Raw genomic sequence first — 56681 nt, 5'->3', positions numbered from 1 at the left:
GTCGGAGATCTCGGAGACGTCGTAGCGGTCGACGAGCGGGGGGCGTCCGCTCGGTCCGCTGACGACGAGGAAGCCGAGGTTGACGCCGTTGCTCAGCAGCACGAGCCCGACGAGGACGCGGGTCAGCGAGCGCTCGAGCATGAGGTAGACGCCGCAGCCGACGAGGATCATCGTCGCGAGGACGAGCGTGAGGTTGACGGTCATGCTGCGGCCTCCTCCTCTCGTTGGCGCTGCTCTCGTCGGATGTGCCGGTCGATGCCGGAGCCGAGCGAGCGCAGCAGGTCGAGCACGAGCCCGATGATGACGAGGAAGACCCCGATGTCGAAGAAGAGCGAGCTGACGAGCTTGACGTGGCCGAGGAGCGGGACGTCGGTCTCGAGCACGAAGGACTGGAGCACCTGGCCGCCGAAGGCGAGCGGCGACAGCGCCGAGATCGCGGCGACGAAGAGCCCGGCACCGAGGACGACACCGGCGTCGACCGGCATCGCCTCGTCGAGCTCGTAGCGGCCGCCGGCGAGGTAGCGCACGACGAGCGCGAGCCCGACGACGATGCCCCCGGCGAAGCCGCCGCCGGGGTTGTTGTGCCCGGCGAAGAGCAGGTAGACCCCGATGAGGAGCATCGGGTGGAAGATCAGCCGGGTGACGACCTCGAAGAGGATCGAGCGGTTCTCCGGCGCGAGGGTGCGCGGGGCCGGCAGCCACGCGCGGCGGCCGGGCTGGCTCGGCAGCTTCTTCACCCCCTTCGGGTAGGGGATGTCGGCGACCCGTCGGATGCCCGCGCTGCGGGTGTCGATGAAGAGCAGCGAGGCGACGCCGGTAGCGGCGACGAGGAGCACCGAGATCTCGCCGAAGGTGTCCCACGCGCGCACGTCGACGAGGGTGACGTTGACGACGTTGTAGCCCGCGCCGAAGTCGATGGCGCCCGCGACGAGCTCGGGGGTGAGCGGGGCCTGGGTGCGGTACATCGTCGCGGCGGTGAGGATCGCGCCGACGACGACGGCGACCGCGGTGGCCAGCGCCATCCGCCAGTAGCGCGTGCGCGTCAGCGGGCGGTCGGTGAAGTGCTGCGGCAGACGGCGCAGGACGAGGACGAAGACGACGAGGCTGATCGTCTCGACGAGCACCTGGGTCAGGGCGAGGTCGACCGCGCCGTGCAGGAGGAAGAGCAGGGCGCAGCCGTACCCGGTGACGCTCACGAGGATGACGGCGCGCAGACGACGACGAGAGCGGGTCGTCACGAGCGCCGCGAGGACGATGACGAGGGCGACGAGCAGCTGCGCCGGGGTGTCGTAGGCGATGACCCCGCCGCCCTGCTCGACGGTCCACACGACGGTGCCGGGCACCGCGACGACGACGACGAGGGCGACGGCGAGGTAGATCGCCACCGAGCCCCGCTGGGCCAGACCGGTCGTCTCGACCGCGGCCCGCTCGAGACCGCGGATCGACCAGCCGTACGCGCGCTCGGCGCTCCAGCCGAAGGACAGCGCGCCCTGCAGCTGGCCGAAGGTCTTGCGCCCGAGGAAGAGCAGGACGCCCCCGAGGGTCGCGAGGACCGACAGCAGGAGCGGTCCCCCGACGCCGTGCCACAGGGCCAGCTCCTCGGGGTGCAGGGCCGGCTCGAGCTGCTCGGCGTAGGGCCAGATGTGCTCGCTGAGCACCGCGCCGCTGAAGCCGAGACCGAGGCTGAGCAGGGCGAGGACGCCCGGGACGGCCCAGTAGCGCGGCGAGACGTGGGTGCAGGGCGTGTCCTCGTCGGCCGGGCCACGGCCCCAGAAGGCGCCGTGCAGGAAGCGCAGGGTGTACGCGACGGTGAGCACCGTGCCAAGGACGAGGGCGACGACGACGGCCCACCCGGCCCACCCGCGAAGGGGGGTCCCGTCCCCTTCGGTCGCGACGGCGAGCAGCGCCGCCCAGATGCTCTCCTTGCCGATGAAGCCGATGAGCGGGGGCAGCCCGGCCATCGACATGCTCGCGAGCACCGCGAAGGCGAAGACGAGCGGCATGCGGTGCCGCAGCCCGTGCAGCTTGCGGATGTCGCGGGTGCCGGCGTGCTTGTCGATGATGCCGACGACGAGGAAGAGCGTGGCCTTGAAGAGCGCGTGCGCGAGCACCATCGCCATGCCGGCGAAGGCGGTCATCTGCGAGCCGACCCCGAGGACGGTGAGCAGGAAGCCGAGCTGGGAGACCGTGCCGTAGGCGAGGAGCAGCTTGATGTCGTACTGGCGAAGGGAGCGCCACCCGCCGATGAGCATCGTCAGGGCGCCCAGGGGCAGGAGCAGCTCGCGCCAGCCCGGGACGTCGGCGAAGGCGGGGACGAGCAGCGCGACGAGGAAGACGCCGGCCTTGACCATCGCGGCGGCGTGGAGGTAGGCGCTCACCGGGGTCGGCGCGGCCATCGCCCCGGGCAGCCAGAAGTGGAAGGGGAAGAGCGCCGACTTGCTCAGCGCGCCGAGGAGGAGCAGCACGACCGCCGCGGACAGGGCGCCGGAGCTGGCCGGTGGCGAGGCGAGGATCCCGCTGATCGAGTAGGTGCCCGCCAGGCCGCCGAGGACGAGGATGCCGACGAGCATCGCGAGCCCGCCGAGGGTCGTGACGACGAGGGCGGTCGTCGCGGCGGCGCGCGCCGAGCGCTTGGCCGGGTCGAAGCCGATGAGCAAGAAGCTGAAGACCGTCGTCAGCTCCCAGAAGACGTAGGTGATGAGCAGGTTGTCGGCCCACACCAGACCGAGCATCGCGCCGGCGAAGGCGACGAGCGTGCCGGCGAGCAGACCGCGCCCGGCCTCCCCCTCGCCGAAGTAGGCGGCGCAGTACGCGAGGACCAGGGCCCCCACCCCGGCGACGACAAGGGTCATCAACCACTGGAGCGGCCCCATGACGAGGGTGACGCTCATGTCGAGGGCCGGGACCCACGTCAGCTGCTGGGTGACCTCCCCGCGCATCGCGGCGTCGGTCTGGGCCAGGGCCCACACCGTCGTGGCGGCCGGTCCGAGGGCCAGCACGTAGAACGCGCGACTCCCCATCCGGCCGATGAGCACGGGCGCCAGCACGGCGAGGACGACGTGCGCGGCGAGAAGGGGGAGCAGAAGGGGCCTCCGGCTGTCGTGCAGATGCAAGCATCGGCGGTCGGTGGGTCAGCCCAAGTTTACGTCAGGGACGACGGCGCCCCGTCGGCCGTGGGAGCCGACGGGGCGTCGAGGTCTCCTGGGGGCCGCGCGGCGGCGCCTCAGAGGTTGCCGCGCTTGTCCTGCTCGCGCTCGATGGACTCGAAGAGCGCCTTGAAGTTGCCCTTGCCGAAGCCGAGCGAGCCGTGGCGCTCGATGATCTCGAAGAAGACCGTCGGGCGGTCGCCGAGCGGCTTGGTGAAGATCTGCAGCAGGTAGCCGTCCTCGTCGCGGTCGACGAGGATGCCGCGCGCCTTGAGCTCTTCGATGGGGACGCGGACCTCGCCGATGCGTGCCCGCATCTGCGGGTCGTCGTAGTACGCGTCCGGGGTGTCGAGGAACTCCACGCCCTCGGTGCGCAGCTCGTCGACCGTGCGCAGGATGTCGTTCGTCGCCAGGGCGAGGTGCTGGGCACCGGGACCGGCGTAGAAGTCGAGGTACTCGTCGATCTGGCTGCGCTTCTTGGCGATGGCCGGCTCGTTGAGGGGGAACTTCACGCGGTGGTTGCCGTTGGCGACGACCTTGCTCATGAGCGCCGAGTACTCGGTGGCGATGTCGTCGCCGATGAACTCGGCCATGTTCACGAAGCCCATGACCCGGTTGTAGAAGCCGACCCACTCGTCCATCCGGCCGAGCTCGACGTTGCCGACGATGTGGTCGAGGGCCTGGAAGAGGCGCTTCGGGGCGCCGTCGCGCTTGACGAAGCCGGAGGTCCTCGCGACGTACCCGGGCAGGTACGGGCCGGCGTAGGTCTGGCCGTCGACGACGCGCTGCACGAGGGTGTGGCGGGTCTCGCCGTACGTGGCGATGGCGGCGACGCGGATCGCGCCGTGCTCGTCGGTGACGGTCTCCGGCTCCTGGAGCACGGTCGCCCCGGCGGCCTTGGCCTGGGCGATGCACCGGTCGACGTCGGGCACCTCGAGCGAGATGTCGACGACGCCGTCGCCGTGCGTCGCGTGGTGGGCGATGAGCGGGCTGTCGGGGCTCACGGCGCCCTTGACGACGAAGCGGATCGAGCCGGACTTCAGGACGAAGGCCTTGTGGTCGCGGTTGCCGTTCTCCGGGCCGGAGTAGGCGACGAGCTCCATGCCCCACGCGGACTGGTAGTAGTGCGCCGTCTGGGTCGCGTTGCCGACGACGAAGACGATGGCGTCCCACCCGGTCACCGGGAAGGGGTCGGTGCTCTCGTCGTACTCGACGAGACCGACGAGCTGCTTGAGCTGGTCGAGGTCCAGGTCGGCCTGGCGCTCCTGCTCGGTGAGGTCGAGGGGCGGGGTCGACGTCGCTGTCGTGTCAGTCATGAGCCGAGGGTCCAACCGACATGCAGTCTGCGCAAGGGAAGCATCCGACACTGGACAGGCTGTCCAGGACCTTGCGGCATACATCGGCACGCGAGCACAATGTGACCATGGCCAGACCCGACGGCATCGACGAGCTCGACGCACGCCTGCTCGACCTGCTGACGCAGCAGCCGCAGATCGGCGTGCTCGGCGCCTCGCGCGAGCTCGGGGTCGCCCGCGGCACCGTGCAGGCACGTCTGGACCGGTTGCAGACGACCGGGGTCATCGCCTCGCTCGCGCCTCAGGTCGACCCGGAGGCGCTCGGCTTCCCCGTCACCGCCTTCTGCACCCTCGAGATCAACCAGCGCCAGGGTCACGGGCCCGTCGTCGCGCACCTCAGCGGGCTGCCGCAGGTCCTCGAGATCCACTCGACGACCGGTGACGGCGACCTCATCGTGCGGGTCGTGGCGCGCGACAACGCCGATCTCGGCCGCGTCATCGACGAGATGATCGACGACGTCCACGTCATCCGGGCGAGCACCGCGATCGCGCTCGTCACCCACCTGCCGATGCGCACCGGCCCCCTCGTCCACCGGGCCGCCGGTCTCGTGTGAGCCTGGCCCGCACGAGCCGCTAGGACGCGAGCAGGTCGCCCAGCACGAAGGCAGCCCAGATCGACCCGACGACGAGCAGCCCGCCGAGCACGGAGACCGCCATCCCCCGCGCCCCGTCGGTGCGGCGGCGGCGCTGGCCGCCGACGACGACGAGCGCCGCTCCCACCAGGTCCATCGGCACGGCGACGAGCCACGCCCAGGTCCCCGTCGCCACGGCACCGGCGGTGAAGGCCGTCGCCAGCAGGACCGCGATGACGACGAGGGCGACCTGGGTGACGGCGATCTTCGCCTCGAGCACGCTCACCGACGGCCGACGAACCAGCGCCGGATGGTCTCGATCCGCTCGGTGACCTGCTCGCTCGTCGCCGTGGCCAGCTCCGGCCCGCCGCACGCCCGGCGCAGGTCCATGTGGACGTTCGCGTGGGCGACGGACTTCTTGGTCGCGTAGGCCGAGACGAGCGAGTTGAGCTCCTTGCGCTGGCTGGCCAGCGCCCGGTGCGCCGAGACCGTCTGCGGCTCGGCCGGGCGCTTCCGACCGGTCTTCGCGGACTGCTTGCTCTGCCGCTCCGAGAGCAGTGCGTGCACCTGGTCGGGCTCGAGCAGACCGGGCAGGCCGAGGTAGTCCTGCTCGTCGTCGGAGCCGACGTCGGCGTGCAGGCCCCACTGCTTGCTGTCGTAGAGCACGTGGTCGAAGTGGGCGTCGGACTCGAGCGCCTCGAAGCTGCCGAGCAGGTCGTCGCTCGCGCCCTCGTCGCGGTTGGCCTCCTCGAGCAGGCCCTCCTCCTCGGACCAGATCTGCTCCTCGCCGGCCTCGGGCTCGGGGCGGTCGAGGGCGTGGTCGCGCTCGACCTCCATCGTCCCGGCGTGGGCGAGGATCACCGGCACGCTCGGCAGGAAGACCGAGGCGGTCTCGCCGCGCTTGCGCGCCCGCACGAAGCGCCCGACGGCCTGGGCGAAGTACAGCGGCGTCGAGGTCGACGTCGCGTAGACCCCGACGCACAGGCGCGGGACGTCCACCCCTTCGGACACCATGCGCACGGCGACCATCCACCGCGAGCTGCTCGCGGCGAAGGTCTCGATGCGTGCCGAGCTGCCCGGGTCGTCGGAGAGCACGACGGTGGGCTTCTCGCCGGTGATCGACTCGAGGATGCGCGCGTAGGCGCGGGCCTGGGTCTGGTTGCTCGCGATGACGAGCCCCCCGGCGTCCTCGACGTGCCGACGCACCTCGGTGAGCCGCTTGTCGGCGGCCGAGAGGACCGAGGGGACCCACTCCCCCTTCGGGTCGAGCGCGGTGCGCCAGGCCTGCGCCGCGAGGTCCTTGGTCATCGGCTCGCCGAGACGGGCCGCGACCTCGTCGCCCGCGCGGGTGCGCCAGCGCATGCCGCCGCCGTAGGCCATGAAGAGCACGGGGCGCACGACGTGGTCGGCGAGCGCCTGGGCGTAGCCGTAGGTGTAGTCGGCCGAGGAGCGCAGGATCCCGTCGTCGCCGTACTCGTAGGTGACGAAGGGGATGGAGTTGGTGTCGGAGCGGAAGGGCGTGCCGGTGAGGGCGAGGCGGCGGGTGGCCGGCTCGAAGGCCTCGCGGATCGCGCTGCCCCACGACTTGTTGTCGCCGCCGTGGTGGATCTCGTCGAGGATGACGAAGGTGCGCCGCGACCTCGTGCGGGCCTCGTGGACCGAGGCGCGCGAGGCGACCTGGGCGTAGGTGACGGCGACGCCGTCGTAGTCGCTGCTCGTCGAGCCGACGGAGTTCGAGAACTTCGGGTCGAGGTGGATGCCCACGCGGGCCGCGGCGTCGGCCCACTGCGTCTTGAGGTGCTCGGTGGGCGCGACGACCGTCACCGCCTCGATCTCGCCGCGGGTCAGCAGCTCGGCGGCGACCCGCAGGGCGAAGGTCGTCTTGCCCGCTCCCGGGGTCGCGACGGCGAGGAAGTCGCGCGCGCCGCTGCCGAGGTACTTCTCCAGCGCCTCGGCCTGCCAGGCCCGCAGCGCGCCGGCGGTCCCCCATGCTGCCCGCTCCGGGAAGGCGGGGGGCAGGTTCGACGCGGCGTGCTGGCTCATGACGCCGACCAGGGTAAGCCGCCGCACCGACTGCGACGAAAGCGTGCCCGGCGAGACCGCCGACGGCACGGCGGGACGGCACGACGAAGGGGGCGCCGCGCGACCTCGTGCGACGCCCCCTTCGTCGGGGTCGGGTCAGCTCGCCCGGTAGGTCACCCACTGGTTCTGCATGCGGGTCACCTGGTTGGCGGTGAAGTGGTCCATGCACGCGTCGTCGGAGTAGTCCATGAAGTTGCGGATCGGGTCGAGACCGGGCTTGGCCGGGCAGGTGTCGGCGCCGGTCGGGCAGCCGGAGGCCGGCTGGGCCTCGGCGGGGGTATCGGCGACGTAGTCGCCGTCCTGGCAGCCGCCCTGGAAGGTGTGGTAGAGCCCGAGCCAGTGGCCGACCTCGTGGGTGCCGGTGTCACCGAGGTTGTACGGCGCGGCGTTGCCGCCGGGGACCGAGCCGTCGAGGATGACGACGCCGTCGTTGCTGCCGATGTTGCGGGTGGGGAAGGTCGCCCAGCCGAGCAGACCGCCGGCGAGGTCGGCGCTGTAGACGTTGAGGGCGTTCTTGCCGCCCTTGCGCAGGGCGCTCTTCATCTGCGACTCGGCGGTCGAGCCGTGGTCGAGGCCGTTGTACCAGGTGGAGTTCACCGTGGTGTCCGTGCCGGCCAGGGTGAAGGAGAAGCCCGAGCCCGCGTAGGCGTCGTTGAGGACCTTGACCTGCGAGCTGATCTGGGTCGAGGTGAGCTTGCCGTTCGTCCCGTCGGTGATGACGTGGAAGTACACGGGGATGTTCGTCGAGGCGAACTGCGCCGTACCGGGCTTGCCCTTCGCGGCGACCTTGCCGGTCGGGCTGAGCCGCAGGCCCTTGTCGACGAGGGCGTCCTGGAAGGCGTCCTCGCGGATGTCGACCTGCGCCTGGCTCAGGGTGTGCGGGTCCTTGACCTTGCCGCCCTTGCCGGTGCTGCGGGCGGTCGCGGAGACCTCCTCGTCGCAGTGCTCGTCGGCGTGCGAGGCCGAGACGCGGGAGGCGCCCGCGTCGGCGGCGTCAGCGCCGGCGAGGGCGGGCAGAGCGGGGGCGGACCCGGTGAGGGCCAGGGCGAGCAGGGCGGGGGCGACAAGGGCGCGCGTGGACTTCACAGGCTCTCCATCAGGGGTGACGGGCCGGGTGTGTCCCGGCCGTTACCTCGGACGCTAGGAGCCCGATGGTCAGGGCGGCACCCCGTCTGCACCCAGGAGTTGGCAAAGGTTCGGCCAAGCGCTCCCGGGTGCGAGAGGGGTCAGTCCTCGCCGTCCTGGGGGTCGCGCAGGCCCTGGTAGATCTCCTTGCAGATCGGGCACACCGGGAACTTGTCGGGGTTGCGACCGGGGATCCACTTCTTGCCGCACAGGGCCGTCACGGGCTCGCCGGACAGCGCCGACTCGAGGATCTTCTCCTTGCGCACGTAGTGCGAGAATCGCTCGTGGTCGCCCGGCTCCTGCAGCTGCGGGGTGACCTCCGTGCGCTCGAGCAACCCGGTGGAGGTCCCCGGAGAGGTGGGGTCGGCGTCGGGCCCGCTCGGGGGCAGTGGCTCGCTCATGGGGGCGAGTCTAGGACGCGGCGCGAAGGGGGTCAGCCCCGCGTCAGTTCTGGGTCGGGTCCTCGGGGTAGGTCGAGACCCAGGCCATGACGCCGCGCTGACGACGCAGGACCCGACGCCACAGCGTCGCCGGGTCCGCGTCGAAGATGTCGCCGATCTCGGCGTCGCAGACGAACCAGCCGCCCCGCTCGATCTCACCGGCGAGCTGCGGGGCGGTCCACCCCGAGTACCCGGCGAAGATCCGCAGCGCGCTGATCGCGGGCCACACGCTCTCCTGCGGGGCGTCGAGGTCGACCAGGCCGATCCCGCCGAAGAGGCGCTTGACCCCCGCAGGGGGCTCCCCGTCGCCGGGGACCCCGACGAGCCCAACCGCCGAGTCCGTCTGGACGGGCCCGCCCTGGAAGACCTTCTGCGGCTCGCTCGCGCCGTCCTGCCACCCTGGCAGGACGGCGTCGATCGGCGCCTGGACGGGCTTGTTGATGACGACGCCCTCGGCGGACTGCTCGTCATGGGCCAGCACGAGCACGATGCTGCGGTCGAAGACCCCGTCGGTGATCTCAGGGGTGCTCACGAGCAGACGTCCGGCCAGGCTGTCCATGCCTACATCATCACCCGTGACGCGGCCCGCGGCGCTGGCCGCCGCCCCGGTACTGCCCACCGGTGCGCGCACCGCGCGGGCCGCCGGTGCCACCGTGGCGCCGTGCGGGCCGGGGGTCCAGCAGCTTGCGGAAGTCGGCCTCGTCGATCGGCACACCGCTGACGGGCGCCGCGCCGGCGGCCTCGAGGACCTCGTCACCGGGGGCCGCCTTGACCGGACGGGCCTCGAGACCGGCGTCGGTCGCCATGCGCTCCATCATCTTGCGCTGGTGCGGCAGGGCGAGGGTGACGACGGTGCCGCGCTCACCGGCGCGGGCGGTGCGGCCCGCGCGGTGGAGGTAGTCCTTGTGGTCCGCGGGCGGGTCCGCCTGCAGGACGACCGAGACGTCGTCGACGTGGATGCCGCGGGCAGCGACGTCGGTGGCGACGAGCACGGGGATCCGACCGGTGCGGAAGGCCCCGAGCACCTTGTTGCGGGCGCCCTGGGTCAGACCGCCGTGGAGGGCCGCGGCGCGGACACCGGACTCGCGCAGCTGGAGGGCGACGCGGTCGGCACCGAGCTTGGTGCGGCAGAAGACGACGGTGCGGCCCTCGCGGTTGGCCACCTCCGCGGTGATGACCTTCTTGTGCTGCGGGTCGATGACGAGGATGTGGTGCTCCATCGTGTCGACCGACGCGGTGGCGTCGTTCGTCGAGTGGGTCACCGGGTCGACGAGGTAGCGCTGGACCAGGGTGTCGACGCCCTTGTCGAGCGTCGCCGAGAAGAGCAGGCGCTGCCCGCCCTCGGGGACCTCGTCGAGGACGCGGGTCACGGCCGGGACGAAGCCCATGTCAGCCATGTGGTCGGCCTCGTCGAGGATCGTCACCTCGATGGAGTCGAGGATGACGGCCTCGCGGTCGAGCAGGTCGACGAGACGGCCCGGGGTCGCGATGAGCAGGTCGACGCCCTTGTCGAGCGCGGCGATCTGACCCGTGTAGGACAGGCCACCGGCGACGAGCTTGTGACGCAGCCCGGCGACGTGCACGAGCGGCTCGAGCGAGTCGCTCACCTGCATCGCGAGCTCACGCGTCGGCACGAGGACGAGGGCACGGGGGCGGCGGGGCTTCGAGCGCTCGCCGGAGAGGCGGGCGATCGTCGGCAGGCCGAAGGCGAGCGTCTTGCCCGACCCGGTCTGGCCACGGCCGAGGACGTCCTTGCCGGCCAGGGCGTCGGGGATCGTCGCCTCCTGGATCGGGAAGGGGCTCGAGATGCCCTCGCGGGCGAGTCGCTCGACGAGGCGCTCGGGCAGGCCGAGCGCGGCGAAGCCGTTGTCCTCGGCGACCGTCACGGGCTCGGTGGTCGTCGTGCGAGCCGCCGAGACCCAGCTGTCGGCCTCCATCCGCTCCGCCTCGGCGTCCTGGTGGTGGTCCTGCGAGGTCTGCTCGCGGTCGAAGCGGGGACGGTAGCCCTGGCGCTCGTCGCGGGGACCGCGACGGAAGCCCTCGCGGGACCCACCCCGGCGGTCGTCGGAGCGGAAGCCGCCGTCACGGCGGTCGTCGCCGCGGAAGCCACCACGGCGGTCGTCACTACGACGGTCGTCGGAGCGGAAGCCACCACGACGGTCATCAGTACGACGGTCATCCGAGCGGAAACCGCCAGCACGACGGTCGTCACTACGACGGTCATCGCTGCGGAAGCCACCGCGACGGTCATCGATACGACGGTCGTCGCTGCGGAAGCCACCGCGACGGTCATCGGTACGACGGTCGTCGCTGCGGAAGCCACCACGGCGGTCATCGCTGCGACGGTCGTCCGAGCGAAAACCACCACCACGGCGGTCATCGCCGCGGAAGCCGCCGTCACGACGGTCGTCGCTGCGGAAGCCACCACGGCGGTCATCAGTGCGACGGTCGTCGGAGCGGAAGCCACCACGACGGTCGTCGCTGCGACGGTCGTCGCTGCGGAAGCCACCACGACGGTCGTCGCTACGACGGTCGTCGCCGCGGAAACCGCCACCACGACGGTCGTCGGAGCGGAAGCCACCGGGGCGGGTGTCCTCGCGGCGCTCCCAGCGACGCTGGCCCTGGTCCTCGGCGCCGTCCTTGCGGACGCGACGCGGGCGGTCCTCGGCGGCGCGCACCGGACGCTTGGCGCCGCGAGGGGCGTCGTCGGCCGGCTTCTGGCCGCGGTGGTAGGGCTTCTTCGGCCCCTTCGTGCTGGCAGCAGCCTTCTCGGCAGCGCTCCAGCGGGCCTTCTTGTTCGGGTTCTTCGCGGGCATGTCAACATCACCTTCTGGCTCGAGCAGACACGTCTCGAGCCACCGCGAAGGGGTGACCGCACCAGACGAGTCTCAGGCGCTCTACGGCGCCCATGGACCGGGCGGCATCCGTGCGGCCCGGCGGTCGTCACGGGTGAGGGATCATCAGCGACCGGGAGCGATCGCGGGGCGCATCAGTGCGCAGTCCGTGGACGACGAAGGTACGAGTCTACCAGCGCGAGGACGGTGCTCCTGACACGCGGCTGAGCCTGCAGGCGACGAGCGCGCCGAGCGCCACGCCGACGAGGTCGGCGACGACGTCGAAGGGGTCGCCGCTACGGGTGGGCAGCGCCAGGCCCTGGACGATCTCGCTCACCGGGGCGTGCACGGCGATGACCGCGGCCACCCACCCCCACCGCACCCGGGCCCAGCCGGCGAGCGCGACGGGCATGCCGAAGACGAGCGCGTGGACCACCTTGTCGGCGAAGGGGATGTCCCCTCCCCCGGCGGGGCTCGGGTCGTAGAGCACGACCAGCTGGACGAGGACGGCGACCACGGTGAGGACGACGGCCAGACACCGCCGGCCGGTCTGGACGGGGCGTCCCGTCGTCGAGGTGCTCACGGGCCTCATCCCAGCACACCGGGCCACGCCCCCTTCGCCCTCCCCGGGCATGCCGACGGCCGCCCGCTCGAGAGATCTCGTACGGGCGGCCGTCGGCTGCTGACGTGGGTCACGGTGGTGGAGGTGGCGGGAATCGAACCCGCGTCCACTGGTAGACGAGCAGGACTTCTCCGGGTGCAGTGCGCTATGGATTTTCTCGGCCTCAGGGCTCGCACGCACACGTCCCCTGACAGGCCCAGTCGAGAAGGAGTCCCGCGCAGCGTCCCGACACCGCTGCGCAGCAAGATCTCTAGCTGACGCTGGTTACTGAGCCGAGATCGAGCTCAGACCAACGGACTTCGGGCTCGCTCAGGCGGCGAGGGCGAAGTCGGTGCGCTTGGAATCGGCACCTATTGATGTGCACGGGGCGTTGACGAGATGACCGTGCATCCTCGACCCGCTTCTCCTGCAGGACCGACCAATGTCGAAACCGATCACCCCCGTGAGGGTGTCCACGTCACGCTGTTGAGTTGTGGGGTGAGACTACCGTCCTCAACCGCGGGGCCGCCAACCGCATTCCCCTCCCCCGCTGCCACCAACTGCCCAGGCAGGCCGCCTAGTGTCGAGGAGCACGGACCACCACACCCCAGGAGGCACATATGGGTATCGGCGACAAGATCGAGAACGCGAAGGACCAGCTGGCCGGCAAGGCCAAGCAGGCTGCGGGCGACGCCAAGGACGACCCGGAGATGCAGGCCGAGGGCCAGGCTCAGGAGAGCAAGGGCAACCTCAAGGCCGCTGGCGAGAACGTCAAGGACACCTTCAAGTGACCCTTTGACCCTGATCAGCGCGAAGGGGTGGCCCGCCGACTCGGCGGGCCACCCCTTCGTCGTGCTCGGCCTGGTGCGACCGGGCGCGGGTCACTCCTCGCGGTGCCGCCCGAAGACCGCGCGCTCGGTCTCACGGCGGTCCTGCCGCTCGCGCAGGGCGTGGCGCTTGTCGTAGTGCTTCTTGCCGGTGGCGACGGCGATCTCGACCTTGACGACGCTGCCGGAGAAGTACAGCGAGAGCGGCACGATGGTCCGCCCGCTCGCGTGGACGGCGGCGTGCAGCTTGTCGAGCTCGCGGCGGTGCAGGAGGAGCTTGCGACGGCGACGCGGGGTGTGGTTGGTCCAGGAGCCGTTGAGGTACTCGGGGATGTGCACGCCCTCGAGGTAGAGCTCGTCGCGGTAGAAGGTCGCGTAGCCGTCGACGAGGTTGGCCCGGCCCATGCGCAGCGCCTTGACCTCGGTGCCCATGAGCGCCAGCCCGGCCTCGTAGGTGTCCTCGATGAGGTAGTCGTGCCGCGCCTTGCGGTTGCTGGCGATGACCTTGCGGCCCGCCTGGCCCTTGTCGGCCACCGATCTCACCCGTCCTCGCTCGCTGTACGTCGTGCCCCTGCCGGGGAGCATCACGCTACCTGGCGGCGCGGGCGGGACCTACTCGGTTGTCCGGGGCTCAGAGCCAGCGGCGCGGGTCGACCGGGGTGCCGTTCTCGTAGGTCTCGAAGTGCAGGTGGCAGCCGGTCGAGGTCCCGGTCGTGCCGACGTAGCCGATGAGCTCGCCGCGCTTGACCGTGCCGGAGGTGCGGGCGAAGGCCTGCAGGTGGTTGTACGTCGTCGAGAGCAGCACGCCGCGCTTGACCCCGTGGTCGACGGCGATCTGGTTGCCGTACCCGCCGGCGACGCCCGCCGAGACGATCGTGCCGTCGGCCGCCGCGCGCACCGGGGCGCCGCACGCGCCGCCGTAGTCGCGACCGGCGTGCAGGCGCCAGTAGCTGAGGATCGGGTGGAAGCGCAGCCCGAACTCCGAGGTGATCGGCGCGTTGACCGGGGCCGCGAGGACCCCCGAGCTCGTCGCGGGAGGCGTCGGGTTGGGGTCGGCGGCCTCGGGCTCCGGGGCTGCGGCGGCCCGACGACGGGCCTCGGCCTGCCGGGCCTGCTCGGCCTCGCGGGCGGCCTTGATCTTCGCGGCCTTGACCCGGGCCTTGCGGGCGCGCTCCTCGAGGATCTTGCCGAGGCGGTCGGACTCGGCGCGCAGACCGGTGAGCCGGCCCTGCTCCTTGGCCCGCTCGGTGCGCAGCGTCTTGGCCTGGCTCGTCTGGTCGGCCTCGAGCGACTCGAGGTCGGCCTCGGCCTCGTCGGCCTCGGTCTTGGCGACCTTCGCGTCCGACAGCGCGGTGCTCGCGTCGTCGCGGGCCTGCTGGGTCTTGTCCTTGAGCGCCTCGAGCCGGTCCTGCTGGGTGACGAGGTCGGCGCGCGAGGTGGTCAGCGAGTCCAGCGAGTCGGACTGGGCGCCGCCGGCGGAGTCGGCGATGACCATGCGGTCGATGACCTCGCCGGGCGACTCGGCCCCGAGCGCGACGGAGAGGTCGCCCAGACCCTGCTGCTGGTAGACCTCGCCGGCGAAGCCCGCGACGTCGGAGCGGGCGCGGGTGATCTTCGTGCTCGTCGTGCGGATGTCCTTGCGCGCCTTGGCCTCGTCGGCCTTGGCCACGCGCAGGTCGGCGGCCGCGTCGTCGTACTTGCTCTGGGCGGCGGTCTCGGCCTCCTCGGCCTGCTTCGCCTTCGAGCGCGCGGCGGGCAGCTTGGCCCGGGTGCTCTTCAGCGAGTCGTAGGCCTCGACGAGCTCGGCGGAGGTGTCGCTGAGGTCGGCCTTCGTCGCACTGATGCTGTCGTCGACCTTGCGCTTCTTGTCGGCGGGGTCGGGGTCACCGGCGGCCCACGAGGCCGTCGCGAGACCCGCGGCGAGGCAGACCGCCAGGGCCGAGCTGGTCGCGGCCCGGCTCGTACGGCCGGCCCGGGGTGCGAAGCGCTTCATCGCGACGAACGATAGCGGCGCCGCCTGGGAGGCCAAGGGAGGTCAGCGCACCCCGCGTGTCACACGGGTCCCAGACGTCCAACGCCGACCTAGACGCGCAGGTATCTCCACAGCGTGATCGTCGAGGTGCCGATGGCGAGCACGCCGACGAGACCGAAGAGGGCGGGGGCGATGACGAGGACCTCGGAGCTGCTGATGAGCGCGGTGCCCGTCGTCTCCTGGATGAGGTACTCGTCGAAGAGGCTCCACGCCGAGAACCACAGCATGCCGACGGCCAGACCCGTGCCGACGAGCCCGGCGACGAGGGTCTCGATGATGAAGGGCGTGCGGATCGTGCTGTTGCTCGCGCCGACGAGCCTCATGATCGCGATCTCTCGTCGCCTCGTGAAGGCGGCCTGGCGGATCGTCGTCGCCATGAGCAGCACGGCGCTGACGAGCGTAAGCAAGGACAGCGCGACCATGACGGCCGAGGCGATGTTGATCGCCTGGAAGAGCTTGCTGAAGACCTGCCGCAGGTCGGGCACGCTCGCCACCCCGGGCGCGTTCTCGAAGGCCGAGGCGACGGTCTCGTACTGCTCGGGGTCGCTCAGCTGCACGCGATAGCTCGGCGGGATGTCGCCCACGCGGATGTTCTTGCTGAGCGGCGAGTTCTTGTAGTCCTCGCGGAAGCGGTCGTAGGCCTCCTGCTCGCTCTCGAAGTAGACCTCCTTGACGAGCGGGCGGGACTCCTCGAGCTGGGCCTCGATCGTCTCGCGCTGCTCGTCGGTCACCGCGCCCTCGGCGCAGTTGGGCTGGCTCGAGCTGTCGGTGCACAGGTAGATCGAGACCTGGACCCGGTCGTACCAGTAGCCCTTCATCGTCGTGACCTGGCGCTGGGCGAGGACCCCGACGCCGAGGAGGTACATCGAGATCATCGTCACGAGGACGACGGAGATGGCGATCGACTTGTTGCGACGCAGGCCCTGCCATGCGTCGACGAGGACGTTGGTCGGCCTCATCGCGCCTCCTCCTCGTCCCTGTCGTCCCACTCGGTGCTCTGCACCGCCACGGGCTCGGCGTCCTGCTCGGCCCGGCGCTCGGCCTCGGCCTGCTCCTCGTCCGGGTCGCGTCGCTCCTCGAGCAGGTCGTCGTCGTCGCGCTCGGCCACCCGCTCCTCGCGGTCGACCGAGTCGACGACCTTGGGCACGTAGCCGCCGGTGGCCTCGTCGCGGATGATGACGCCGTCCTCGATCTCGACGACGCGCTGCTGCATGCTGTCGACGATCGTGTTGTCGTGGGTGGCCATGAGGATCGTCGTGCCCGAGTCGTGGATGCGCTTGAGCAGGTGGACGATGTCGAGCGAGGTCGCCGGGTCGAGGTTGCCGGTCGGCTCGTCGGCGAGGAGCACCGGCGGGCGGTTGACGACAGCCCGGGCGATCGCGACGCGCTGCTGCTCTCCGCCGGAGAGCTCGTGGGGGAATCTCTTGGCCATGCCGTTGAGCCCGACGAGGTCGAGGGTCTCGGGCACGAGCGAGCGGATCGCGCGGCGCGGGCGGCCGATGACCTGCAGCGCGAAGGCGATGTTCTGCTCGACCGTCTTGTTCGGCAGCAGGCGGAAGTCCTGGAAGACCGAGCCGATCTGGCGACGCAGCTGGGGCACCTTGCGGCCCGGCAGCCGGCTGAGGTCGTGGCCGCCGACGAGGAGGCGGCCCTTGGTCACCTGCTCCTCGCGGATGGCCAGGCGCAGCATCGTCGACTTGCCCGAGCCGGACGCGCCGACGAGGAAGACGAACTCCCCGCGAGCGATGTCGAGGCTCACCCCGTCCAGCGCGGGGTGCTGCTGGCGGGGGTAGAGCTTGGTGACGTCTTCGAAGCGGATCATCGCGTGGTACGAGCCTCAGGGGTCGAGCGGGCAGGCCGTCATCGAGGATAGGTGGGGGTCCTGGGGACCCCGCCGCACCTCGGGGACCTCGGCGCGTTCACCCGCGCCGGGGTCCCCCTTCGCTCAGTCCTGAGCCCGGGACTGCTCGATGCGCCAGCGCACGCCGGCCTCGATGAACTCGTCGATCTCGCCGTCGAAGACGGCGGTGGGGTTGCCGGTCTCGTGCTCGGTGCGCAGGTCCTTGACCATCTGGTACGGGTTGAGGACGTAGGAGCGCATCTGGTCGCCCCAGCTGGCCTTGATGTCGCCGGCGAGCTCCTTGCGCTCGGCGGCCTCCTCGGCCTTCTTGAGCAGCAGCAGGCGCGACTGCATGACGCGCAGCGCGGCGGCGCGGTTCTGGATCTGGCTCTTCTCGTTCTGCATCGACACGACGGTGCCGGTGGGGATGTGCGTCATGCGCACGGCCGAGTCGGTCGTGTTGACCGACTGACCACCGGGGCCCGAGGAGCGGAAGACGTCGATCTTGAGGTCGTTCTCCGGGATGTCGATGGAGTCGGTGCCCTCGATGAGGGGGATGACCTCGACGGCGGCGAAGGAGGTCTGGCGGCGCCCCTGGTTGTCGAAGGGGGAGATCCGCACGAGGCGGTGGGTGCCGCCCTCGACGGAGAGGTTGCCGTAGGCGTAGGGCACGTTGACCTCGAAGGTCACCGACTTCAGGCCGGCCTCCTCCGCGTACGAGGTGTCCATGACCTTCGTCGGGTAGCCGTGGCGCTCGGCCCAGCGCAGGTACATCCGCATGAGCATCTCGGCGAAGTCGGCGGCGTCGACACCACCGGCGCCGGCGCGGATCGTCACGACCGCGGAGCGCTCGTCGTACTCGCCGGAGAGCAGGGTGCGGACCTCGAGCTCGCCGACGGCCTTGCGCACGGCCTTGAGCTCGCGCTCGGCCTCGGCGAGGGTCTCGGCGTCGTTCTCCTCCTGCCCCATCTCGACGAGCGCCTCGACGTCGTCGATGCGGCTGTCCATGCCGGTGATCCGGTCGATCTCGGCGCGGGCGCGCTGCATGGCCGAGGTGACCTTCTGCGCGTTGTCCGGGTCGTCCCAGATCGAGGGGTCCGAGGACTGCCGCTCCAGCTCCTCGACCTGCGCCTGGAGCTTGGGGACGTCGCTCACCTCGCGCACCGAGCTCATCGTCGTGCGTAGGTCTTGGATCTCCTGGGTGAAGTCGACAGCCACGATCAGCAAGAGTACGGCAGCCCCGCCGGGCCGCTCGCCGCTACACCGGTTGGGCCGACGAGGACTGGTCGGGGTTGGAGGCGATGAACTGGTTGAGCCAGCGCGCGTCGGGGTCGCGGTCGATGAGCAGGCTCTTGACGAGCAGGGTGAAGGGGATGGCGAGCAGGGCCCCGAGCGCGCCGAAGACGTAGCTCCAGAAGATGAGGGAGAGGAAGGCGGTCGTCGCGTTGATGCCCACGGCGTCGCCGGTGAACTTCGGCTGGAGCACGGTCTGGATGACGAAGTTGACGACGCTGTAGACGACGACCACCCAGATGAGCTTCTCCACTCCCCCGTCGAGCAGGGCGAGCAGCGCCGGCGGCACGAGGCCGATGACGAAGCCGATGTTGGGGATGTAGTTCGTCACGAAGGCGAGCAGACCGAAGGTCAGCGGCAGCGGCACGTCGAGGGCCATGAGCGCGAGCGCGTCGATGACGGCGACGACGATGCCGAAGGTCGTCGAGACGACCCAGTACTTGCGCACCCGCTCGGCGAAGTCGGCCAGGGCGTCGGCGATGTCGGGCTTGACGACGTGCACCCGGGTGAGCCGCTTGGGGAAGCCGCCGGCGTCCATGGTGAGGAAGAGCATCACCGTGAGCAGGAAGAGCATCGAGGAGGTCAGCCCGGTGAGGGCGTTGGCCAGGCCGCGGGCGATGCCGGAGAGGTCGCGGATGTCGAAGTTCGTCATCGCGTTGTCGATCTGGTCCTGCCCGACGCCCCACCCGATGAGCGTGCTGCGGCCGGACTCGACGAGGTCGTCGAAGGTGTCGCCGTACTTCGGCAGCTCGGTCGCGAGCTTGCCCGCCGCGAGCCCGATCGAGCCGACGAGGAGGAAGAGCAGCCCGTAGAGGAGCAGGAGCATGACGACGGCGCCGAGGGCCCGGGGCAGCACGGCGGAGATCGCCCGGTAGATCGGGTAGACGGCGATGATGAGGGTGATCGCGAGGAAGGTCGGCGCGATGATCGACGCCACGGACTTGAGCCCGCCGATGGCGATGACCGCCCCGGCGATGCCGATGAGCAGGGTGAGCGTCGGCGGCAGGACGGTGCGGATCTCGCGGCGCGGCGGGGTGGGGTGCTCGTGCTCCCGGTCGACGGTGGCGACCTCAGCGACCGGGACCGTGTCCTCCCCCTTCGCCGGCTCGGTCTCGACGCTCCCGTCCGTCCGGTGGGCGACCTCGTCCGCCGGCTCGGCGGTCTTGTCGGGGTCGGGCGTGGTCGTCACGGGGCGCCTCACAGGTCGGGTCAGGGCGAAGGGGTGTCCGCCACGGCGATTGTGACCGACAGCCCCGACTGCGTGCACCCGGGTCCCGGAGGGACGCTGGTTCGGAGAAGATCTGTCACCTCGACGTGACTCTTCTTCTTCGAGCCAGAGTTCTTCGAGTCAGAGGTCCCGGACGAAGGTCCACTCCCCGGGCAGGTCGCCGAGATCCCGCTCGAGCTCGAGCGTCGAGTACACCCGCTGCATGACGAAGCTCATCCCGTCAGCACCGCGGTGGCCGAAGGCCGCCCTGGCTCCGGGGCCGGCGCGGCGCACCGCCTCGCGCAGATCGTCCTCGCTCACCACCCACCACGCGTACGGGACCCCGTCGCGCTCGAAGACGACCCGCCGCCCGACGTAGCGGGCCTCTCGCTCGCCGTCCTCCTCGAGGCCCTCGAGCAGGCGGTCGATCGTCGGCCTCACGGCGCAGCCACCGGGACGCGCGCCTGCGCTCTCGACTCGACGGTCAGGGTGACGGAGCCGCCGAGCCCGCGGATGAGCCCGCCGACGAGCGGGAGGTCGGCTTCGCCGGTGAGTCGCACGACGGCAGTCTGCCCGTCCGCGGTGCCGGTGCCCGGCGCGACCTGCCACGACCTCAGCCCAGGCGGCATCTCTCGGCCCTCAAGCGTCTCGGCCGCGGTGCGCTGCACCGCCTCGTCGCTCACCGGGACGACCTCGTCGATGCCCTCGGCGTAGATGCTCGCCTCGTCCTCGTCGGCCGCGTCGAGAGCGGCGGTGTCCGCCGCGTCGAGCAGGCGCATGCGGGTGACCTGCACCGAGGTGACGGCCATGGCACCGAGGATCAGCGTCAGGGCGATGACGGTGAGGCCGAGGACGAGGAGCGAGAGCTGGCCGTCCTCCCCCTTCGCCCGCCGTACCGAGACGCGCCACAGCCCGCTCATCCGGTCCGTACCTCGTAGCGCGGCACGACGGAGACCTGGGTGGCGCTGACCGGCACCTCGAGCGGGATGACGTCGCGGGCGAAGGTGGGGACGAGCGGGAGGGGGACGCTCACCGTCGCCGTCGACCGGATCTCGCCTTCGGGGGTCAGGCACGGAGTCTGCGTGCACGTGACCTGCAGCTGCCCCTCGCCGGCGAAGCCCTGGTCCTCGAAGGCGATGTCCGCGGCGGCCGCGGCCCGCGCAGGTGCAGCGTCCTCGGAGGTCGAGGTGACGAAGCCGCGGCCCGACTCGCGCGCTGCCTGGGTCACGGCGTACGTCCCGGCCTGCAGCCGCGCGAGCATGAGGACGAGGTAGATGAGCGGGACGAGCAGCACGACGGCGAGGGTGACGAACTCGACGACCGCCGACCCCCTGTCGTCCGTGGCCCGGTCGCGCAGGACACGTCCGACCGCGCGGAGCCGGCGTCCCGGTCTCACTGGTCCTCCACGAACGCACGACCGGTGACGTCGAGGGCGCCGTCGGGTCCGAGCGGTCCGATGACGGGCAGGGGTGCACTCACCCGCACGACGACCACCTGCACCCCGGCGGCGGTCTGCTCGGTCGTCACGCTGACGTCGTCGGCGTAGCCGTCGGAGATCGAGCGCCGGATGAGGTCCCGGGTCCGGTCGGCGCCTGCGTCAGGGCTTGAGCCGATCTTGGCCCCATGACGTGCGCCCTCGGACGCGCACGAGATGAGGGTGTTGCGGATGTGCAGCGCCGCACCCAGCTGAAGGACGGCGACGAAGACGAGCGCGAGCAGGCCCGATGTCAGCGCGAAGTCGACGACGGCCGCACCGGTCTCGTCCCGCAGCCGTCTCATCGGGGGTCGTCGGGACCCGTGACGCCGCTGAGCGCGTCCTCGAAGATCGTCTGCAGCTGGTCGCCCGCGATGGCCCACAGCCCGACGACGAGGGCCGCTGTCATGAGCGTGATGAGGACCCAGCCGGGTACGTCGCCGCGCTCGCTGCGGGTCGCGGCGGCAGCGCGGGCCGCCGATGCGCGCAGGGCCTGGTGCCCGCGGATGAGGTGTGCGGTCATGATCTGTGCCTCCCTGTCGGTGCCCGATCGGGCGGTGGTGCTGTCGTGCATGCCTGGGTCACATCTCGAAGCGGAAGAACTCGATGCCGGGGAAGATCGCGAAGAGGATGGTGATGGGCAGGACGAGGAAGACGACCGGCACCATCATCGCGATCTCCTTCTTGCCACCCTCCTCCATGAGCTGGCGCCGCCCCTCTTCGCGCACGTCCTGCGCCTGGGCCCGCAGCACGTCGGCCAGCGGCGTGCCGCGCTCGACGGCGATGACGATCCCGTCGACGAAGCGGGCCAGGCTGGTCAGGCCGGTGCGGTCGGCCAGCCCCTGGAGCGCCTGCGGCAGGTTGGCCCCCGCGCGTGCGTCGGCGAGGCAGGTCCGCAGCTCGTCGGCCAGCTCGCCGTGCGACATCCGGCCGACGCGCTCGAGCGCCCCGACCGCGCCCTCCCCGGCACCGACCGCGAGCGCCAGGAGCTCGGCCACGGTGGGGAACTCGGTGAGCATGCGCTGCTCCCGACGGGTGGCGGCGCGGGTGAGCATCGTGTCCCGGGCGAGGACACCGACGCAGAAGCCGAGACCGACGAGGGCGACGAGCACGACCCACGACGAGCCGCGAGCCGCCACCGACAGGACGCCGAGGGCTCCCCCGCCGACGGCGAAGACGACCCCGGTGAGCACCTGCTCGGCCCGGAACTGGTCGGTGTCGGGCTCTCGCCCGGCCCGCAGCAGCCGCCGGCGCACCGACGCGTTGCCCCCGACAACCCGCTCGACCCGCCCTGCCGCGGAGATCACGAGAGGACGCAGCAGCGCCGGGACGGCCCCGGTGACGCCCACCCCCTTCGGCATGAGCAGGCGCGACGGGCGCGGCGTGTCCCTCAGGTAGGGGGCGATCCGGTCGTCGAGGGTCGCGCGCCGGTGACGCGGCAGCCCCTGGTGCACGAGGAGCACCCCGAGGGCGAAGACCAGGCCGAGCAGGGCGCCGCTGCGCCCCAGCCCGACGTCGTGGAGCAGCTCGCTCATCGCAGCACCCGGGCTTCCTCGGGCAGCCGTCCGAGCCGCATCATCAGCCGGTACGCGAGCACCGACGAGATCGCGCCGAAGGCGAGCACGACGGCACCGGCACGGCTGTCGTACGCGGCGACCGACTCGGGCCTCGTGCACAGCAGCGCGAGGACGACCCACGGGGCGGCCACCGCGAGGCGGGCCGCGTTGACCGTCCACGACTGCCGCGCCTCGAGCTCGGCCCGGGTGCGTGCGTCCTCGCGCAGGAAGGTGCTCAGGGTCCGCAGCAGCGACCCGAGATCGGTGCCGCCGACCTCGCGCGCGATGCGCAGCGACTCGACGATCCGGTCGCCGACGGGGTCGGCGAGACGGTCCTTGAGACGGTCGAGGGCCTCGGCGAAGCGCCCGCTCGTGCGGTAGTCGCTCGCGAAGTCGGCGAAGGCGGGGCGCAGCTCCTCGGGACCGCGGTGTGCGAGCTGGGCGAGGGCCTCCGGCAGCGCCATCCCCGCGCGCACGGCTGACGTGATGTTGTCGACGACGTCGGGCCACAGGTCGCGCAGCTGGGCGCGTCGTGCCCGGGCCCGCATCCGCACCGTGGCGAAGGGGACCCACGCGGCCATCGCGGCGAAGCACAGGGAGACCGTGAGCACGGTGGTGAGCACGAGGACGAGCAGCAGGGCGGCGCCGCCGAGGAGGAGGCAGGACGCGACGAGCACCTGCGGGGACACCGTGTGGTACCCCGCCTGGGCGAGCTCGTCGCGCAGCCGGTCCATGACGACCGACTCACGACGTCGCCGCGGCGTGCGCGGCCAGGTCGACCACCAGATGCAGAAGAGCCCGCACCCGAGGAGCAGGCCGACGAGGACCCCGGTCATGTCTCGCTCCTGGCGAGGATGCCGGCGATGTCGTACCCGGCACGCTCGAAGCGGTCGCGGTGCGGCGGGAAGCCGTCGGCGCGCACGAGCCGCCCGTCACGCTGGGTGAAGATGTCGGCGGTCTCGACGACGTCGGCCTCGACTCGGCCGGGCAGGGCGACGATCTCGCGGACGCGCCGGACCCCGTCGCCCTCCAGCGCGGCGTGGACGACGACGTCGATCGAGGAGGCCACGGTCGGCACGACGAACTTCGCACCGACGTTCTCCCCGGCGAGGAGCGGCAGGGTGCACATCTTCGTCACCGCCTCGCGCGCGCTGTTCGCGTGGATCGTGCACATCCCGGGCAGCCCGGAGTTGAGGGCGATGAGCAGGTCGAGGCTCTCGGACTGGCGGACCTCGCCGACGATGATCCGGCTGGGCCGCATCCGCAGGGCCTCCTTGACGAGGCGGCGCAGGGGTACCTCGCCGGTGCCCTCGAGGCTGGGCTGGCGGCACTGCATCGCGGCGACGTCGCGCAGCGGCAGCTTGAGCTCGAAGACCTCCTCGCAGGTCACGACCCGCTCGCGGGCGGGGATCGCCGCGGCGAGGCAGTTGAGCAGGGTCGTCTTGCCCGCCTGCGTACCGCCGGCGACGAGGACGTTGAGCCCCGACGCGACGGCGGCCTGCAGGAAGGTCGACGCGTGCTGCGTCAGCGTGCCGAGACGGACGAGGTCGTCGAGGTGGTCGGCCTTGACGACGAACTTGCGCACGTTCACGAGCCAGTGCTCGCGGCTGATGTCGGGGATCGTCACGTGGAGGCGGCTGCCGTCGGGCAGCACCGCGTCGACGAAGGGGGACGACAGGTCCACCCGTCGGCCGGAGGACTTCAGCATCTTCTCGACGAGGTCTCGCACCCCGTCGGCGGTGAGGATCGTGCTCGTCAGCTCCGCGATCCCCTGACGCGCGACGAAGACCTGGCTCGGCGCGTTGATCCAGATCTCCTCGACCTCCGGGTCGTCGAAGTACTGCTGCAGCGGGCCGAAGCCGGCCACCGCGTCCATGACCTGCTTGACCGCCGCCTCGAAGTTGCCGAGCAGCGGCAGGCCCCCGTGCATCGAGCGCTCGTCGTAGTCGGTCACCGCCTCGCGCACGAGCTCGCTCACGGACCGGTGGTCGCGCACGGGGTCCACCCCGCTGCGCCGGATCAGCTCCCTGACCTCCGCCTCGACGACCGCGTGCGCCTCCACGCCATCCCCTTCCGCTGCGTCCCCGTCTCCCCATCGCCCCCCGGCCGATCACAAGAAGGTAGTGCTTCGAGCCTCACCTGGCGCGGCGAGATCCACAGGTCACCCTCGCGGACGGTGCGCCAGGGCACCTGTGGACAGCGCAGGTCGCCGGTCGACCGACCTCGTCTACCGTCCCCGCACATGCACCTCGGCCTCACCCTCTCGACGACCGACGGCCGCACCCACGAGGTGACGGTCGACGTGGCCGGGGCTCACGACGGCCGCTGCCTGGCCGACGCGCTCCTCGAGGCGCTCCACCTCGACCCCGCGAGCGAGGTCTGGGTCGGCGAGGAGGTCGTCGACGAGCAGATGGCGGCGGGCTCTCCCCCGCTCCTCCACGGCGCGCACCTCCTCGTCCGGCCGGCCGGCCACGTCCCGCACGGCGGGGCGCGCGGCTCCCCCCTTCGCCTCGCGGTCGTCGGGGGGCCGGACGCCGGTCACGACATCGCCCTGACCCACGGCAGCTGGACCGTGGGCCGCTCCCCCTCGTGCGACCTGACCCTCGACGACCCCTCGCTCTCCCGGACCCATCTCGTCGTCGAGGTCGGCTCCTCGGGGGTGCACGTGCGACCCGCGTCGACGACCAACCCCACGCGGCTCGACGACCACGACCTCGACGACGCGGGCGAGACCCTCACGGCAGGCTCCGTCCTGACCGCCGGGGCTCACCGGCTCGCCGTCCGGGGGACGCACGGACGACGTCTGGCCGTCGTCCCGACCGGGGACGGGACGCTGCGGGTGAGCACCCAGCCGCTCCCGGCTCCCCCGGAGCCGGCCCGGGCCGTCGCCTTCCCCGCCGAGCCACGAGCACCGCGAGCCCGACGTCTGCCGTGGGTCATGCTCGTGGCACCGCTGCCGCTGGCCGGCGCGATGGCCTACCTCTTCGGTCCCCGCATGCTGCTGCTCGCGCTGCTGTCGCCGGTGATGATGCTCGGCACCCACCTCTCGGACCGGATCGGCTCCCGCGCCGACGCCCGCCGCGAGCGCGCCGACTGGGTGGACGCCAGCCGTCGCGCCCGCGCGCGGCTCGAGGCGGCGCTGCAGGACGAGGCATCTCGGCTCGAGCGGTCCTCGCCCGACCCCTACGAGCTGCGGCTCGTGGCCGCCGGGCCGGGCGCACGGCTCTGGGAGCGACGACGCGACCACGCCGGTGCGTGCCTGGTGCGCGTGGGCGTCGGGGAGACCGCGGCGCACCTCCAGGTCACAGCTCCCGGCGCCGACGCGACGCACCCCCGTCTCACCGGTGTGCCTGTCGCGCTCGACCTCGACGCGCACCCTCTCCTCGGCGTCGAGGGCGACCCGGCCGAGGTGGCCGGGGTCGCCCGCTGGGTGGTCGGGCAGCTGCTCGTCCTGCACCCTCCCTCTGAGGTCGAGGTGCTCGTGCTCGGCCGGGTGATGTGGATGGGCGGGCTCGTCCGCGCCCCGCACGTCTCGTCCGCGGGCGGGGACGGCCTGCGCTCCCTGGCGGAGGAGGTACGTCGCCGTGACCCACGATCCACCCACGACCTGACCCTCGTCGTCGTCGACGACCCCAGGCCGTGGCGCCGCTCCGAGGCGTGGCGCACCGTGGTCGACGACGGCCCTGCGGTCGGGGTCCGGGTCCTGCTCGCCCCCACCGGCGGGGGCGAGCTGCCCCACGAGTGCCGCACCGTGCTCGCCCTGCGCGACGGGCGGGGGGTCGTGCGCGGCCCCGGTCGGCACGACGCGGTCGTCACGGACGGGGTCGACCTGTCGTGGGCGGAGCAGGTCGGCCGCGCGCTGGCGCCCCTGCGCGACGCGGCACCCGGTCGTCGTCGGTCACGGCTGCCCGCCGTCGTCGCCCTGGCCGACGTCGCCGACGTCCCGACGGGCCCCGGCGCCCTCCTCGAGCGGTGGCGGGCCCCGTCGTCGGGCCTCGCGGCCGTCCTCGGCGCGGGCGAAGGGGGACCCCTCACCGTCGACCTCGTGACGGACGGCCCCCACGTCCTCGTCGGCGGCACCACCGGCTCCGGCAAGTCCGAGCTCCTCCAGTCCTGGATCTGCTCCCTCGCCCTCGCGCACGGACCGGACCGGCTCAGCTTCGTCCTCGTCGACTACAAGGGCGGTGCCGCCCTCGCCGCCTGCGCCGAGCTGCCCCACACCGTCGGGGTGCTCACCGATCTCGACCCCGACGGCGCGCAGCGGGCCCTCGTCAGCCTCGGCGCCGAGCTCCGCCGGCGTGAGGCCCTGCTCGCCGAGCTCGGCGCAGCCGACATCATCGCCTACCGCGAGGCCGGGGGCGCCCTGCCCCGGCTCGTCGTGGTGGTCGACGAGTTCCGGGTGCTCGCCCAGGAGCAGCCCGACGTCCTCAGCGGCATGGTGCGTCTCGCCGCGGTCGGGCGCTCGCTCGGCATCCACCTCGTCCTGGCGACGCAGCGGCCGGGCGGCATCATCACCCCCGAGATCAAGGCCAACGTCAACCTGCGCATCTCGCTGCGGGTCCGCGACCGCGTCGACAGCGACGACGTCATCGGGTGCGCCGACGCCGCGAGCATCCCGGAGGGGATGCCCGGTCGCGGGCTGCTGCGGACCGGGGACGGCCCGCCGACCGCCGTCCAGGCCGCGTACGTCGGCGGGCGGAGCGGTGGCGGTGACCATCTCACCGTCCGCGGCGAAGGGGGCGAGCTCCTGTGGTCTCGAGCAGACCAGGTCCCGGCGGGAGCAGGCAGCGACCTGCGCGAGGCGGTCGACCTCGCGCGCGAGGCGTGGGAGTGCACCGGCGCACCCCCGCCGCACCGGCCGTGGCTCCCCCAGCTGCCCGCGGTCGTCGACACGGTGCCGTCGGCACCGCCGGACGTCGTCGTCTGGGGGCTGACCGACCACCCTGACGAGCAGCGGCAGGACCCGCTCACCTGGGCGCTCGGCGACGGTCATCTGCTCGTCGTCGGCGGCCCGAGGACAGGTCGCACGACCGCGCTGCACTCCCTCGTGAGCCGGATGGGCTCTGCCCTGCGCTCTCACGTCGTCGTGCACCTCGTCGCGCCGCCGTCCCCGGCGACCGACCGCGCCCGGGGGCAGCCGCACGTGGCGTCCCTCGTCGACCCCGGCGACCGGTCCACGACTCGCCGGCTGGTCGCCCGCCTGCGCGAGGACATCGGCTCACGGCGCGAGGCACTGCGGGCGAGCGGCCGTCCCGGGTACGAGCAGTGGTGGGCTGACTGGCGGCGGGGCGAGGCGGACCCGCCCCCGCCCGTCCTCGTGGTCGCCGTCGACGGCTGGTCGCTCGTCTCCCGGGCGCCCGACCAGCCCGACCTCGAGAGCGCCGACGCGCTCGAGTCCGTGGCCCGCGACGGCACGTCCCTGGGCATCCGTCTCGTCGTGACCGGCGGACGGGAGCTATCCTCGGGACGGCTCGGGTCGCTGGCTCGTCGGCGTCTCGTGCTCCACCTGCCCGATCGAGGCGACGTCCTGGCCGCCGGTGCGCCGCCGTCGCTGGTGCCCGCCGGTGCGGTGCCCGGCCGTGGTGCCCTCCTGCCCGACGGCGTCCTCGCCCAGGTGGCACTGCCCGTGCCGGCAGGACGACCGTCCACCGACTCCTGCGACCCGTGGCGGTGGCGTGTCGTCGACCTGCCGGCGAGCGTCGCGCTCGACGACCTGCCGCACGCGGAAGGGCTCGTGCTCGGCCACTCCGGCGACCCGGACCGTCCCGTCGTGGTCGAGGTCGACGGCGGGCCCTGGGTGGTCGTCGGGCCCGGCCGGTCGGGACGCACCACGGCTCTGCGGCTCCTCGGCGAGCAGCTGGCGAAGGGGGGTCGGCCCGTCCTCGAGGTCTCCTCACGGGCGACCCGGCTCGTCTCGTCGTCGCTCGCCGTCATCGGTCCCGAGGAGGTCGACCCCTTCGTGCGCGCCGTGCAGTCGCACGAGGACCTCGTCGTCCTCGTCGACGACCTCGACACGCTGGACGAGACGCCCCTCGACCCGGTCCTGCGCAGCTACGCCAGCCACTGCACGCGCTCGGGCGACGTCCTCCTCGCCGCGAGCAGCTCGACGGCTGCGACGTCCTTCAGGGGGCTCACCGCGACGATGTGCCGGTCGCGTCGGGGCTTGCTGCTGCAGCCCCAGGCCCGCTCCGACGGTGACGTCCTGGGCGTCCGGGTGCCGGCCTCGCCGCGGGTCCCGGGCCGGGGTCACCTCGTCGACCACGGGGTCGCCACCGAGGTGCAGGTCGCGCTCCCGGCTCCAGCAGAGAGCCTGTCGCGCCCTGACCGACTGCGCTGACCCCGGCACGCACCCGGGTCGGATCTCACCCCCGCGCTCCCCGTGTCGTTAGAAGAAGATCTGTCACCTCGACGTGACGATCCTTCTTCGAACCACCAGGGCGGGTGCACCCATCGACCGCCGCCGTGGCTGGCACCGCCTCAGTGGACGGTGTCCTCCGGTAGGTCGGCGGCGGGCGAGGACATCGCGGCGAGCAGACCGGCGATCGACAGCACCGCGAGCGGGGCGGCGACGAGCAGGCCGTTGGAGGTGTTGAGGGTCCAGATCGCCGGCAGGGTGAGCAGGCACCACACGACCGTCGCGGTCCGGGGCCAGCGGCGGCCGGTGAGCCACCCGCGGGCCATGGCGGCGAGCAGCACGGTGAAGATCGCGGTGACGACGAGCGAGAGCGCCGCGGCGGAGGCGACGTCGGTCGTACCGGTGACGAGCTCGCGCAGGTACAGGCCGGCCGCGACGAGCAGGGCGAGCGCGTACACCGCGCACACCGCCCCCGCGACGAGGGCAGCGGGGGCCAGGCCCGTCCGGGCGCCGTCGGGTCGTGGTGCGGTGCTCACAGGCCGCACCCTACGACTCCGCCCCGGCATCAGCCCCGGGTGCGCGTCGGTCGCCCTTCGCGGGCGACCCGGTGAGCGCGTCGTCGGACCCCCGTGATGGGGTGGGACGGCCACGGGGCCGAGACCCGCCGGCAACTCACCGGCCGCTTCCCCTAGCGGGACATGCCCGTCCCCGGCTAACATCGAGGGTCGCCCCCGATACAGGCTCCTGCCTGCCCTCACGCGCCCCGGCCCGGAACATCGAGCCTGCGTGGATCGTTGGCACAGGGTGTCCCCGACCGGGACTCCCGAGCGAGCACCGTCCGTCAACGCCGATCGACTGGTGATCCACCCCTGACCCCTGCCCGGGCCAGGATCCCAGGCCACCACCGCTAGGCCCCACAGACAGACAAGGAGCACGACTACATGGATTGGCGCGACCGGTCAGCCTGCCTCGACGAGGACCCCGAGCTGTTCTTCCCCATCGGCAACACCGGCCCTGCGATCGCCCAGATCGAGGAGGCCAAGAAGGTGTGCCGCCGCTGCGAGGTCATCGACACCTGCCTCAAGTGGGCCATCGAGTCCGGCCAGGACGCCGGTGTCTGGGGCGGTCTGTCCGAGGACGAGCGCCGCGCGCTCAAGCGTCGTAACGCCCGCGCCCGCCGCGCCGGCTGAGACGCTCATACACCTGCACGACCCGAGCCGGCGGCCAGCTCCTCACGGAGCGGCCACCGGCTCTCCCTTCGCCCGGGGTCAGCTGCGCTGACGCAGCCGGGCGCTGAAGCGCACGGTCGTCCCGCCCTGGGGGTTGTCCTCCCAGCGGATCGTGCCGCGCAGGTCCTGCACCATCGAGGTGACGATCCGGGTGCCGAGCCCGGCCCGGCTGGGCCGGAAGCCCGCCGGCAAACCCGCCCCGTCGTCGGTGATGCTCACCCGCAGGATGTCCTCGCCGTCCGCCGCGGTGCGCTCGGCCCGCACGACGATCGCTCCCCCGTCGGGCACGCCGTGCTCGACGGCGTTCTGGATGAGCTCGGAGAGGATGAGGGCGACCGAGGTCGCCTCGTTCGGGCCCATCCAGCCGAAGCTGCCCTCGACCCGTGAGTCGAGCGAGCCCTGGGTGCGCGCGACCTCGATGATGCCGCGCAACCCGCGCACGGCGATCTCGTCGAAGTCGGCCTCCTCGGAGAAGCCGGTGCTCAACGTCTCGTAGACCATCGCGATGACCCCGACGCGGCGCTCCGCCTCGCGCAGCGCCTGACGACCCTCGCCGTCCTCGACCCGACGCCCCTGCATCCGCAGCAGCGCCGCCACAGTCTGCAGGTTGTTCTTCACCCGGTGGTGGATCTCGCGGATCGTCTGGTCCTTGCTGAGCACCTGCTCGTCGCGGTGCCGCAGGTCGGAGATGTCGCGGATGAACACGATCGCGCCCTGCCGGACGCCGCCCCGGGTCAGCGGGAGGGCCCGCAGGGTCGCCGCCTGACCGCCCGCCGTCACCTCGGCCCGCCACGCGGCGCGGCCCATGACGACGATGGCCAGGCCCTCGTCGAGCGGGCCGTCGAGACGGGGCAGGCCGCCGATCGCCTGCGCGAGCACCGCGCCGAGGATCTGGCCGTCGTGCCCGAGGCGGCGCATCGCGCTCACGGCGTTCGGGCTGGCGAAGAGGACCTCGCCCCGCTCGTCGAGCTGGATGACCCCGTCGGCGACCCGGGGCGCCCCGCGGCGCTGGCCCGTCGGGGCCGACGCCGAGGGCCACTCCCCCCGCACGAGCATCTCGCTCAGCGTGTCGGTGAGCTCGCCGTAGGTGCGCTCGAGCGGGCTGGTCGAGCGGTCACGACCACCCGGCTGGTGCCGGGTGACGACGCCGACCGTGCGCCCGCCGAGCCGCACGGGCACGGCGGCGACCTTCGTCGTGCCCTCGAGGCCGTCGGCGTCGATGCACTGCCCCGCGTCCGCGGCGGCGTCGATGACCTCGCGCAGGTCGTCGAAGGCGGGCCGCCCGATCATGTCGTCGACGAAGGCCATCGGCCCCGTCATCGGGCGGGCGTGGGCCACGGCGACCCAGCCCTCGTCGAGGCACACCCACATGACGAGGTCGCAGAAGCCGAGGTCGGCGAGCAGCTGCCAGTCCTCGAGGACCAGCCGCAGCCGCTCGACCTCGGCCTGCGTCAGACCGCTGGCCGCGAAGACCTCGGTCGTCGTGCGGACTGGGGTCACCGCGTCACCGAGCGCAGCATCCTCAGCGCGACGGACAGGGCGGCGACGGTCGGCGCCGACAGCGCGCGGATGCCGGCGAGCGAGGTGCGCACGCGCTCCCACGACTCGTCGTGCCCGTCGAGCCAGCTCTGCCACCGCTCCTCGGGCGTCGGGTCGCTGAGCTCGGAGCTCGACTCGAGCACCGAGCGGGTGAGCGCCTGCAGCGTCGCGTAGAGATCGTCGCGCAGCGCACCGCGGGCCAGGCTGTCCCACCGCTCGACGCGCGGCAGCGCGGTGACGCGCAGCAGCAGGTCGTCGATGCCGAAGCGCTCCGAGACGAGGTAGTACAGCTCGGCGACCTGCTCCGGCGTCTGCCCCGAGTCGGCGGCGATGTCGGTGATGTCGAGCAGCGAGTAGCCGTCGAGCAGCGACGCGGCCCGGGCCGCGAGCTGCTCGGGGACGCCCCGCTCGACGAGGTCGGCCGTGTTGTCCTCGAGCCGCTTCGCCTCCGAGCCCTGGAGCATGCCGCCGACGCTCGAGCCGAGCTCGGCGACAACCGGCGCGAAGCGCTCGATCTCCTCGCGGATCGCCAGCCGACCCGGGCGCGCGGCGAGCAGCCAACGCACCCCGCGGTCGAGCAGCCGACGGAACTCGAGGTAGAGCCGCGTCTGCACCTCGGTCGGCACGACCGCGTCGAGCGCCTCGACCTCGGCGACGTAGTCGTCGAGTCCGAAGACCTCGCGGATGACGACGTAGGCCCGGGCGACCTGCTCGGGCGTCGCACCGGTCTCGGTGACCGCGCGGTGCACGAAGGTGATGCCGCCGCGGTTAACGACGTCGTTGGCCAGGACGGTTGTGACGATCTGTCGGCGAAGGGGGTGCGCGAGCACCTGGTCGCCGTACTCGTCACGGATGCGCTGCGGGAAGTACGAGAGCAGCATGTCCTCGGTCGCCGGGTCGTCCGGGGTCGCGGACTCGAGCAGGTCGGCCTTGAGGGCGAGCTTGCTGTAGGCGAGGAGCACCGACAGCTCGGGCGAGGTGAGCCCCTGCCCGGCCTCCTGACGGCGGGCGACCTCGCTCTTGCTCGGCAGGAACTCGAGCTCGCGGTCGAGCTCGCCGCGCTCCTCGAGGTCGGTCATGAAGGTCTCGTGCACCGAGAGCATCGAGCCGCCCTGGGCACGCGCGTTGCCGAGCAGGACGTTCTGCTCGTAGTTGTCGCGCAGGACCATCTCGCCGACCTCGTCGGTCATCGAGGCGAGCAGGTCGACGCGGGCCGGCTCGTCGAGACCGCCCTCGCGCACGACGTCGCCGAGGAGGACCTTGATGTTGACCTCGTGGTCGCTCGTGTCGACGCCGGCCGAGTTGTCGACGGCGTCGGTGTTGATCCGCACGCCGCTCTGCGCGGCCTCGATGCGACCGCGCTGGGTGGCGCCGAGGTTGCCGCCCTCGCCGACGACCTTCGCCTGCAGCTGGGCGCCGTCGACGCGGTAGGCGTCGCCGGAGCGGTCGCCGACCTCGTCGTGGCTCTCGCTCTGCGCCTTGACGTAGGTGCCGATGCCGCCGTTCCACAGCAGGTCGGCTGGCGCGAGGAGGATCGCGCGGATGAGGTCGTTCGGCGCGAGCGAGGTCGCCCCGTCGAGACCGAGCGCGGCCGCGGCCTGCTCGCTCACGGGGATCGACTTCGCCGAGCGCGGCCACACGCCGCCGCCCTCGCTGATGAGGGAGGTGTCGTAGTCGGCCCACGAGCTGCGCGGCAGGTCGAAGAGGCGCCGGCGCTCGGCGAAGGAGCTCGCCGCGTCGGGGTCCGGGTCGAGGAAGACGTGACGGTGGTCGAAGGCCGCGAGCAGGCGGATGTGCTCGGACAGGAGCATCCCGTTGCCGAAGACGTCACCGGACATGTCGCCGATGCCGACGACGGTGAAGTCCTCGCTCTGGGTGTCGACGCCCATCTCGCGGAAGTGCCGCTTGACCGACTCCCACGCGCCACGGGCCGTGATGCCCATGCCCTTGTGGTCGTAGCCGATCGAGCCGCCGGAGGCGAAGGCGTCGTCGAGCCAGAAGCCGTACTCCTGCGCGACGGAGTTCGCCAGGTCGGAGAAGGTCGCCGTGCCCTTGTCGGCCGCGACGACGAGGTAGGGGTCGTCGCCGTCGACGCGGACGACGCGCTCGGGCGGGACGACCTCGGAGCCGACGCGGTTGTCGGTGATGTCGAGCAGACCGGAGATGAACTGCCGGTACGCGGCCCGGCCGGCCTCCATCCACGCCTCGCGGTCGGCGGAGGCGTCGGGCAGCTGCTTGCCGTAGAAGCCGCCCTTGCTGCCGGTCGGCACGATGACGGCGTTCTTGACCATCTGCGCCTTGACGAGGCCGAGCACCTCGGTGCGGAAGTCGTCGCGCCGGTCGCTCCAGCGCAGACCGCCACGGGCGACCGCGCCGAAGCGCAGGTGCACGCCCTCGACCATCGGCGAGCACACCCAGATCTCGTAGGCGGGCCACGGCTTGGGCATGTCGGGCACCTTGCGCGGCTCGAGCTTGAGGCTGATCCGCGGCAGCGGCTCGCCCTGCTCGTCGTGCTGGTAGTAGCTCGTGCGCAGCGTCGCGGCGATCACGCCGACGAAGGAGCGGATGACCCGGTCGTGCGCCAGCGAGGCGACGTCGTCGAGCAGCTCGTCGATCCGGCCGCGGATCTCGGCCTGGGCCGCCTCGCGCGCCTGCGCGTCACCCTCGACGTCGGGGTCGAAGCGGGCGTCGAAGAGCGCGACGAGCTCGCGGGCGATCTGGGTGTGCTCGGTGAGCGCCTCGGCGAGCGAGCGCAGGCTCCACGTCGTGCGGGTCTGGCGCAGGTAGCGCGCGACGGTCCGCAGCAGGGCGACCTGGCGCCAGGTGAGACCGGCGGAGACGACGAGCGAGTTGAGCGCGTCGGACTCGGCGCGACCCGACCAGACCGCGGTGACCGCGCTCTCGACGAGCTCGCGGAGCTCCTCGTGGGTGTGCTGATCCCACAGCCCCGCGTCGTCGACCCGCAGGCCGAAGTCGTAGACGCCGATGCGCTCGCCGTCGGAGCGGGTGACGATGTACGGCTCCTCGTCGACGACCTCGAGACCGAGGTCGTGGAAGAGCGGCATGACGCGGGCCAGGGAGACCCGGTCGATGCTGAAGAGCTTGAAGCGGCGCACCGTCGCCCCGTCGTCACGCCCGTGGCCGCGGCGGGGGTCGTACAGGACGCACTCGAAGCGGTGGTCCTCGTCGATGGAGACGAGGTTCTTGAGATCGGCGACGGTCTGCGCGGCGTCGAAGTCGTCCTGGTAGTCGACGGGGAAGCCGTGGACGAAGGGGGCGAGCATCGCCTCTGCGCGATCGCCCAGGCGCTCCTCGGCGGCGGCGGCGAGGTGCTCGGTCCACGTGCGCGAGGCGGCGGCGACCCGGTCGCCGAGCGACCCGGCCTCGTCCGAGGACGGGGTGTAGACCGGCTTGCCGTCGGTGCGGCGCAGGACGTAGTACAGCCGCGCGAGGGAGTCCTCGCTCACGTGGGCGGTAAAGGTCGCCTCGTCGGCCCCGATCGCGGTGAGCAGGACCTCCTCGATGCGGTGGCGCACCGTCGTCGTGTAGCGGTCGCGCGAGAGGTAGACGAGGGCGGTGACGTACTGGCGCTGCGCGTCGCCGCGCAGGTAGAGCGAGGTCTGGCGCAGGGTCTCGATGCGCAGGATCGAGTGCACGACCTGGTCGAGGTGCTCGACGTCGTCCTGGAAGAGCTCGTCGCGGGGGAAGGTCTCGAGCAGGCGCAGGACCCGGTTGCCGGAGTGCGAGTCCTCGCTCCACCCGGCGGTGTGCAGGATCGAGGTGACCTTCGCCGAGACGACGGGGATCGTGATGACCGGCTCGGTGTAGGCGCTCGAGGTGAAGAGCCCGACGACGCGGGTCTCGCGCAGCGAGCCGTCGCTGCCCTGCCAGCGCACGGCGACGTGGTCGGGGTAGGCGGTGCGGTGCACGGTCGAGCGTGCGCTGCCCTTGCCGATGCGCACGCCCACGCGGTCCTGCGCCAGGCGCTGCTCGGCCTCGCTGAGGGTGTACGCGTCGTCGGCGAGCAGACCGAGACCGGACCCGGCGACGGGCTCCATGCCGGCGTCGGTCACGGTGTAGTCGCGGATGCCGAGGAAGGTGAGGTGGTCGCGGGTCAGCCAGCGCAGCAGCTCGGCGGCCTCGTCGAGCTCGTCGTCGTCACCGGACGCGGCGATCTCGTCGGCGCGCTCCAGCGCGCGCTGCTGCATCGCCTCCCAGTCCTGGACGGCGCAGCGCACGTCGTCGAGGACGTCGCGCACCGTCGTCGTCAGCACCTCGTCGTCGGCGGCGGACGCGGAGGTCTCGACGTGCATCCACGACTCGGCGAGCTCGCCGGCGGCGACGCCCTGGCCGCCCGTGGGGGCGTCGCGCAGGTCGACGATGCGGCCGTCGTCGTCGCGGCGCACGGCGAACTGCGGGTGGATGACGAGCGTGACCCGGTGGCCCAGGCGCTCGAGCGCCCCGACGACGGAGTCGACGAGGAAGGGACGGTCGTCGGTGACGACGTCGACCGAGCCGTTGCTCACGTGCAGGTGGGACTGCCCGGCCGAGCGCTGCTCGGCGGCGGAGCGGTGCCGGCTCGCGAGCGCGAGCAGGTCCTCGGGTGGTCGGCCGGAGACCTCGGCCGGGTCCACGTGCCGCAGGTAGCGGCGGACGAAGGTGGGGTCCTCACCAGCCGCGGCGGCCGCCGTGGCGGCCCCCTCGGCGACGGTGGAGGACGAGTCGGCGGAGAGCGGAACCATGTGCTCGGGCATCCTTGATCTGCGGTCTCGACGGCGGGTGGCCGACGTCCTCGTCGGCTCGCAGCACCCAGCCTAGCGCCGCGCCGTCACGCGCCGAGACGCCGCCTGACCGCGCGTGCCTCGCTGTCGACGAAGCCCCCGATGACCTCGGCGATCTGCCCCTCGAGCGAGCGTCCGACGAGCGGGATGGAGCACTTGAGGTCGCCCTCGACGACGAGGCTGCAGCCCTCTCCCTCGGGCGTGAGGGAGAGGGTGCCGTCCATCGTCACGGGGGCGCCCTTGACCCGCACGACGACCGTGCCCCGCCGGGCGCCGTCGGACGCGGCGTCGCTCTCCCAACGACGGTCGTCGGTGACGGTGAGGGAGTCGCCGAGGAACTTCTTCGCCGGGCCGGGCGCACCGTCGGTGGGCAGGTTGAGCACGATGCTCACGACGTCGGCGTCGGAGCCGCGGGTGACCTCGGCGCGGGGGTCGGTCCCGGTCCGGGCGACCCGCTCGCGCTGGAAGCCCTCGTCCATCAGCAGGTCGTAGACCTGCTCGCAAGGGGCGTCGAAGCTGTAGGCACGGTGGAAGCGCATGGCCTCACGGTAGCCATCTCGAGACCTCCTCGGCGCGGTGGGCCAGGGCTGCTCGGCGGCGCTCGAGCAGGACCGCGCTGCGCTGCAGCCGTCGGCCCAGCCGCTCGGCCGTCTCGGCACGCTCGGCGTCCGCGCTGCCGTCGGCCTCGCCGGAGATGCCCCACCCGGGCAGCACCTGCCCGTCCTGCACGACGAGCCCGTGCGAGCGGGCCTCGTCGCTCGCGCGGCGCAGGTCGTGCTGCGCCTCGCCGAGCGCTGCGGCGAAGTCGTCGAGCGCGTCGGCGAGCTCTCTCATCCGCGCGGCCGCACCGCGGCTGGTCGCTGTCACGGCGTCGACCCGGCGACGGTGCCCGACGGCCACGCGACCGATCCACCCCGCAGCAGCAGCCGCGTGGGCTGCGTCGGTCTCGTCGGCGCGGACCTCGAGGTCGCCGGCCCGCCGTCGCAGCGACGCGACGAGGGCCGAGACCGACGCGGCGTCACCCAGCAGCGCGGCGCTCATCGGGCCTCGCGGGCGTGGTCCTCGGCGGGTCGCGGCGCGCTGGAGGGAGCGCGGCGCGCCTCGCCCCGGGTGCCGGTGCTGCCGAGGACGTAGGCCAGCTCGGCGCACTCGGCGTCGACCCCGCGCAGCGCGCTCACGAGGGCGTCGACCGCGTCGTCGACGACCCGCTGGGTGCCGTGGTCACCCACCATGACGAGGCTGTCGAGGAGCTCGTCGCCGGCGGCCCGCGCGAGCCGCCCGAGGCCGCCGACCTCGGTGGCGAGCTCGGTCAGACGCTGCGGCTCGGGGTGTCCTGGCATGGTGCCGTCAGCGTATCCGGGACGCCGTCGGTGGCGGCCGGGTCGCCCACAGGGCCGCCGGTCAGCCCGCCTCGGCCACGAGCTGGTCGAGCTCGGTGACGTCGTACCAGAGGAGGTCGTCGTAGCCCTCGCCGAGCGCGGTGCCGGTGCTCTCCTCGACGTGGAAGGACACGACGTCGGACAGGGCGACCGGGGCCTCGACGGCGACGGTCCACGCGTCCTGATCGCGCACGGACGCGACGTCCGCGGCGACGACGACGCGGCGCTCCCCCGTCGTCCGGCGGCGGTCCGAGGCGCTGTCGAGCGCCTGGCAGGTCGCCTCGAACTCGAGGTCCTCCTCGTCCTCGCCGGGATGGTCCGCGCGGTCGCCCGCCGTCACGGCGTGCGCGGTGCGGCGGGCGGAGAGCGGCACCTCGCCGGAGGTCTGCACGGCGGCGAGGTCGGACATGACCAGCGGCAGGTAGACGCGCACGCTCACGACCGACCCCCGCCCCGCGGGCTCTCCCGCAGCTCGGCGAGGGCCTCGTCGACCGCCTGGGCGAGCACGTCGAGGTCGGGCATCGCGAGACGGTCGGCGTTGAGCCCGAAGTAGACCGACCCGTCGTAGGAGGTCAGCCCCACGGCGAGCGCCTGCCCGCGCGAGAGCGGCATGACGGGGTAGGTCGCGAGCAGCCGCGCTCCCCCGGCGTACAGGGGCTGCTGGGGGCCGGGCACGTTGGTCACGACGAGGTTGAAGAGGCGCCGGGTCATCGCCGCTCCGGTCCGCGCGCCGAGCGAGTGCAGGGTGGGCGGCGCGAATCCGCCGAGCGAGGACAGCGAGGCGGCGTCGACCGCCTGCGTGGTCTCCATCTGCTGGCGCATCGAGAAGGCGATCTGGTGCAGGCGCATCGACGGGCTGGCCTCGCCGACGGGCAGGTCGACGAAGCACGCGGTGAGGCGCGAGCCGGAGCGGTGGTCGCCGGACTCGTCGTAGACGCTCACCGGGACCATCACGCGGATGACGGCGGTCGAGCCCAGGTGCTCGCCGCGGTTCTGCATCCACGTGCGCAGCGCACCGGTGATCGTCGCGAGGACGACGTCGTTGATCGTCACGTCCTCGACGTAGCGCCCACGGGTCAGGCTGGTCCGGATGCGGCGGTAGTCCGCGAGGTCCGTGCGCACCATGACCCACCGACGGGTGCCCGACACGGTGACGTCGAGCGGCGACTGCGGGGCCGGGCGCGTGCCGACCTGGGCGAGGGTCGAGACGAGCCCGCCGGCCAGGCCGAGAGCGCGCCGCCCGGTCTCGGAGACGTCGCGCAGACCCCCACGGACGTTGTCGGCGACCTGGCTGGGTCGGCGCACCGAGTCCATGACGGCGTCGGCGACGAGGCGAAGGGGGCTGGGAGACCCCGTGGGGCGGCGGGTCTCCTCGTCCGGGTGGACCCCGTCGGGGTCGAGGAGGAGGTGCCCGACGTCGACGGCGTTGATGCCGTCGACGAGCGACTGGTGCGCCTTGCTGACGATCGCGAAGCGGCCGTCGGTCAGCCCCTCGACGAAGTAGAGCTCCCACAGCGGACGGCTGCGGTCGAGCGGGCGCGAGGTGATCCGCGCGACGAACTCCTCGAGCTGCTCGTCGTCACCCGGACGCGGGAGCGCGGAGCGGCGCACGTGGTACGTGAGGTCGAAGTCCTCGTCGTCGACCCAGACGGGGTTCGCGAGCCGCGCGGGCACGCTCTGGACGCGCTGGCGGTAGCGCGGCGAGCTCGCGATGCGCTCGGCGATGAGTTCGACGAGGCTGTCGTAGTCGAAGCCGTCACGTGGGGGCTCGAAGATCATCACCGACCCGACGTGCATCGGCAGCGTGGCGTCCTCGAGGTAGAGGAACGACGAGTCGAGGGCGGACAGTCGTTGGCTCACCGGGTCATCGTCGCACGGGGCCTGCCTGCTCACCTGCTCCTCGTGCGGGCCCGCCGCAGCCCACGCCGCTCGTGGCGCTCGGCCCGCGGCACCTCGACGTCGAGGAGGTCGGCGGCCAGCGCCCGCAGGGCCAGACGGACCGGGCTGCTCGGGGCGCTCTCGGCGAGGGTCGCACCCGCGAGCATCGCCGCGTCCGTCGCCGCGGGGTCGTCCGGGACGAAGACGAGCCCGGTCAGGCCGGCGAAGCGCTCGAGCGACTCGGAGATCCGTCGCTGCGGGTCGGGCCCGACCGCGGCGGCGCGGACCCTGTTGACGACGGTGCGTGGCTGCGGGCTCGGCACCGACGCCAACGACTGCACCGCCCGGACGAGCCGTTGCAGGCCGACGGGGTCACCCGCACCGACGACGAGGAGGTCGTCGGCGACCGCGAGCGCGGTGAGGGTCGTCGCGTTGCGACGCGGCGCCGCCGTGTCGTAGGAGAGCTCCTCGTCCTCCTCGACGCAGAAGCCGAGGTCAAGGACGACGAGCGGGGCGAGCCCCCGCGCCAGCTCGAGGACCTGCTCGACCGCCGAGGCACGCAGCTCGGGCCATCGCTGCGGGCTGACGACGCCGGAGACGACCCGAAGCCCCGGGGCGACCTCCGGGGCGAGGCGCGCGAGCGAGACGAGGTCGAGGGTGCCCAGCTCGGACGCCCGGGCCGCCGCCGCGATGCCCGGCGACTCGTCGAGCATCGACAGCGCCTGGGCGACCGAGGCACCGTACGTGTCGAGGTCGAGCAGCACGGTCGGCACCCCGAGCGCCGCCGCCTCGCTGGCCACCCCGACCGCCACGGTGGTGCGGCCGGGCGCACCGGTCGGGCCCCAGACCGCGACCACCCGGCCGCGGACCGGCTCGGCGTCGGTCACGTCGTCGTCGTCGCCCGCCCCGCCGGGCCCTCGCGCGTCGATCTGCGTCTCGTCGGCGCGTCGGGCCGTGCTGCGGGCTGCCGTGCCCAGGCGCTCGCGCAGCTCGTCGCGGTCGAGACCCGGGTGGACGACGGTCTCGACGCCGAGCTGGCGCAGGACGCGCTCCGAGGGCTCGTCACCCTCCGCCGACGCCCCGACGACGGCCACGCCGTCGCCCGACATCCGGGCGACGGCGTCGCGTCCGACGCCCCTGAGGTCGGCCGAGACGATGGCGACGTCGCCGTGCCCGGCGGCGACGGCGGCGAGCAGGTCCGCCAGGTCCGGGCACCGGCGTGCCACCCGGACCCCGGGGACCTCGTCGATCGCGGTGACCAGCTGGCTCTCCCAGCCGTGGCCGACCGCGACGAGGACGTCGATCACTCCGCGACCTCGGCGAGGGTGCCGCCGTTGGCCACGACGCGAAGGGGTGGGTCGGCGTCGGTGTCCGCGGAGAGCACCCGCTCGACCTCGTCCTCGGGGATGAGCAGCTCGACGGACGAGTCCGCGCTGCTGCCGCCGATGACGGTGCCGCCCTGCGTCGGCACGCGGTGCACCGTTACCGGGCTGAGCAGCTCGGTGTACTCGGGTCGCCTGCCAGCCTGCTTGTCCTGCGAGCTGAGGGGAGCGGCGGCGTAGATCGCGACGCGCGACCCCTTCGCCAGGCCGCTGAGATCGGTCGCGGGGACGTGGACGACGGTCGGGAAGACGGTGAGGTCGCCGCGGTCGATGAGGGCGGAGCGGGGCACGAGCTCGCCCTGGCGCAGCTCGCGGTCGATGGTCGCGCCCTGGGGGAACTCACGCCCGGTCTGCAGGTACTTGCCCGCCTGGTCACCGAGCGAGACGTCGACGCGCACGAGGTCGCTCTCGCGCACGGGGTCGCCCGGGGTCATGTCCGAGGCCGCGGCCCACACCCCGACCCGCTCGTCGGCCGCGCCGATCGCCAGGGCCCCGACGACGACCGAGGCGAGGACGAGCACGACGCCGACGAGCAGACGGCTGTCCTTCCAGCTCGGCGCGGAGAGTCGGCGGGCGGTCGGTGCGGGCAGATCGGCGCTCACGGTGCTCCCCTGGCTCTCGTCGGTGACGGGCGGGTGTCCTCGGCGACGCCCGCAGGCTGCGTGCCCCACTATGGTCCAGGTCGGGGCCCCGCGGCACGCGGTCTCCACAGGCTCCGGCGCACCCCGCGCGAGCAGTGGCAGACTGACGGCTCCCGTCCTGCCCGTCGTGCGAGAGACCATGGCCAAGAGATTCGTCCCGCTGAGCGAGGTCGCCGAGACCCTCGACATCTCCGCTGCCCAGGCGTACGCCCTCGTGCGCAGCGGAGAGCTGCCGGCGATCAAGGTCGGCGGGCGCGGCCAGTGGCGCGTCGAGCTCACCGAGCTCGACGCCTACATCGAGCGGATGTACTCGCAGACGAAGGCCTTCGTCGACTCCCAGCGCGACGGCTGACCCCGCCTCGCCCAGGGGCTGAGCCGCCTCACCCCGCGTCGGCGACGGCCGCGAGGGCCGCCAGCGGCAGGACCCGCACCGAGCGCACGTCGCCCGCCCGCCGCGGCACGTCCACGGGGTGCTCGCCGACGTCGACGACGTCGGCCCCGACCCCGTCGATCGTGCCGGTCGTCAGCCCTCCCCCGACGTCGTGCACGTGCACGACCCGGCGGTCCCGGCTCACCCCTCGCAGCGCGTAGCCCAGGGTCAGCCGCCGTGCGCTCGCCGTGCTGCGCGGCCGCCGGGCCAGCCCGGACAGGGAGACGACGGCGCCGGCGACGACGAGCGTCGGGCGCGAGCGCGCCTCGAGCACGAACCACCCCGACCCCACGTCGACGAGCACCCCCTCGAGCCGCCGCCCGCCGAGAAGGTGCGCTCCGACGACGGCTCCCGTCGACCCCACGAGCCGGTCGGTGAGCGTCACCTTCGAGCGCTCGACGCGGGTGCGCTCGGCGACCTCGCTGTCGAGCTCGAGACGCTCCTGGGCGGCGAGCTGCGACTCGAGGTCGTCGAAGAGACGGTCCCAGCGCATGGGCGACATCCTGCCCGCGCGCCGGCTCCCCCGCCGGGCGCGCGCTCAGCGGCGTGGGCCGCGCGGCGTGATGACCGCTCGGCGACCACCCTGTTGCTCGATGTCTTTTGATGTTGTTTGCTGTCGTTTGACGGCGTTAGATGATCGCCGCAGACCGGCAGCCCGACGACGCAGGGGTGAGGACGATGAGCACGACGACCGGCCGAGGAGCGATCTCGGGCTTCTTCGTCACCGCCACGGCGGCGACGCTCGCACTCGCCGCCGCCTGCCGGACGGCGCTCGCGCAGCTCGAGCGCTCCGACCCCGGCTCGGTCCTGCTCGCCCTGTGCGCCGTCGCGGCCTGCGCGGGTGCCGGATGGCTCTGCGCGCTGAGCGGGCTCCACCTCGCCGCCACGCTGCCGGGCCGGCTCGGGCGTCTCGTAGCGCGCCTGGCCGACCGGGTCACCCCCGCCGTCCTGCGCCAGGGTCTCGCCCTCGTCGTCACGACGAGCAGCGTCGCCGTGGTCCTGCCCGGTGCGAGCGTGTCCGCGAGAGCCGCGACGACCGGCACGCCCGGTCGTGGCGGCGAGGACCCCGCAGGCCCACCCTCGGTCTCCGCTCCCGACCCGGGGTGGCGCACCACCGTGCCCACCTCGGTCCCCGACGCCTCGTGGCGGGCGACGGCGGTGCCGCACGAGAGGTCGGCCGCTCGCCCCGCCGTCGCGCCGTCGGCGGGCTGGACCCCCCACCGCCCGCGGCCGGTGCAGCAGCCCTCGCTCGAGGTCATCGGTGGTCGAGCGGCCCCGGCGGACGAGCCGGGCGTGAGCCATGTCGTGCGCCGCGGCGACTGCCTGTGGGACGTCGTCGAGCGCCACCTCGGGTCCCGCGCGACCCCGGCGGAGGTCGTCGCGGCCCTGCCGCACTGGTACGAGACCAACCGGTCCGTCATCGGCGACGACCCCGACCTCGTGCTGCCGGGCATCGTCCTGCACGCACCCGACCCGCTGCCCGCCGCGGGGCGGACCGCGCGATGAGCACGCCCATCCACATCGTCCCCGCGCCCTCGGCGCGGCCGGTCGGCGTCCCGCTCCCCACCCGCGACGAGGCGGACCGGCGCGACCCGCGCACCCCCTACGTCCAGGACGCGCTGGCCGTCGACTTCCGGATGGCCAGCGACGAGGCCGTCTTCGGCATCCAGCCGACCCCGGCCGACGAGCTCCCCGACGCCCAGGCCTGGGCGGCCCACGTGGGCCAGGCCGTCGTCGAGGTCATGCACGGAGCACGGCCGCCGGCGCAGGTGCTGCGGTGGACCTCCCCCGAGGTCTACACCGTCGTCGCCCGGCGTGGCGCCCTCGCCGCCCGACGGGCGGGTCACCCCCTTCGTCAGGGCGAAGGGGTGGTCCGCCGCGTCCGGGTCCGCACCGCGCGGGTCTGCCACCCGCGCGACGACGTCGCCGAGGCCAGCCTCGTCGTGCACGACGGCGGGCGGCTGCGCGCCATGGCGATACGGCTGGAGGGCCGTGACGGACGCTGGGTCGTCACGGCCCTCCAGGTGGCCTGAGGGCGGGGGCTCACAGCCCGTCGCGCTTGGTCGTCACCGCTTCTTGCGCTGCTTCTTCGCGGCGGCGCGACGCTCCGAGCGCGAGCTGCCGGCGGTGACGGTCTCGTCGTCGTCGCGCTCCTCGACGCTGCCGTCCTCGGACGGGGCCGAGTAGTGCAGGTTGCGCGCGCTCGGCTCGTCCTCGAGCCCCTTCGCCCGGATCGCCGGACGCTCGTGGGCGACGTCGCCCTCGCCCTCGCCCGAGCCGGAGCCGGAGCCGATGAGGTCGGAGACGCTCATCGGGGCGGCGCCGACGCTCGTGCGCTGGTCGACCTCGACCTCGGCGTTGAAGAGGTAGCCGACACTCTCCTCCTTGATCGCCTCGTTCATCGCCTCGAAGAGCTGGAAGCCCTCGCGCTGGTACTCGACGAGCGGGTCGCGCTGGGCCATCGCCCGCAGGCCGATGCCCTCCTTGAGGTAGTCCATCTCGTAGAGGTGCTCGCGCCACTTGCGGTCGAGGACCGACAGCACGACGCGTCGCTCGAGCTCGCGCGCCACCGGCGGGGTGAGCTCGGCCTCGCGGCGGTCGTACGCCTCGTGGATGTCGGTGACGACCTCCTCGCGCAGGTTCGTCGCCGTGAGCTTGGTGAGGCCGCCGGCCCGCTCGAGCAGGTCCTCCTTGGTGAAGGAGATCGGGTAGACCGCGCCGAGCGCCGTGAGCAGTCGGTCGAGGTCCCAGTCCTCGGCGAAGCCCGCCGAGGTCTCCGCGTCGACGTAGCCGCCGGCGACGTCGGTCATGAAGTGACGGACCTGCTCCTCGAGGTCCTCGCCCTTGAGCACCCGGCGCCGCTCGTCGTAGACGACGGTGCGCTGGCGGTTGAGGACGTCGTCGTACTTGAGGACGTTCTTGCGGGTCTCGAAGTTCTGCCCCTCGAGCTGGCTCTGCGCCGACTCGATCGAGCGCGAGAGCAGCTTGCCCTCGATGGGGGTGTCGTCGTCGATCTTCGCCGTCGCCATGACGCGGTCGACGAAGCCGGCGTTGAAGAGCCGCATGAGGCTGTCCTGCAGCGAGAGGTAGAAGCGGGACTCGCCCGGGTCGCCCTGACGGCCGGAGCGACCGCGCAGCTGGTTGTCGATGCGGCGCGACTCGTGCCGCTCGGTGCCCAGGACGTACAGGCCACCGAGCTCGGTGACCTCCTCGTGCTCGGACTCGACGGCCTTCTCGGCGGCGGCGAGCGCGTCGTCCCACGCCGCCTCGTACTCCTCCGGGGTCTCCTCGGGGTCCAAGCCGCGCTTCTTCAGCTCGGCGACCGCGCGGAACTCCGGGTTGCCGCCGAGCATGATGTCGGTGCCTCGACCGGCCATGTTCGTCGCGACGGTGACGGCGCCCTTGCGCCCCGCGTCGGCGACGATCGCGGCCTCGCGCTCGTGGTGCTTGGCGTTGAGGACCTCGTGCTTCACGCCGCGCTTGGTCAGCTCTGCGGAGAGGTACTCGCTCTTCTCGACGCTCGTCGTGCCGACGAGGACCGGCTGGCCCTCCTCGTACTTGTCGGCGATGTCGTCGACGACCGCGCGGAACTTCGCCTCCTCCGTGCGGTAGACGAGGTCGGCCTGGTCCTTGCGGACCATCGGGCGGTTCGTGCGGATCGGCACGACACCGAGCTGGTAGATCGAGTGCAGCTCGGCGGCCTCGGTCTGGGCGGTGCCCGTCATGCCGGAGAGCTTGTCGTAGAGCCGGAAGTAGTTCTGCAGGGTGATCGTCGCCAGGGTCTGGTTCTCGTTCTTGATCTCCACACCCTCCTTGGCCTCGATCGCCTGGTGCATGCCCTCGTTGTAGCGACGCCCCTTGAGGATGCGACCGGTGTGCTCGTCGACGATGAGGACCTCGCCGTCGATGACGACGTAGTCCTTGTCGCGCTTGAAGAGCTCCTTGGCCTTGATCGCGTTGTTGAGGTACCCGATGAGGGGGGTGTTGACGCTCTCGTAGAGGTTGTCGATGCCGAGGGCGTCCTCGATCTTCTCGATGCCCGGCTCGAGCACGCCGATCGTGCGCTTCTTCTCGTCGACCTCGTAGTCGCCGGTCGCCGCGATGCCCTTGAGGGTGTCGGCGGCGGTGCCGCGCTCGAGCTTCGTGACGAGCTTGGCGAACTCGACGTACCACTTCGTCGGCTGGTCGGCCGGCCCCGAGATGATGAGCGGCGTGCGCGCCTCGTCGATGAGGATCGAGTCGACCTCGTCGACGATGCAGAAGTTGTGGCCGCGCTGCACGAGGTCGTCGACCTTGTTGGCCATGTTGTCGCGCAGGTAGTCGAAGCCGAACTCGTTGTTCGTGCCGTAGGTGATGTCCTTCGCGTACTCCGCGCGGCGCTCCTCCGGCGTCATGTGCGACAGGATGCAGCCGGTCTCGAGCCCCAGGGCGCGGTGGACGCGGCCCATGAGGTCCGCCTGGTACTGCGCGAGGTAGTCGTTGACGGTGATGACGTGCACGCCCTTGCCCTCGAGCGCGTTGAGATAGCTCGGCAGGGTGGCGACGAGGGTCTTGCCCTCACCGGTCTTCATCTCCGCGACGTTGCCCAGGTGGAGCGCGGCGCCACCCATGACCTGCACGTCGAAGTGGCGCTTGCCGATGGTGCGGCGGGACGCCTCGCGCACGGCCGCGAAGGCCTCGGGGAGGATGTCGTCCAGCGTCTCGCCGTCGGCGAGGCGAGCGCGGAACTTCTCCGTCTCACCTCGCAGCTCGGCGTCGCTCATCGCCTCGAAGTCCTCCTCGACGGCGGCGACCTGCGCGGCGATGCCCTCCAGCCGCTTGACGACCCGGCCCTCACCGGCACGCAGCAGCTTCTCGACGATCTTCACGGGTATGTCTCTCCTGACGACGACATCCGACCCGCGGCGAGACCCTGCAGCCTCGGGGGTCGTGGACTGTGGGTCAGGTTAGTCCCTCGCCACAGCAGCGCCCAACGAAGAGGGTCGCGCGGCGGTTCCCCCTTCGCCCGCAGGGCAATTGACTTGCCCCCCACGGGGACGGGCGGCGAGGGTGACGCCATGACGAGCAGCTACCCGCAGTGCGTGCCGGTCCTCGACGACGGGCGCGTCCGGCTGCGCGCGATGACGCCGGCCGACCTGCCGGCCGTCGTCGAGCAGAGCACCGACCCCGAGACCCTGCGGTGGACCACCGTGCCGAGCCCGTACGGCCCGGACGACGCCGCCGACTTCCTCGAGCACATCGGCTCGCAGTGGGAGGACGAAGGGGGTGTGCGCATCTTCGTCGTCGAGCTCACCGGGGTCGACGGCGAGGAGGGAGCCCCCTTCGCCGGGCTGCTCGACCTGCGCCCCGGCCCCTCGCTGCAGCACCCGTGGGAGGTCGGCTTCGCCACCCACCCGGCGGTGCGCGGCCGCGGCGTGATGACGGCCGCGATGCGTCTCGGGGCGGCATGGGCCTTCGAGCAGGGCGCGCCGAGCCTGTACTGGTACGCCAACGTCGGCAACTGGGGCTCGCGGCGCGTCGCGTGGCGGGTCGGCATGACCGACCACGGCACGCTCCCCCAGCGCGTCCCCGGCCGCGACGGGGCGGTGATGGACGCGTGGTGCGCCTCGCTGCTCCCCGGGCAGGAGATGAGCCCGCGCACCCCGTGGATCACCCCGCCGGTGCTCACCGACGGCTCAGTCCGGCTGCGCCCGTGGCGGGACGACGACCGGGCGAGCGTCGAGGAGCCGGACCACCCGAGCCACCACGTGCCGGCCCGCGCCCTGCCGACGGCGCAGACGTGGGACGCGTGGCTCGACCGCCGCCGGCACGCCATGGCGAGCGGGTCGGGGGTCAACTGGTGCGTCGCCGACGCGCAGAGCGACGTCGCCCTCGGCGAGGTGCTCGTCTTCGTGCACGGCGGCACTCTCGTCGACGGCGACACGGCCGAGCTCGGCTACTTCCTCTACCCCCGGGCCCGAGGTCGCGGAGTGGCCAAGGCCGCCGCCGCCCTCGCCGCGGAGCACGCCCTGACCCCGCGCGAGTCCGGCGGGCTCGGTCTGCGCCGGCTCGTCGCGCAGACCGCCGCCGACAACGCGGCGAGCAACGCCGTCCTCTCCTTCGCCGGGTTCTCCCGCTGGGGCCACGAGGCGGCCGCCACCGCCCCCGACGGGTCGGTGGGACCGGCCGACCACTGGGAGCGGGTCCGCCCCTAGGCCCCGCCGGCGACCGCGCCGAGCTCGAGCCAGCGCGCCATGAGGTCGAGCTCGGCGTCGAGCTCCGCACGGTCCTGCACTCCCCCGCGCCCGCTCTCCCAGCCGACCCGGTGCACCCGCAGGACGCCCGCGGCGCGGTCGGCCTTGAGGTCGACCCGCCCGACGAGGGCGTCGCCGAGCAGGAAGGGCAGCACGTAGTAGCCGTGCACCCGCTTCGGAGCCGGGGTGTAGATCTCGAGGCGGTAGTGGAAGTCGAAGAGCGCCTCGAGCCGGGGGCGGTGCCAGACGGCGGAGTCGAAGGGGGACAGCAGCGCCCGCCCGGAGACCGACCGGGGGCGACGCGCGGCGGCGTGGAGGTAGGCCGGGGCCGACCAGCCCTCGACCCGTACCTCCTCGACCTCTCCGGCAGCGACGAGCCGCTCCAGAGCCGGCACCGCGTGCTCGCGCCGGATGCGGAAGTAGTCGGCGATGCTCGCGACGTCGGCGACACCGAGGGCACGCGTCGAGATCCGTACGAGCTCGTCGTACGCGTCCTGCGGGCCGAGCCGCCGCGCGGGGTCGAGCCAGCGGGCGGCGTCCGCCGGCGGCACGACGCGGGACAGCCCGGCGTACCGCCGCTCGAACTGGCGGGTGCGGCCGGCGCTGGAGATCCGTCCGGTCCAGAAGAGGTGCTCGAGCGCGTTCTTCACCAGCGACCAGTTCCACCCCCAGCCACCCTCGGCGCGGGGCGCGTCGTGCTCGAGCGCGGCCTCGATCTCACGGGCGGTGCGGGGACGGCCGGCCTCGACCTCGGCGAGGACCGCGCCCACGAGATCGGGGTGCTCCTGGGCGACCCTGCGCATGCCGCCCCACGAGTCCTCCTCGCCGCGACGCATCCGCGGGTGCTCCATGAGCGGCCACGTGCTCGGCGGCAGCAGGCTCGCCTCGTGCGCCCAGTACTCGACCATCCGGCGGGACGCCCGGTCGCGCATGCGGTCGAGCAGCCCCGTGTCGTAGGGGCCGAGCCGGGAGAAGAAGGGCAGGTAGTGGCTGCGGGTGAGGACGTTGACGCTGTCGATCTGGACCAGGCCCACGGTGTCGAGCACCCGACCGAGGTCGCGCACGGTCACCGGCCGCTGCGGTCGCGGTGCCGCCAGCCCCTGCGCGGCGAGGGCGACGCGGCGGGCGGCGGGCAGGCCGAGGCGGCGGGGCCCGGGGACGGCGCTCACGCGCGCCGGGCGTCGCCGGGGCGCTCGGCCGTCACGCCGTGACGAAGGGCGTACGTCGCCGCCTCGACCCGCGAGGTGAGGACGAGCTTGTCGAGGATGTTGCGCACGTGGTTCTTCACGGTGTTCTCCGCGATGAAGAGCTCCTGGGCGATGTCGCGGTTGCGCCTGCCCAGGGCCAGCAGGGCGAGGACCTCGCGCTCCCGGGCGGTCAGCTCGCGCTGCTGCACCGGCTCGCGGACCGGCTCGCCGTGGCTGACCATCGTCAGCTTCATCGAGTCGTACGCAGCGAGCAACAGCGGACCGAGGTCCTCGGCCGCCACCGGCTCGCCCGCGTGCACGGCGCACACCGCGGCGAGGAGCTCCTCACCGGTGCACTCGCGCAGCAGGTAGCCCGCCGCGGGCGGGACCCCTTCGCCGAAGACGTGCTCGTCGGTCACCGAGACGAGGACGAGCACCCGGGCCGAGGGGCAGGCGTGCTGCAGCCGCGAGAGCAGGTCCGCCAGGAGCATGCCGACGACGTTGCTGTCGACGACGACGACGTGGGGCTCGAGCTCGGGGGCGACGGCCAGGGCCTCGGCCCCCGTTGCGGCGTCGACGACCTGCTCGAAGGCGTCCGCTCCGCCGAGCGCGGCGCGCAGGCCCAGGCGGTACAGGGGGTACCTGCACACGAGGAGCACCCGGATCGGCTCGGCCATGCAGGACATCATGCAGGAGCGGGGACGCGCCGACCGGCGTCGTCCCCGCCCCTTGTGCGTACGGCCTCTCGCTTGCGCTAGCCGCGGGCCCCCTGGCCGGCGGTGGCCGGCTCGGGCTCGGGCGCGCCGTCGGCGGCGGCCTCGAGGTGCAGGACGCCGTAGGACCAGCCGCGACGGCGGTAGACCACGCTCGGCCGGTCGGTCTCGCTGTCGTGGAAGAGGTAGAAGTCGTGGCCGACGAGCTCCATCTCGCGCAGCGCGGCCTCAAGGGTCATCGGGGCGCTGACGTGGACCTTCTCGCGGACCTCGATGGGGCTGTTGCCGACCGCGCCGAAGAGGTCGGGCCCGTCGTCGGTCGTGCTGTCCCCGTCGAGCACGGGCTCGGGGGCCTGCAGCCCGGCCGTCGCCTCCGCCACGGAGACCGGGGCCTTGCGCCCGCGGTGCACCTTGCGGCGGTCGTGCGCGCGACGCAGCCGCTCCATGAGCTTGTCGGTCGCGAGGTCGACGGCTGCCTGCCGGTCGTCATGACACGCCTCGGCTCTGATCACCGGACCCTTCGAGCGACAGGTGATCTCGACGCGCTCCGAGGTCTTGGACTGCCGGGGGTTGGTCTCGTGGCTCACGAGCACCTCCACCCTCTGCATCCGTGGCTCGAGCTGGGTCACCTTGTCGAGCTTCTCGGCGACGTACTCGCGCAGTCGGTCGGAAACGTTGACGTGCCGTCCGGTGACGACGATCTCCATCGGTCCTCCTTGGGACGAGGGGGTACGTGGTGGTGGCGTGCTAGGCCTGACGCGCTGGGTCCCACCCCCTTCGCCGCCGCCGCCGACCGCTGGTCGGGGCAGACGCAGAGAACCCCCGTGGTCCGCGGTCGCCGCGTGCCTGGGGGTCCATGACGACACGTTAGACCCCAACGGGTGCACTCGCCAGGGCGGGTCCCTCCCTGTCTGAGCGCAACGGGGTCGCGAGGGCGCAGGCGGCGACGACACGGGCCGCCCCGGCTCGCCGCAGGACCCGCGTCGCCTCGGCCAGGGTGCTGCCGGAGGTGACGACGTCGTCGACGAGCACGCACGTCGCGCCGACGAGCAGGCCTGTGCCGCAAGGGCTCACGTGCATCGCCCCGTCGAGGTTGGCCCGGCGCCCGGCTCCGCCGAGGGTCGCCTGGTCACGGACCCCGCGGCGCAGCCGGAGCAGGTCGACGACGCGCGCCTCCTCGGGTCGCAGGCCGGCGACCGCACGTCGTGCGAGCGCCCGGACCGGTCGGTCGCCGCGGGCGCGAGCGGTGCCCGGCGCGCTCGGGGCCGGCACGACGAGGAGACCCCCGAGGGCCGCGGCACGGGCGGTCGCCGGGTCGGCGCGCAGCACCGCGTCGAGCGCACGGGCCAGCGGCAGGGCGAGGACCGGCGCGAGGTCACGCCGGTCACCGTCCTTGTAGGCGCGCACGAGGGCCGCGGCCACCCCTTCGTAGGCCCCGCCGGCCCAGCACGGCGGCCACCCCGGTGGCATCGGCCGGGGCACGACGACGCGCGGGCGCGGCGAGAGGGCGGCGGCGCACGACGCGCACAGCGGGGCACCGGTGTCCCCGCAGCCCGGGCACGCGGCGGGCAGGACGAGGTCGAGGGCCGCGGCGAGGAGGTCTCTCACCCCGCCAGCCTCGTGCGGCGCTCCCCCGCCGCGGGCGCGGACGACGGCGGTGTGGACGACGGCTCGGCGCAGCGAGGTCCTGTGGACGGACCCGTGGTGGGGAGGTACCGCGGTCAGGGGATGCTGCGGGTCAGGACGACGGGACGACGACGGTGCCGGTGACGCCGAGCGCGCTCCAGCTCGCCCCGACCCGGCTGTACGTGCGACCCGACGAGGTCGTCACGTAGAGCTCGCGCTCGCCACCGGTCGTCGCGATCGAGCGGGCCGAGGTCACCGCGGCGAGGGCCTCGATCTGGCCCCCGACCTCGACGAGGAGCGGGCGCACGGCCTTGTCCGTCGACCGGCGTCCGAGGACGCCCAGGGTCGTCGGGGTGATCCACGTGAGGTCTCTCGCCTGCTCGACCGACGCCGCGACCTGCAGCGACTGGGTCGCCGTCGACGTCGGCAGGCCGTTGGGCTGGCGGGCGATGCCGCTCACCTGGATCTGCACGTCGCCACCCCCGTCGTCGGTCGAGATCGCGGCGAGGCAGGTGCTGTCCGGGCTCACCGAGATCGCGATCGGCCGGCGGCCGGTGAGCCACGGCGCCGGCACCTCCGCCGGCTCGGCGTCGGGCTCGGAGGGGTCGACGGCGGTGTTGATGACCCACAGCCGCGAGGAGTCGAGCTCGCCGCGCCCGGCGACCCACAGCACCCCCGACGCGTCGTAGACCGGGCGGGTCATGTGCGTGGCGAACTGCTCGACGGGCACCGAGGTCTTGTCGTCGAACCAGCGCACGAGCTCCAGGCCGGAGCCACGGACCGCGGCGATCTCCTTGCCGTCGAGGCTCACCGCGAGTCGGGCCCAGCGGGTCGGCACGTCCGAGAAGGGGCTCTCGCGGGCAGCGACGTCGGTGTCCGTGGCCGCGCCCACCTGCCGCAGCGGCACGGGCACGGCCCGCTCGTCCTCGCGCACGATCGCGTACTGGCCGTCCGGCGAGCCCACCTCGACGAAGCCGAACTGCGCCGGGCTCGTGAGCGGCGGCTCGATGCCGGGCAGGTCGAGGGTGGAGCCGGCGACGCTCAGGGCCACCTGGGTGACGGCCGGCAGCTGCATGAGCGAGGCGACGAGCTGGGCGGCGAAGTTCTTGCGCACCGTCGGGTCGCTCGACAGGTCGGTCTTGAGGTCGACCTGGGCGACGCCGTCGATGACCGGCACCGCGTCGACGGTGAGGCGCGCGTCGGCGTCGGTCTGGACCGCCCCGGCCAGGTAGCTCGGCACGTCGCCGAGCTGGGCCCGCACGAGACGGGTCGCCTCCTGGTCGCTGGGGATCCAGCGCAGGTCGGGCACGAGCCTGTTCCACCCGATCGCCGCGTAGTGCACGCGGTAGCGCCGGTACATCTGGTCGACGCGCGAGGAGGGCAGCAGCCGCCCGAAGTCCTGCTGGACCTTCGAGATCCGCCACTCCCCCTCGACCCGGCTCACCCCGAAGCGCACGATCGCCCCGTCGCTGGCCTTGGCGAGCGAGTAGCGCCCGTCGGCGTCGATGCGCGCGGCGACACGGGTCTGCACATGCATCGTGCCGTCGCCCTCGGAGCGGATCTGCGGCAGGTCCTGGGCCTGCACGATGGTCTGCGCGTCGTCGGGGTTCCACGCGCTCGACGCCTCGGGCGTGAGATAGCTGCGCGCCACCGACAGCCCGCTGCCGGTCGACGCGCCGGCGAGCAGGAAGCCCTGGACGAGCTCGGCCGGGGTCATCCCCGGGCGCGGCGGCTCGGGCTGGTACTGGATCTCCTCGCGGTCCTGGGCCGCGTCGACCTCGAGCCCCGGGCGCACGGTGTCGTCGACCGACAGACCGCACGCGCTGAGCGCCCCGACGCCGCCCGCTCCGAGCGCGAGGCGCAGGACGGCCCGGCGCGGCAGGCCCGGCCGCTCGACGGGGGTCACGAGGTCCCCCCTTCGCTCCTCGCCAGACGCGGCGAGGGGTCCGCCGCCATCTCCGTGGGCGTGAGCGGGAGGGCGGCCGTCTGGATGCGCGACTCCGGGGTCTTGGGCAGGGTGAGACGGAAACGCGAGCCCTGGCCCGGCTCGCCCCACGCCTGGAGCCAGCCGTGGTGGAGGCGGGCGTCCTCGAGCGAGATCGCCAGCCCGAGCCCGGTGCCGCCCGTCGTGCGGGCGCGAGCCGGGTCGGCCCGCCAGAAGCGGTTGAAGACGAGCGAGGCCTCGCCGGCGCGCAGGCCGACGCCGTGGTCCTCGACGACGACGCTCACCGAGTCGTCGTTCTCGCCGACGTGCACCGTCACCGGGCGGCCCTCGCCGTGCTCGACGGCGTTGACGACGAGGTTGCGCAGGATCCGCTCGATGCGACGGCTGTCGACCTCGGCGATGGCGGTCGTGCCGGTCCGTACGACGCCCACGTCGGACCCGCGCACGCGGGCGATCGGCTCGGCCGAGGCGATGGCGCGGTCGACGACGGCGTAGATGTCGGTGGGCTCGAGCTCGAGCACGGCGGCGCCGGCGTCGTGGCGGCTGATCTCGAGCAGGTCGGCGAGCAGCGCCTCGAAGCGCTCGAGCTCGGTGACGAGCAGCTCGGCCGAGCGGGCCGCGACGGGGTCGAGCTCGTCCTTGCTCGACATGAGGACGTCGGCCGCCATGGTGATCGTCGTCAGCGGGGTGCGCAGCTCGTGCGAGACGTCGGAGACGAAACGCTGCTGGACGCGCGAGAGCCCCTCGAGCTGACGGATCTGGGCCTGGAGGCTGTCGGCCATGTCGTTGAAGGAGCGGCCGAGCTGGGCGAGGTCGTCGTGGCCGCGTGCGCTCATCCGCTCGTTGAGGTGGCCCGAGGACAGGCGCTCGGAGACCGCGGCCGCGCGGCGCACCGGCGAGACGACCTGTCGGGTGACGACGAAGGCGACGGCCGAGACGAGCAGGACGAGCGAGAGCGCGCCGAGGACGAAGGAGCGGGTGATCGTCGCGAGCGTGCGCTCCTCCTGCTCCATCGGGTAGACGAGGTAGACGTCGTAGGCACCGGCGGTCGGCACGGTGATCTGCGAGCCGACGACGACGGCGGGGATGGTCTCCTCGCTCGACAGCCCCGTGAGCGCGCCCGCGCTCTGCCCCTCGCGGCGCAGGTCGATCGTCGTCGTCTGCTGGCGCTCCGGGTCAGCGGCGACGGCCTGGCGCAGCTCGGGCGGGATGTCGTTGAGGTCGACGCCGCTGCCCTTGATGAAGCGGGTCTCCAGCGCCGGGCCGGGCTCGTCGTTGTTCTGCGAGCGGGCGAAGACGAAGTAGCGCGAGCGGTCGTCGGCCGGCGGGGCGAGGGTGGAGTTGACGATGTCGTTGACCGCCTGCGACAGCTTCGCGGGGGTCTCCGTCTGGTCGGTCTGGTCGAGCGTCTCCTGCGCGTCGCCGGCGAGCTGACGGGCCTGGGCCTGCGAGGCGCTCACCCGGTCGGCGATGAGCCCCTCGGCGATGGAGCGGTACATCGCCGCGCTGATGAGCGAGACGGTGATGATGCCGAGGACGACGGTCGTCGTCACGACGCGCAGCTGGAGGCTGCGCCGCCACAGGGCGACGATCCGGCGGACCGCTCGGACCGGCAGCGCCGGACGGCTCGGCGGCTCGGGGAGGAGACCCCCGGCCATGGTCAGGCCGGGCCCGCCTTGTAGCCGACGCCCCGGACGGTGACGACGATCTGCGGGTTCTCGGGGTCCTGCTCGATCTTGCTGCGCAGGCGCTGCACGTGGACGTTGACCAGACGGGTGTCACCGGCGTGCCGGTAGCCCCACACCTGCTCGAGGAGGACCTCGCGGGAGAAGACCTGCCACGGCTTGCGGGCGAGGGCGACGAGGAGGTCGAACTCGAGCGGGGTGAGCGAGAGCGGGGTGTCGCCGCGGCGCACGGAGTGACCGGCGACGTCGATGACGAGGTCGGCGATCTGCAGGCGCTCGGGCTCGGGCTCGTCGCCGCGGCGCAGACGGGCGCGCAGCCGGGCGATGAGCTCCTGGGGCTTGAAGGGCTTGACGACGTAGTCGTCGGCACCGGACTCGAGACCGACGACGACGTCGACGGTGTCGGTGCGCGCGGTGAGCATGACGATCGGGACGCCGGACTCCTGACGGATGCGGCGGCAGATCTCGATGCCGTCCATCCCGGGGAGCATGACGTCGAGCAGCACGAGATCGGGACGCACGTCGCGGAAGACCTCGACAGCCCTCGCCCCGTCGGCGACGTGGCTGACCTCGAGACCTTCCTTCTGGAGCACGATGCCGAGCATCTCGGCGAGCGCCTGGTCGTCGTCGACGACGAGGACACGTCCCTTCACGTCTGTCCCTCCTACGGGTCCCTGCTACCTGTACGGGTCGGCCCCATGGTCGCACAACGGCGGGCCCGGGACTCCCAGGCCCGCCGTCGGCGGAGGCGTCGAAGGGGGACCCGGCGGGGTCCCCCTTCGCGCTCAGTAGCGGTAGTGCTCGGGCTTGTACGGGCCCGCGACGTCCACGCCGATGTACTCGGCCTGGGCCTTGGTCAGCTCGGTGAGCTCGGCGCCGATGGCGTCGAGGTGCAGCCGCGCGACCTTCTCGTCGAGGTGCTTGGGCAGCACGTAGACCTGCTTGTCGTACTCCCCCGGCTTCGTGAAGAGCTCGATCTGCGCGATCGTCTGGTTCGCGAAGGAGTTGCTCATGACGAAGCTCGGGTGGCCCGTCGCGTTGCCGAGGTTGAACAGGCGCCCCTCGGACAGGACGATGATCGAGCTGCCGCTCTCGAAGGTCCACTCGTGGACCTGCGCCTTGATCTCGGTCTTGACGACGCCGGGGACCTTCGCCAGGCCGGCGATATCGATCTCGTTGTCGAAGTGGCCGATGTTGGCGACGATCGCCTTGTTCTTCATCTTCTGCATGTGCTCGGCAGTGATGATGTCGAAGTTGCCGGTCGTCGTGATGTAGATGTCGGCGGTCTCGAGGA

General features: G+C 72.7%; 52 protein-coding genes and 1 other RNA gene (2 of these 53 only partly in view). 8 read left to right on the top strand and 45 right to left on the bottom strand.

The genetic code is table 11. The features are described 5' to 3' along the window. The 3 genes from ABIB53_RS07760 to hppD form a co-directional block, all read right to left on the bottom strand. Positions 1-204, bottom strand: partial view of a Na(+)/H(+) antiporter subunit C gene (locus ABIB53_RS07760; RefSeq protein WP_068273633.1) — the beginning only. 300 nt of this gene lie to the left of the window's left edge; only the first 204 of its 504 coding nucleotides appear in the window; it begins with the start codon at positions 202-204; its stop codon lies beyond the left edge, outside the window. Further along, positions 201-3113 (bottom strand): Na+/H+ antiporter subunit A, encoded by a 2913-nt coding sequence (locus ABIB53_RS07755; protein ID WP_229300761.1) that lies wholly within the window; start codon positions 3111-3113, stop codon positions 201-203. The genes ABIB53_RS07760 and ABIB53_RS07755 overlap by 4 nt, the downstream gene beginning before the upstream one ends. Positions 3114-3223: 110 nt before the next feature. Beyond that, a complete protein-coding gene (gene hppD, locus ABIB53_RS07750) occupies positions 3224-4462 on the bottom strand; it encodes a 4-hydroxyphenylpyruvate dioxygenase (protein ID WP_354587746.1) in 1239 nt (412 codons plus the stop codon). Between the two features lie 107 nt (positions 4463-4569). Between hppD and ABIB53_RS07745 the strand changes: the two genes are divergently transcribed. Beyond that, on the top strand, positions 4570-5055 hold the full coding sequence (locus ABIB53_RS07745) for an Lrp/AsnC family transcriptional regulator (RefSeq protein ID WP_123091026.1): 486 nt from the start codon (positions 4570-4572) through the stop codon (positions 5053-5055). A gap of 19 nt (positions 5056-5074) precedes the next feature. Here ABIB53_RS07745 and ABIB53_RS07740 read toward each other — a convergent pair whose 3' ends face one another. The 8 genes from ABIB53_RS07740 to ssrA form a co-directional block, all read right to left on the bottom strand. After that, on the bottom strand, positions 5075-5359 hold the full coding sequence (locus ABIB53_RS07740) for a hypothetical protein (RefSeq protein ID WP_123091027.1): 285 nt from the start codon (positions 5357-5359) through the stop codon (positions 5075-5077). Further along, a complete protein-coding gene (locus ABIB53_RS07735) occupies positions 5356-7116 on the bottom strand; it encodes a DEAD/DEAH box helicase (protein ID WP_354587744.1) in 1761 nt (586 codons plus the stop codon). The genes ABIB53_RS07740 and ABIB53_RS07735 overlap by 4 nt, the downstream gene beginning before the upstream one ends. Before the next feature lie 135 nt (positions 7117-7251). After that, positions 7252-8241, bottom strand: coding sequence for a zinc metalloprotease (locus ABIB53_RS07730; RefSeq protein ID WP_229300758.1), 990 nt, complete (start codon positions 8239-8241; stop codon positions 7252-7254). A 140-nt stretch (positions 8242-8381) separates the two neighbouring features. Continuing rightward, a complete protein-coding gene (locus tag ABIB53_RS07725) occupies positions 8382-8681 on the bottom strand; it encodes a DUF3039 domain-containing protein (protein ID WP_068273618.1) in 300 nt (99 codons plus the stop codon). Positions 8682-8724: 43 nt separating this feature from the next. After that, the gene (locus ABIB53_RS07720; RefSeq protein WP_354587743.1) at positions 8725-9279 is read right to left on the bottom strand and encodes a YqgE/AlgH family protein; all 555 of its coding nucleotides are present in this window, start codon (positions 9277-9279) and stop codon (positions 8725-8727) included. 10 nt (positions 9280-9289) lie between these two features. Beyond that, positions 9290-11536, bottom strand: coding sequence for a DEAD/DEAH box helicase (locus ABIB53_RS07715; RefSeq protein ID WP_354587741.1), 2247 nt, complete (start codon positions 11534-11536; stop codon positions 9290-9292). A gap of 208 nt (positions 11537-11744) precedes the next feature. Further along, entirely contained in the window at positions 11745-12137 is a 393-nt protein-coding gene (locus ABIB53_RS07710; protein WP_354587740.1) for a VanZ family protein, read from the bottom strand. Positions 12138-12252: 115 nt separating this feature from the next. Then, positions 12253-12618, bottom strand: a transfer-messenger RNA (tmRNA) gene (ssrA, locus tag ABIB53_RS07705). Positions 12619-12775: 157 nt separating this feature from the next. Here ssrA and ABIB53_RS07700 point away from each other — a divergent pair. Beyond that, entirely contained in the window at positions 12776-12946 is a 171-nt protein-coding gene (locus tag ABIB53_RS07700; RefSeq protein ID WP_068273614.1) for a CsbD family protein, read from the top strand. Between the two features lie 90 nt (positions 12947-13036). On the opposite strand, the gene smpB is transcribed toward ABIB53_RS07700, so the two are convergent. The 14 genes from smpB to ABIB53_RS07630 form a co-directional block, all read right to left on the bottom strand. Further along, entirely contained in the window at positions 13037-13525 is a 489-nt protein-coding gene (gene smpB / locus ABIB53_RS07695) for an SsrA-binding protein SmpB (protein ID WP_232311805.1), read from the bottom strand. Positions 13526-13613: 88 nt separating this feature from the next. Next, positions 13614-14975 carry a M23 family metallopeptidase gene (locus ABIB53_RS07690; RefSeq protein WP_229300755.1) on the bottom strand — a complete coding sequence of 454 codons (1362 nt, stop codon included), beginning with the start codon at positions 14973-14975 and terminating at the stop codon, positions 13614-13616. An 89-nt stretch (positions 14976-15064) separates the two neighbouring features. After that, a complete protein-coding gene (gene ftsX, locus ABIB53_RS07685; RefSeq protein WP_354587739.1) occupies positions 15065-15973 on the bottom strand; it encodes a permease-like cell division protein FtsX in 909 nt (302 codons plus the stop codon). Next, positions 15970-16836 carry a cell division ATP-binding protein FtsE gene (gene ftsE, locus ABIB53_RS07680; RefSeq protein WP_354587738.1) on the bottom strand — a complete coding sequence of 289 codons (867 nt, stop codon included), beginning with the start codon at positions 16834-16836 and terminating at the stop codon, positions 15970-15972. The genes ftsX and ftsE overlap by 4 nt, the downstream gene beginning before the upstream one ends. Positions 16837-16959: 123 nt before the next feature. After that, a complete protein-coding gene (gene prfB / locus ABIB53_RS07675) occupies positions 16960-18072 on the bottom strand; it encodes a peptide chain release factor 2 (RefSeq protein WP_068273592.1) in 1113 nt (370 codons plus the stop codon). A 40-nt stretch (positions 18073-18112) separates the two neighbouring features. After that, positions 18113-19336, bottom strand: a complete 1224-nt coding sequence (locus ABIB53_RS07670) for an AI-2E family transporter (protein ID WP_354587737.1) — start codon at positions 19334-19336, stop codon at positions 18113-18115. A 159-nt stretch (positions 19337-19495) separates the two neighbouring features. Next, positions 19496-19795 carry a hypothetical protein gene (locus ABIB53_RS07665; protein ID WP_354587736.1) on the bottom strand — a complete coding sequence of 100 codons (300 nt, stop codon included), beginning with the start codon at positions 19793-19795 and terminating at the stop codon, positions 19496-19498. Next, the gene (locus ABIB53_RS07660) at positions 19792-20274 is read right to left on the bottom strand and encodes a pilus assembly protein TadG-related protein (protein ID WP_354587735.1); all 483 of its coding nucleotides are present in this window, start codon (positions 20272-20274) and stop codon (positions 19792-19794) included. The genes ABIB53_RS07665 and ABIB53_RS07660 overlap by 4 nt, the downstream gene beginning before the upstream one ends. Beyond that, the gene (locus ABIB53_RS07655) at positions 20271-20750 is read right to left on the bottom strand and encodes a TadE/TadG family type IV pilus assembly protein (protein WP_354587734.1); all 480 of its coding nucleotides are present in this window, start codon (positions 20748-20750) and stop codon (positions 20271-20273) included. Before ABIB53_RS07655 ends, ABIB53_RS07660 begins: the two co-directional genes overlap by 4 nt. Further along, the gene (locus ABIB53_RS07650) at positions 20747-21133 is read right to left on the bottom strand and encodes a TadE family protein (RefSeq protein ID WP_123091038.1); all 387 of its coding nucleotides are present in this window, start codon (positions 21131-21133) and stop codon (positions 20747-20749) included. Before ABIB53_RS07650 ends, ABIB53_RS07655 begins: the two co-directional genes overlap by 4 nt. Beyond that, the gene (locus tag ABIB53_RS07645) at positions 21130-21351 is read right to left on the bottom strand and encodes a hypothetical protein (protein WP_068274296.1); all 222 of its coding nucleotides are present in this window, start codon (positions 21349-21351) and stop codon (positions 21130-21132) included. Before ABIB53_RS07645 ends, ABIB53_RS07650 begins: the two co-directional genes overlap by 4 nt. A 58-nt stretch (positions 21352-21409) precedes the next feature. Next, positions 21410-22363, bottom strand: a complete 954-nt coding sequence (locus tag ABIB53_RS07640) for a type II secretion system F family protein (protein WP_354587733.1) — start codon at positions 22361-22363, stop codon at positions 21410-21412. Beyond that, a complete protein-coding gene (locus tag ABIB53_RS07635; RefSeq protein WP_191563030.1) occupies positions 22360-23220 on the bottom strand; it encodes a type II secretion system F family protein in 861 nt (286 codons plus the stop codon). The genes ABIB53_RS07640 and ABIB53_RS07635 overlap by 4 nt, the downstream gene beginning before the upstream one ends. After that, positions 23217-24446, bottom strand: coding sequence for a TadA family conjugal transfer-associated ATPase (locus ABIB53_RS07630; RefSeq protein WP_191563029.1), 1230 nt, complete (start codon positions 24444-24446; stop codon positions 23217-23219). Before ABIB53_RS07630 ends, ABIB53_RS07635 begins: the two co-directional genes overlap by 4 nt. A gap of 180 nt (positions 24447-24626) precedes the next feature. On the opposite strand from ABIB53_RS07630, the gene ABIB53_RS07625 reads away from it, so the two are divergent. Beyond that, entirely contained in the window at positions 24627-28721 is a 4095-nt protein-coding gene (locus ABIB53_RS07625) for a type VII secretion EssC family protein (RefSeq protein ID WP_354587732.1), read from the top strand. Positions 28722-28861: 140 nt separating this feature from the next. Here ABIB53_RS07625 and ABIB53_RS07620 read toward each other — a convergent pair whose 3' ends face one another. Beyond that, positions 28862-29275, bottom strand: a complete 414-nt coding sequence (locus ABIB53_RS07620) for a hypothetical protein (protein ID WP_123091082.1) — start codon at positions 29273-29275, stop codon at positions 28862-28864. A 405-nt stretch (positions 29276-29680) separates the two neighbouring features. Here ABIB53_RS07620 and ABIB53_RS07615 point away from each other — a divergent pair, with 405 nt between their 5' ends. Further along, positions 29681-29929: a WhiB family transcriptional regulator gene (locus ABIB53_RS07615; protein ID WP_068273570.1), complete on the top strand. Its 249-nt coding sequence runs from the start codon at positions 29681-29683 to the stop codon at positions 29927-29929. A 78-nt stretch (positions 29930-30007) separates the two neighbouring features. Here the strand turns inward: ABIB53_RS07615 and ABIB53_RS07610 are convergent, their stop codons facing one another. The 9 genes from ABIB53_RS07610 to ABIB53_RS07570 all read right to left on the bottom strand — a co-directional run bounded on the left by ABIB53_RS07610 (position 30008) and on the right by ABIB53_RS07570 (position 41529). Then, positions 30008-31468, bottom strand: coding sequence for a sensor histidine kinase (locus tag ABIB53_RS07610; RefSeq protein ID WP_354587730.1), 1461 nt, complete (start codon positions 31466-31468; stop codon positions 30008-30010). Continuing rightward, complete coding sequence (locus tag ABIB53_RS07605; protein WP_354587729.1) at positions 31465-36249, bottom strand: NAD-glutamate dehydrogenase; 4785 nt, start codon at positions 36247-36249, stop codon at positions 31465-31467. Before ABIB53_RS07605 ends, ABIB53_RS07610 begins: the two co-directional genes overlap by 4 nt. 86 nt (positions 36250-36335) lie before the next feature. Beyond that, on the bottom strand, positions 36336-36827 hold the full coding sequence (locus tag ABIB53_RS07600; protein ID WP_354587728.1) for a DUF2505 domain-containing protein: 492 nt from the start codon (positions 36825-36827) through the stop codon (positions 36336-36338). 4 nt (positions 36828-36831) lie between these two features. Beyond that, on the bottom strand, positions 36832-37329 hold the full coding sequence (locus tag ABIB53_RS07595) for a hypothetical protein (RefSeq protein WP_354587727.1): 498 nt from the start codon (positions 37327-37329) through the stop codon (positions 36832-36834). Continuing rightward, positions 37326-37628: a hypothetical protein gene (locus tag ABIB53_RS07590; RefSeq protein WP_354587726.1), complete on the bottom strand. Its 303-nt coding sequence runs from the start codon at positions 37626-37628 to the stop codon at positions 37326-37328. Before ABIB53_RS07590 ends, ABIB53_RS07595 begins: the two co-directional genes overlap by 4 nt. Before the next feature lie 61 nt (positions 37629-37689). Next, positions 37690-38106 (bottom strand): DUF6912 family protein, encoded by a 417-nt coding sequence (locus tag ABIB53_RS07585; RefSeq protein WP_201465993.1) that lies wholly within the window; start codon positions 38104-38106, stop codon positions 37690-37692. After that, positions 38103-39527 (bottom strand): WS/DGAT/MGAT family O-acyltransferase, encoded by a 1425-nt coding sequence (locus tag ABIB53_RS07580; protein WP_354587725.1) that lies wholly within the window; start codon positions 39525-39527, stop codon positions 38103-38105. The genes ABIB53_RS07585 and ABIB53_RS07580 overlap by 4 nt, the downstream gene beginning before the upstream one ends. A 29-nt stretch (positions 39528-39556) precedes the next feature. Next, positions 39557-40852, bottom strand: a complete 1296-nt coding sequence (locus tag ABIB53_RS07575; protein WP_354587723.1) for a CpaE/TadZ family protein — start codon at positions 40850-40852, stop codon at positions 39557-39559. Continuing rightward, positions 40849-41529 (bottom strand): hypothetical protein, encoded by a 681-nt coding sequence (locus tag ABIB53_RS07570; RefSeq protein ID WP_123091089.1) that lies wholly within the window; start codon positions 41527-41529, stop codon positions 40849-40851. The genes ABIB53_RS07575 and ABIB53_RS07570 overlap by 4 nt, the downstream gene beginning before the upstream one ends. 178 nt (positions 41530-41707) lie before the next feature. Here ABIB53_RS07570 and ABIB53_RS07565 point away from each other — a divergent pair, with 178 nt between their 5' ends. After that, positions 41708-41920 carry a helix-turn-helix domain-containing protein gene (locus ABIB53_RS07565; protein WP_068273548.1) on the top strand — a complete coding sequence of 71 codons (213 nt, stop codon included), beginning with the start codon at positions 41708-41710 and terminating at the stop codon, positions 41918-41920. Positions 41921-41948: 28 nt separating this feature from the next. Here the strand turns inward: ABIB53_RS07565 and ABIB53_RS07560 are convergent, their stop codons facing one another. Beyond that, complete coding sequence (locus ABIB53_RS07560; RefSeq protein ID WP_354587722.1) at positions 41949-42491, bottom strand: hypothetical protein; 543 nt, start codon at positions 42489-42491, stop codon at positions 41949-41951. Between the two features lie 185 nt (positions 42492-42676). Here ABIB53_RS07560 and ABIB53_RS07555 point away from each other — a divergent pair, with 185 nt between their 5' ends. Both ABIB53_RS07555 and ABIB53_RS07550 read left to right on the top strand, forming a co-directional pair. Further along, positions 42677-43504, top strand: coding sequence for a LysM peptidoglycan-binding domain-containing protein (locus ABIB53_RS07555; protein ID WP_354587721.1), 828 nt, complete (start codon positions 42677-42679; stop codon positions 43502-43504). Continuing rightward, positions 43501-44031: an Rv3235 family protein gene (locus ABIB53_RS07550; RefSeq protein ID WP_123091535.1), complete on the top strand. Its 531-nt coding sequence runs from the start codon at positions 43501-43503 to the stop codon at positions 44029-44031. Before ABIB53_RS07555 ends, ABIB53_RS07550 begins: the two co-directional genes overlap by 4 nt. Before the next feature lie 33 nt (positions 44032-44064). On the opposite strand, the gene secA is transcribed toward ABIB53_RS07550, so the two are convergent. Next, on the bottom strand, positions 44065-46866 hold the full coding sequence (gene secA / locus ABIB53_RS07545) for a preprotein translocase subunit SecA (protein WP_191563019.1): 2802 nt from the start codon (positions 46864-46866) through the stop codon (positions 44065-44067). A gap of 189 nt (positions 46867-47055) precedes the next feature. Between secA and ABIB53_RS07540 the strand changes: the two genes are divergently transcribed. After that, complete coding sequence (locus ABIB53_RS07540) at positions 47056-48192, top strand: GNAT family N-acetyltransferase (RefSeq protein ID WP_354587720.1); 1137 nt, start codon at positions 47056-47058, stop codon at positions 48190-48192. Here ABIB53_RS07540 and ABIB53_RS07535 read toward each other — a convergent pair. The 8 genes from ABIB53_RS07535 to ahcY form a co-directional block, all read right to left on the bottom strand. Then, positions 48189-49400: a winged helix-turn-helix domain-containing protein gene (locus ABIB53_RS07535; RefSeq protein ID WP_354587719.1), complete on the bottom strand. Its 1212-nt coding sequence runs from the start codon at positions 49398-49400 to the stop codon at positions 48189-48191. The two genes, ABIB53_RS07540 and ABIB53_RS07535, sit on opposite strands and share 4 nt — an antisense overlap. Beyond that, positions 49397-50095 carry a LuxR C-terminal-related transcriptional regulator gene (locus ABIB53_RS07530; protein ID WP_354587718.1) on the bottom strand — a complete coding sequence of 233 codons (699 nt, stop codon included), beginning with the start codon at positions 50093-50095 and terminating at the stop codon, positions 49397-49399. Before ABIB53_RS07530 ends, ABIB53_RS07535 begins: the two co-directional genes overlap by 4 nt. Before the next feature lie 77 nt (positions 50096-50172). Continuing rightward, positions 50173-50838 (bottom strand): ribosome hibernation-promoting factor, HPF/YfiA family, encoded by a 666-nt coding sequence (gene hpf, locus ABIB53_RS07525; protein WP_229300733.1) that lies wholly within the window; start codon positions 50836-50838, stop codon positions 50173-50175. Positions 50839-50998: 160 nt separating this feature from the next. Next, the gene (locus ABIB53_RS07520; RefSeq protein WP_354587717.1) at positions 50999-51739 is read right to left on the bottom strand and encodes a ComF family protein; all 741 of its coding nucleotides are present in this window, start codon (positions 51737-51739) and stop codon (positions 50999-51001) included. Positions 51740-51869: 130 nt separating this feature from the next. Further along, the gene (locus ABIB53_RS07515) at positions 51870-53663 is read right to left on the bottom strand and encodes an LpqB family beta-propeller domain-containing protein (RefSeq protein WP_354587716.1); all 1794 of its coding nucleotides are present in this window, start codon (positions 53661-53663) and stop codon (positions 51870-51872) included. Continuing rightward, positions 53660-55360 (bottom strand): MtrAB system histidine kinase MtrB, encoded by a 1701-nt coding sequence (mtrB, locus tag ABIB53_RS07510; protein WP_354587715.1) that lies wholly within the window; start codon positions 55358-55360, stop codon positions 53660-53662. The genes ABIB53_RS07515 and mtrB overlap by 4 nt, the downstream gene beginning before the upstream one ends. A 2-nt stretch (positions 55361-55362) precedes the next feature. After that, a complete protein-coding gene (gene mtrA, locus ABIB53_RS07505) occupies positions 55363-56040 on the bottom strand; it encodes an MtrAB system response regulator MtrA (RefSeq protein ID WP_354587714.1) in 678 nt (225 codons plus the stop codon). A 132-nt stretch (positions 56041-56172) separates the two neighbouring features. After that, on the bottom strand, positions 56173-56681 hold the end of the coding sequence (gene ahcY, locus ABIB53_RS07500; protein ID WP_123091100.1) for an adenosylhomocysteinase. The gene runs 925 nt beyond the window's last position; 509 of the gene's 1434 nt are visible here — the last part of the coding sequence; the start codon falls outside the window, past its right edge — the gene reads right to left on this strand; it ends in the stop codon at positions 56173-56175.

The sequence above is a fragment of the Janibacter sp. UYMM211 genome, from assembly GCF_040547045.1.
Classification (GTDB): domain Bacteria; phylum Actinomycetota; class Actinomycetes; order Actinomycetales; family Dermatophilaceae; genus Marihabitans; species Marihabitans melonis.
This window is presented reverse-complemented; position numbering and strand designations above follow the sequence as displayed.

Coding starts and splice junctions, on each gene's coding strand:
- hppD (WP_354587746.1), bottom strand. CDS start 4,462: ATGACTGACACGACAGCGACGTCGACCCCGCCCCTCGACCTCACCGAG.
- ABIB53_RS07745 (WP_123091026.1), top strand. CDS start 4,570: ATGGCCAGACCCGACGGCATCGACGAGCTCGACGCACGCCTGCTCGAC.
- ABIB53_RS07735 (WP_354587744.1), bottom strand. CDS start 7,116: ATGAGCCAGCACGCCGCGTCGAACCTGCCCCCCGCCTTCCCGGAGCGG.
- ABIB53_RS07725 (WP_068273618.1), bottom strand. CDS start 8,681: ATGAGCGAGCCACTGCCCCCGAGCGGGCCCGACGCCGACCCCACCTCT.
- ABIB53_RS07720 (WP_354587743.1), bottom strand. CDS start 9,279: ATGGACAGCCTGGCCGGACGTCTGCTCGTGAGCACCCCTGAGATCACC.
- ABIB53_RS07715 (WP_354587741.1), bottom strand. CDS start 11,536: ATGCCCGCGAAGAACCCGAACAAGAAGGCCCGCTGGAGCGCTGCCGAG.
- ABIB53_RS07700 (WP_068273614.1), top strand. CDS start 12,776: ATGGGTATCGGCGACAAGATCGAGAACGCGAAGGACCAGCTGGCCGGC.
- ABIB53_RS07690 (WP_229300755.1), bottom strand. CDS start 14,975: ATGAAGCGCTTCGCACCCCGGGCCGGCCGTACGAGCCGGGCCGCGACC.
- ftsX (WP_354587739.1), bottom strand. CDS start 15,973: ATGAGGCCGACCAACGTCCTCGTCGACGCATGGCAGGGCCTGCGTCGC.
- ftsE (WP_354587738.1), bottom strand. CDS start 16,836: ATGATCCGCTTCGAAGACGTCACCAAGCTCTACCCCCGCCAGCAGCAC.
- ABIB53_RS07660 (WP_354587735.1), bottom strand. CDS start 20,274: ATGAGCGGGCTGTGGCGCGTCTCGGTACGGCGGGCGAAGGGGGAGGAC.
- ABIB53_RS07650 (WP_123091038.1), bottom strand. CDS start 21,133: ATGAGACGGCTGCGGGACGAGACCGGTGCGGCCGTCGTCGACTTCGCG.
- ABIB53_RS07645 (WP_068274296.1), bottom strand. CDS start 21,351: ATGACCGCACACCTCATCCGCGGGCACCAGGCCCTGCGCGCATCGGCG.
- ABIB53_RS07640 (WP_354587733.1), bottom strand. CDS start 22,363: ATGAGCGAGCTGCTCCACGACGTCGGGCTGGGGCGCAGCGGCGCCCTG.
- ABIB53_RS07635 (WP_191563030.1), bottom strand. CDS start 23,220: ATGACCGGGGTCCTCGTCGGCCTGCTCCTCGGGTGCGGGCTCTTCTGC.
- ABIB53_RS07625 (WP_354587732.1), top strand. CDS start 24,627: ATGCACCTCGGCCTCACCCTCTCGACGACCGACGGCCGCACCCACGAG.
- ABIB53_RS07615 (WP_068273570.1), top strand. CDS start 29,681: ATGGATTGGCGCGACCGGTCAGCCTGCCTCGACGAGGACCCCGAGCTG.
- ABIB53_RS07605 (WP_354587729.1), bottom strand. CDS start 36,249: ATGGTTCCGCTCTCCGCCGACTCGTCCTCCACCGTCGCCGAGGGGGCC.
- ABIB53_RS07600 (WP_354587728.1), bottom strand. CDS start 36,827: ATGCGCTTCCACCGTGCCTACAGCTTCGACGCCCCTTGCGAGCAGGTC.
- ABIB53_RS07595 (WP_354587727.1), bottom strand. CDS start 37,329: ATGAGCGCCGCGCTGCTGGGTGACGCCGCGTCGGTCTCGGCCCTCGTC.
- ABIB53_RS07590 (WP_354587726.1), bottom strand. CDS start 37,628: ATGCCAGGACACCCCGAGCCGCAGCGTCTGACCGAGCTCGCCACCGAG.
- ABIB53_RS07565 (WP_068273548.1), top strand. CDS start 41,708: ATGGCCAAGAGATTCGTCCCGCTGAGCGAGGTCGCCGAGACCCTCGAC.
- ABIB53_RS07560 (WP_354587722.1), bottom strand. CDS start 42,491: ATGCGCTGGGACCGTCTCTTCGACGACCTCGAGTCGCAGCTCGCCGCC.
- ABIB53_RS07555 (WP_354587721.1), top strand. CDS start 42,677: ATGAGCACGACGACCGGCCGAGGAGCGATCTCGGGCTTCTTCGTCACC.
- ABIB53_RS07550 (WP_123091535.1), top strand. CDS start 43,501: ATGAGCACGCCCATCCACATCGTCCCCGCGCCCTCGGCGCGGCCGGTC.
- ABIB53_RS07540 (WP_354587720.1), top strand. CDS start 47,056: ATGACGAGCAGCTACCCGCAGTGCGTGCCGGTCCTCGACGACGGGCGC.
- ABIB53_RS07530 (WP_354587718.1), bottom strand. CDS start 50,095: ATGGCCGAGCCGATCCGGGTGCTCCTCGTGTGCAGGTACCCCCTGTAC.
- hpf (WP_229300733.1), bottom strand. CDS start 50,838: ATGGAGATCGTCGTCACCGGACGGCACGTCAACGTTTCCGACCGACTG.
- mtrB (WP_354587715.1), bottom strand. CDS start 55,360: ATGGCCGGGGGTCTCCTCCCCGAGCCGCCGAGCCGTCCGGCGCTGCCG.